This is a genomic window from Agromyces sp. NDB4Y10, from assembly GCF_001620055.1.
GTDB classification, from domain to species: domain Bacteria; phylum Actinomycetota; class Actinomycetes; order Actinomycetales; family Microbacteriaceae; genus Agromyces; species Agromyces indicus.
Map to the genome: position 1 here is coordinate 1 of NZ_LQGY01000017.1, position 42,247 is coordinate 42,247.

Annotated in this window: 43 protein-coding genes; 31 read left to right on the forward strand and 12 right to left on the reverse strand. The window is 72.9% G+C overall.

Annotated features, from left to right (window positions below):
* Positions 1-832, reverse strand: an 832-nt coding sequence (locus AVP42_RS04770) for a bifunctional transcriptional activator/DNA repair enzyme AdaA (protein ID WP_157356731.1), incomplete at its 3' end; no start/stop codon positions are given.
* A 77-nt stretch (positions 833-909) separates the two neighbouring features.
* Between AVP42_RS04770 and AVP42_RS04775 the strand changes: the two genes are divergently transcribed.
* The 10 genes from AVP42_RS04775 to AVP42_RS04820 all read left to right on the forward strand — a co-directional run bounded on the left by AVP42_RS04775 (position 910) and on the right by AVP42_RS04820 (position 10,747).
* Complete coding sequence (locus AVP42_RS04775; RefSeq protein ID WP_067946657.1) at positions 910-2,316, forward strand: FAD-binding oxidoreductase; 1,407 nt, start codon at positions 910-912, stop codon at positions 2,314-2,316.
* Between the two features lie 10 nt (positions 2,317-2,326).
* Positions 2,327-3,478 carry a PrsW family intramembrane metalloprotease gene (locus tag AVP42_RS04780; RefSeq protein WP_231878546.1) on the forward strand — a complete coding sequence of 384 codons (1,152 nt, stop codon included), beginning with the start codon at positions 2,327-2,329 and terminating at the stop codon, positions 3,476-3,478.
* An 82-nt stretch (positions 3,479-3,560) separates the two neighbouring features.
* Positions 3,561-4,856, forward strand: a complete 1,296-nt coding sequence (locus AVP42_RS04785) for a GAF domain-containing protein (protein WP_067946660.1) — start codon at positions 3,561-3,563, stop codon at positions 4,854-4,856.
* 121 nt (positions 4,857-4,977) lie between these two features.
* Positions 4,978-6,501: an aldehyde dehydrogenase family protein gene (locus tag AVP42_RS04790; protein WP_067946662.1), complete on the forward strand. Its 1,524-nt coding sequence runs from the start codon at positions 4,978-4,980 to the stop codon at positions 6,499-6,501.
* A gap of 5 nt (positions 6,502-6,506) precedes the next feature.
* On the forward strand, positions 6,507-6,923 hold the full coding sequence (locus AVP42_RS04795) for a DUF779 domain-containing protein (RefSeq protein ID WP_067946664.1): 417 nt from the start codon (positions 6,507-6,509) through the stop codon (positions 6,921-6,923).
* Between the two features lie 169 nt (positions 6,924-7,092).
* Complete coding sequence (locus AVP42_RS04800) at positions 7,093-7,464, forward strand: FKBP-type peptidyl-prolyl cis-trans isomerase (RefSeq protein ID WP_067946666.1); 372 nt, start codon at positions 7,093-7,095, stop codon at positions 7,462-7,464.
* A gap of 169 nt (positions 7,465-7,633) precedes the next feature.
* Positions 7,634-8,467: a DUF4397 domain-containing protein gene (locus tag AVP42_RS04805; RefSeq protein ID WP_067946667.1), complete on the forward strand. Its 834-nt coding sequence runs from the start codon at positions 7,634-7,636 to the stop codon at positions 8,465-8,467.
* Positions 8,468-8,472: 5 nt separating this feature from the next.
* Positions 8,473-9,162, forward strand: a complete 690-nt coding sequence (locus AVP42_RS04810; RefSeq protein WP_157356733.1) for a class F sortase — start codon at positions 8,473-8,475, stop codon at positions 9,160-9,162.
* A gap of 48 nt (positions 9,163-9,210) precedes the next feature.
* The gene (locus tag AVP42_RS04815; protein WP_082847011.1) at positions 9,211-9,873 is read left to right on the forward strand and encodes an RNA polymerase sigma factor; all 663 of its coding nucleotides are present in this window, start codon (positions 9,211-9,213) and stop codon (positions 9,871-9,873) included.
* Positions 9,854-10,747, forward strand: a complete 894-nt coding sequence (locus AVP42_RS04820; RefSeq protein WP_067946671.1) for an anti-sigma factor — start codon at positions 9,854-9,856, stop codon at positions 10,745-10,747. Before AVP42_RS04815 ends, AVP42_RS04820 begins: the two co-directional genes overlap by 20 nt.
* A gap of 47 nt (positions 10,748-10,794) precedes the next feature.
* Here the strand turns inward: AVP42_RS04820 and AVP42_RS04825 are convergent, their stop codons facing one another.
* Together AVP42_RS04825 and AVP42_RS04830 are read right to left on the reverse strand one after the other, a co-directional pair.
* The gene (locus tag AVP42_RS04825) at positions 10,795-11,091 is read right to left on the reverse strand and encodes a protealysin inhibitor emfourin (protein WP_067946673.1); all 297 of its coding nucleotides are present in this window, start codon (positions 11,089-11,091) and stop codon (positions 10,795-10,797) included.
* A gap of 39 nt (positions 11,092-11,130) precedes the next feature.
* Positions 11,131-12,243, reverse strand: a complete 1,113-nt coding sequence (locus tag AVP42_RS04830) for a M4 family metallopeptidase (protein WP_082847008.1) — start codon at positions 12,241-12,243, stop codon at positions 11,131-11,133.
* 100 nt (positions 12,244-12,343) lie between these two features.
* On the opposite strand from AVP42_RS04830, the gene AVP42_RS04835 reads away from it, so the two are divergent.
* A complete protein-coding gene (locus tag AVP42_RS04835; protein ID WP_067946674.1) occupies positions 12,344-13,189 on the forward strand; it encodes a CPBP family intramembrane glutamic endopeptidase in 846 nt (281 codons plus the stop codon).
* Between the two features lie 13 nt (positions 13,190-13,202).
* On the opposite strand, the gene AVP42_RS04840 is transcribed toward AVP42_RS04835, so the two are convergent.
* A complete protein-coding gene (locus AVP42_RS04840) occupies positions 13,203-13,667 on the reverse strand; it encodes a hypothetical protein (protein ID WP_067946676.1) in 465 nt (154 codons plus the stop codon).
* 212 nt (positions 13,668-13,879) lie between these two features.
* Here AVP42_RS04840 and rpsO point away from each other — a divergent pair, with 212 nt between their 5' ends.
* Together rpsO and AVP42_RS04850 are read left to right on the forward strand one after the other, a co-directional pair.
* Positions 13,880-14,149 (forward strand): 30S ribosomal protein S15, encoded by a 270-nt coding sequence (gene rpsO / locus AVP42_RS04845; protein ID WP_067946678.1) that lies wholly within the window; start codon positions 13,880-13,882, stop codon positions 14,147-14,149.
* Positions 14,150-14,367: 218 nt separating this feature from the next.
* Positions 14,368-14,931 carry a type 1 glutamine amidotransferase domain-containing protein gene (locus AVP42_RS04850; protein ID WP_067946680.1) on the forward strand — a complete coding sequence of 188 codons (564 nt, stop codon included), beginning with the start codon at positions 14,368-14,370 and terminating at the stop codon, positions 14,929-14,931.
* A 55-nt stretch (positions 14,932-14,986) separates the two neighbouring features.
* Here the strand turns inward: AVP42_RS04850 and AVP42_RS04855 are convergent, their stop codons facing one another.
* Positions 14,987-15,529 (reverse strand): CGNR zinc finger domain-containing protein, encoded by a 543-nt coding sequence (locus AVP42_RS04855; RefSeq protein WP_197466958.1) that lies wholly within the window; start codon positions 15,527-15,529, stop codon positions 14,987-14,989.
* 93 nt (positions 15,530-15,622) lie between these two features.
* On the opposite strand from AVP42_RS04855, the gene AVP42_RS04860 reads away from it, so the two are divergent.
* The 8 genes from AVP42_RS04860 to AVP42_RS04895 all read left to right on the forward strand — a co-directional run bounded on the left by AVP42_RS04860 (position 15,623) and on the right by AVP42_RS04895 (position 25,166).
* Complete coding sequence (locus AVP42_RS04860; protein ID WP_231878547.1) at positions 15,623-16,636, forward strand: DMT family transporter; 1,014 nt, start codon at positions 15,623-15,625, stop codon at positions 16,634-16,636.
* A 9-nt stretch (positions 16,637-16,645) separates the two neighbouring features.
* A complete protein-coding gene (locus AVP42_RS04865) occupies positions 16,646-17,533 on the forward strand; it encodes an LLM class flavin-dependent oxidoreductase (RefSeq protein WP_067946682.1) in 888 nt (295 codons plus the stop codon).
* 47 nt (positions 17,534-17,580) lie between these two features.
* Complete coding sequence (locus AVP42_RS04870) at positions 17,581-18,204, forward strand: hypothetical protein (protein ID WP_067946684.1); 624 nt, start codon at positions 17,581-17,583, stop codon at positions 18,202-18,204.
* Positions 18,205-18,336: 132 nt separating this feature from the next.
* Entirely contained in the window at positions 18,337-19,959 is a 1,623-nt protein-coding gene (locus tag AVP42_RS04875; protein WP_067946685.1) for a M28 family peptidase, read from the forward strand.
* Positions 19,960-20,040: 81 nt separating this feature from the next.
* Complete coding sequence (locus AVP42_RS04880; protein WP_067946733.1) at positions 20,041-20,793, forward strand: fructosamine kinase family protein; 753 nt, start codon at positions 20,041-20,043, stop codon at positions 20,791-20,793.
* 111 nt (positions 20,794-20,904) lie between these two features.
* Complete coding sequence (locus AVP42_RS04885; RefSeq protein ID WP_082847010.1) at positions 20,905-22,128, forward strand: LLM class flavin-dependent oxidoreductase; 1,224 nt, start codon at positions 20,905-20,907, stop codon at positions 22,126-22,128.
* Positions 22,125-22,754: an FMN reductase gene (locus tag AVP42_RS04890; RefSeq protein WP_067946689.1), complete on the forward strand. Its 630-nt coding sequence runs from the start codon at positions 22,125-22,127 to the stop codon at positions 22,752-22,754. Before AVP42_RS04885 ends, AVP42_RS04890 begins: the two co-directional genes overlap by 4 nt.
* Positions 22,755-22,865: 111 nt before the next feature.
* Positions 22,866-25,166: a cell wall-binding repeat-containing protein gene (locus AVP42_RS04895; RefSeq protein WP_157356734.1), complete on the forward strand. Its 2,301-nt coding sequence runs from the start codon at positions 22,866-22,868 to the stop codon at positions 25,164-25,166.
* 63 nt (positions 25,167-25,229) lie between these two features.
* Here AVP42_RS04895 and AVP42_RS04900 read toward each other — a convergent pair whose 3' ends face one another.
* Positions 25,230-25,436 carry a dodecin family protein gene (locus AVP42_RS04900; RefSeq protein ID WP_067946693.1) on the reverse strand — a complete coding sequence of 69 codons (207 nt, stop codon included), beginning with the start codon at positions 25,434-25,436 and terminating at the stop codon, positions 25,230-25,232.
* 238 nt (positions 25,437-25,674) lie between these two features.
* On the opposite strand from AVP42_RS04900, the gene AVP42_RS17025 reads away from it, so the two are divergent.
* Both AVP42_RS17025 and AVP42_RS04910 read left to right on the forward strand, forming a co-directional pair.
* The gene (locus AVP42_RS17025) at positions 25,675-27,702 is read left to right on the forward strand and encodes a glycosyltransferase (protein ID WP_067946695.1); all 2,028 of its coding nucleotides are present in this window, start codon (positions 25,675-25,677) and stop codon (positions 27,700-27,702) included.
* A 297-nt stretch (positions 27,703-27,999) separates the two neighbouring features.
* Positions 28,000-30,282, forward strand: a complete 2,283-nt coding sequence (locus AVP42_RS04910) for a polyribonucleotide nucleotidyltransferase (RefSeq protein WP_067946698.1) — start codon at positions 28,000-28,002, stop codon at positions 30,280-30,282.
* A 64-nt stretch (positions 30,283-30,346) separates the two neighbouring features.
* Here the strand turns inward: AVP42_RS04910 and AVP42_RS04915 are convergent, their stop codons facing one another.
* The 3 genes from AVP42_RS04915 to AVP42_RS04925 all read right to left on the reverse strand — a co-directional run bounded on the left by AVP42_RS04915 (position 30,347) and on the right by AVP42_RS04925 (position 31,835).
* Positions 30,347-30,559 carry a hypothetical protein gene (locus AVP42_RS04915; RefSeq protein ID WP_067946700.1) on the reverse strand — a complete coding sequence of 71 codons (213 nt, stop codon included), beginning with the start codon at positions 30,557-30,559 and terminating at the stop codon, positions 30,347-30,349.
* Positions 30,556-31,206, reverse strand: coding sequence for a transcriptional regulator (locus AVP42_RS04920; RefSeq protein WP_067946702.1), 651 nt, complete (start codon positions 31,204-31,206; stop codon positions 30,556-30,558). The genes AVP42_RS04915 and AVP42_RS04920 overlap by 4 nt, the downstream gene beginning before the upstream one ends.
* Positions 31,207-31,376: 170 nt before the next feature.
* Entirely contained in the window at positions 31,377-31,835 is a 459-nt protein-coding gene (locus tag AVP42_RS04925; protein WP_067946704.1) for an Lrp/AsnC family transcriptional regulator, read from the reverse strand.
* A 167-nt stretch (positions 31,836-32,002) separates the two neighbouring features.
* Here AVP42_RS04925 and pdhA point away from each other — a divergent pair, with 167 nt between their 5' ends.
* The 5 genes from pdhA to AVP42_RS04950 all read left to right on the forward strand — a co-directional run bounded on the left by pdhA (position 32,003) and on the right by AVP42_RS04950 (position 36,467).
* The gene (gene pdhA, locus AVP42_RS04930) at positions 32,003-33,124 is read left to right on the forward strand and encodes a pyruvate dehydrogenase (acetyl-transferring) E1 component subunit alpha (protein WP_067946706.1); all 1,122 of its coding nucleotides are present in this window, start codon (positions 32,003-32,005) and stop codon (positions 33,122-33,124) included.
* On the forward strand, positions 33,121-34,140 hold the full coding sequence (locus AVP42_RS04935) for an alpha-ketoacid dehydrogenase subunit beta (protein ID WP_067946708.1): 1,020 nt from the start codon (positions 33,121-33,123) through the stop codon (positions 34,138-34,140). Before pdhA ends, AVP42_RS04935 begins: the two co-directional genes overlap by 4 nt.
* Positions 34,137-35,576: a dihydrolipoamide acetyltransferase family protein gene (locus AVP42_RS04940; RefSeq protein WP_067946710.1), complete on the forward strand. Its 1,440-nt coding sequence runs from the start codon at positions 34,137-34,139 to the stop codon at positions 35,574-35,576. The genes AVP42_RS04935 and AVP42_RS04940 overlap by 4 nt, the downstream gene beginning before the upstream one ends.
* Before the next feature lie 107 nt (positions 35,577-35,683).
* Entirely contained in the window at positions 35,684-35,992 is a 309-nt protein-coding gene (locus AVP42_RS04945) for a 4a-hydroxytetrahydrobiopterin dehydratase (RefSeq protein WP_067946712.1), read from the forward strand.
* A 145-nt stretch (positions 35,993-36,137) separates the two neighbouring features.
* Positions 36,138-36,467 carry an Lsr2 family protein gene (locus AVP42_RS04950; protein ID WP_067946713.1) on the forward strand — a complete coding sequence of 110 codons (330 nt, stop codon included), beginning with the start codon at positions 36,138-36,140 and terminating at the stop codon, positions 36,465-36,467.
* 31 nt (positions 36,468-36,498) lie between these two features.
* Here AVP42_RS04950 and AVP42_RS04955 read toward each other — a convergent pair whose 3' ends face one another.
* The 3 genes from AVP42_RS04955 to AVP42_RS04965 all read right to left on the reverse strand — a co-directional run bounded on the left by AVP42_RS04955 (position 36,499) and on the right by AVP42_RS04965 (position 38,391).
* Entirely contained in the window at positions 36,499-36,966 is a 468-nt protein-coding gene (locus tag AVP42_RS04955; protein ID WP_197466959.1) for a GNAT family N-acetyltransferase, read from the reverse strand.
* Positions 36,963-37,559: a TetR/AcrR family transcriptional regulator gene (locus tag AVP42_RS04960; RefSeq protein ID WP_067946717.1), complete on the reverse strand. Its 597-nt coding sequence runs from the start codon at positions 37,557-37,559 to the stop codon at positions 36,963-36,965. Before AVP42_RS04960 ends, AVP42_RS04955 begins: the two co-directional genes overlap by 4 nt.
* Positions 37,560-37,662: 103 nt before the next feature.
* Positions 37,663-38,391 (reverse strand): MBL fold metallo-hydrolase, encoded by a 729-nt coding sequence (locus AVP42_RS04965; RefSeq protein ID WP_067946719.1) that lies wholly within the window; start codon positions 38,389-38,391, stop codon positions 37,663-37,665.
* A gap of 56 nt (positions 38,392-38,447) precedes the next feature.
* Between AVP42_RS04965 and AVP42_RS04970 the strand changes: the two genes are divergently transcribed.
* The 3 genes from AVP42_RS04970 to AVP42_RS04980 all read left to right on the forward strand — a co-directional run.
* Positions 38,448-39,029 (forward strand): TetR/AcrR family transcriptional regulator, encoded by a 582-nt coding sequence (locus tag AVP42_RS04970; protein WP_067946721.1) that lies wholly within the window; start codon positions 38,448-38,450, stop codon positions 39,027-39,029.
* Positions 39,030-39,137: 108 nt separating this feature from the next.
* Positions 39,138-40,745 carry a carboxyl transferase domain-containing protein gene (locus AVP42_RS04975; RefSeq protein ID WP_067946723.1) on the forward strand — a complete coding sequence of 536 codons (1,608 nt, stop codon included), beginning with the start codon at positions 39,138-39,140 and terminating at the stop codon, positions 40,743-40,745.
* A 4-nt stretch (positions 40,746-40,749) separates the two neighbouring features.
* Positions 40,750-42,247 (forward strand): acetyl/propionyl/methylcrotonyl-CoA carboxylase subunit alpha (locus AVP42_RS04980; protein WP_067946725.1); only part of this gene is annotated, 1,498 nt, incomplete at its 3' end.

Genomic DNA, 42,247 nt, shown 5'->3' on the forward strand with positions numbered 1-42,247 from the left:
CCGCGCCGCGCGCCGCGGCGCGGAGGCGGACGGAGGCGGGACCGGAGGGCAGCGCCAGCGTGCGCTCGAAGCGGTCGGGGCCGGCGACCTCCACGCCGTCGACGGCTCGGGCCGCGAGCCAGGCGAAGACGCCCGCCGCGTCGAACGGCGGACGCGCGGGCAGGTGCAGGCGCACGACGCCGGCGTCGGCCGTGGCGACGGCCGTCGCGATATCCGCTGCCCGCGCACCCGCTGCGCGGAGCTCGAGCGGGCTGCGCTCGTACACCGCGCGGATCGTGTCGTTGAACTGGCGGATGCTGCCGAAGCCCGAGGCGAACGCGACGTCGGCGACGGGCATCGCGGTCGACACGAGCAGGGTGCGCGCCGTCTGCGCGCGGTGGGCGCGGGCGAGCGCGAGCGGCCCGGCTCCGAGTTCGGCGGACAGGACCCGGGTCAGGTGCCGAGGCGTGTACCCGAGCCGGGCGGCGAGGCCCGGGACGCCGTCGCGCTCGACGACGCCGTCGGCGATGAGGCGCATGGCGCGCGCGGCGAGGTCGTCGTCGAGGTCCCACTCGGGCGAGCCCGGCACGGCATCGGGGAGGCAGCGCTTGCACGCGCGGAGGCCCGCCTCGTGGGCGGCGGCCGCCGTGCGGTAGAAGGTCACGTTCGCGGGCTTCGGCGGCACGGCCGGGCAGCTCGGCCGGCAGTAGATGCCCGTGGAGTGGACGCCCGTGATGAACTGCCCGTCGAACCTCGCGTCGCGCGCGAGCATGGCGCGGTAGCGCTGGGCGAACGCCGGGTCGCCGAGCGGGTCGGCGTCGCGGGGCCGAACGGGGGCGGCGGTCGGGGTCATCACCCCTCAAGGCTCGCACGCCCCGCCGTCGCCGGATAGCGGAAATCGGACATGGCTGCGCTGGGTACGCTGACGGCATGTACGACGACGTCCTCACCCGCCTCACCGCCGCGCTCGGCGACGCCGTGGTCACCAGCGGCCCCGCCCTCGACGCCGTCCGGGAGGACCGCTCCGGCTGGGTGAGCGAGCACCCGGCGCTCGCCGTCGTGCACGCGGCAGCCGTCGACGACGTGCAGCAGGTGCTGCGGCTGGCCCACGAGACGCGCACCCCGGTGGTACCGCGCGGGGCGGGCACCGGCCTCGCCGGCGGGGCCCTCGCGAGCCGCGACGCGATCGTCCTCGACCTCACGCGGATGAACCGGATCCTCGAGCTCGACGACGTCGACGAGCTCGCCGTCGTCGAGGCGGGCGTGCTGAACGGCGACCTCGACCGCGCCGCGCGGGAGCGCGGCCTCTGGTACGCGCCCGACCCCGCGAGCCGCGCCATCTCGTCGATCGGCGGCAACATCGCCACGAACGCGGGCGGGCTGCTCTGCGCGAAGTACGGCGTGACGCGCGAGAGCGTGCTGGGCCTCGCGGTGGTCCTCGCGGACGGCACGCTGCTGCGCACGGGCCACCGCACCGTCAAGGGCGTCACGGGCTACGACCTCACCGCCCTGCTCACCGGCTCCGAGGGCACCCTCGGCGTGATCGTCGAGGCCACCGTGCGCCTCCGCCCCGTCGTGGCGGGCGAGACCCACACCGTGGCGGCCGCGTTCCCCGACGTCGAGGCGGCCGGCGTCGCCGCCGCGGGCGTCGCCGCCGCACGGATCCGCCCCGCGCTGCTCGAGCTCGTCGACGCCGTGGGCCTCGGGCGCGTCGCCGAGTTCCTCGGGCCCGACGAGCTCGCGGGCACGCCGATCGCCGACCTCGCACCGGGGGAGACGTTCCTGCTCGCCCAGACGGATGCGGGCGACGCCGCCGCCGAGGCCGACGTGATCGCCCGCGTGTTCGCCGAGGCCGGCGGTCGCGTGACCCGCTCGACGGATGCCGCGACCGGCGAACGGCTCCTCGGCATCCGGCGGGCCATGCACCCGGCGCTCGCCTCGCGCGGCAAGGTGCTCATCGAGGACGTCGCCGTGCCGCGCTCGCGCCTGCCGCAGATGTTCCGCGCGATCGCCGAGATCGGTGAGCGCTACGGCGTCGAGATCCCCACCCTGGCCCACGCGGGCGACGGCAACCTGCACCCGAACTTCGTCTTCGAGGGCGACGCGGTGCCCGAGCACGTTTGGGCCGCGGCCGACGAGATGTTCCGTGCGGCCGTGCGGCTCGGGGGCACCCTCACGGGCGAGCACGGCGTCGGCCTGCTGAAGCGGCGCTGGCTGGCCGAGGAGCTCGGCGACGCGTCGGTCGAGCTCCAGCGCCGGATCAAGCAGGTGTTCGACCCGGCCGGCATCCTGAACCCGGGCGTGATGTTCGAGCCCGCACCGGGCACCGCTCGGTAGGCTGCACCGCGTGAGCTTCACGCCGACGCCAGCGCCCGGACCCCAACCGCACCTGCACGTCTGGCCGGCCGCGGCACAACCCCGGCGGGGCGCGGGCGCCGGCATCGTGGTGCTGAGCGCCGTCGCGGTGCTCGCGGGCCTGCTCGTCTTCGCCTACCTCGCGATCTCGTTCGGCATCTCGGTGCTCGTGGTCGGCACGCTCGTCGCGCTCGTGCCGCTCGCGATCGTGCTCCTCGCGGTCCGGTGGATCGACCGCTGGGAGCCCGAACCGCGGTGGGCATTGTGGTTCGCCTTCCTCTGGGGCGCGGCCGTCTCGGTGGCGATCGCGCTCATCGTCGACCTCGGCGTGCAGCTCTTCGTGGCGGTGACGAGCCCCGCCGGCGCCGGCGCCGATGCGACCATGCAGGCGGTCGTGCAGGCGCCGATCGTCGAGGAACTCGCGAAGGGCGTGGGCGTCCTGCTCATCTACGCGTTCTCGAAGTCGCACTTCGACGGGCCGGTCGACGGCCTGGTCTACGCCGCGACCGTCGCGGCGGGCTTCGCCTTCACCGAGAACATCCTCTACTTCGGCGCGGCGCTCATCGAGGGCGGCGCGGGCGAGCTCGGGGCGACCTTCGTCGTCCGCGGCATCTTCTCACCGTTCGCGCACGTGCTCTTCACGGCCTGCACGGGCATCGCGATCGGCATCGCCGCCCGCCGCGGCGGCGCGGGCGTCATCGGATGGTTCCTGCTCGGCCTGGTCGCCGCGATCCTGCTCCACGCGTTCTGGAACGGCTCGCTCGCGTTCGCCGACGCCCTGGCGCTCTACTTCACCGTGCAGGTCCCGATCTTCATCGGCGCGATCGTCGTGACGATCCTGCTGCGCCGGGAGGAGCAGCGAGTGACCCGGACCCGCCTCGCCGAGTACGCGGCCGCGGGCTGGTTCAGCCCCGACGAGGTCTCCGGCCTCTCGACGCCGTCCGGCCGGCGGGCCGCGCTCGCGTGGGCCCGCGCGCAGCATCCGCCGCGCACCGCGCAGGTGCAGCGGTTCATCGCGGATGCCACGCGGCTGGCGTTCACGCGCCAGGCCCTCGTCACCGGGCGCGGCGACGTGCGCCGGCTCGAGGACGAGCGCGTGCTGCTCGACGCCGTCACCCGCGGACGCGCCGCCATCTCCGCCTGACCGTCCCGTCGGCGACCGGCCGACGCCCGGGCGGGGAGGTCTATGCTGTCCGCATCCGGAATCGACGGCGATCGGAGTCGGCGTGCGCAGTCCAGGCCACGACCCGCGGGAGCGCGACGCGCGCGACCTGCGCGATCGGCTGCTGCGCGCCCAGGAGGACGCCATCGCGACCGGCGTCGTGCCGCTCAGCCTCCGTCCCGTCGTGCGCGACTCGTGGGAGCGCGCCATCCGCGGCGCCATCGACCCCGACCGGGCGCTGCCGACCATCGACCTCGACGACGACGCCTTCCGTGCGTACCGCGCCGGCCACGCCCTCGCGCCGGTCATGCCGGTGATCCGCAGGCTGCTCGTCGAGGGGGCGGATGACGCGGGGCTCGTCGTCGCCGTCGGCGACGCCCAGGGGCGGCTGCTCTGGGTGGAGGGCGACCCGCACCTGCGTCGGCGCGCCGAGGACATGCTGTTCGTCGCCGGCGCGGACTGGTCGGAGTCGAGCGTCGGCACGAGCGCCCCGGGCACCGCCCTGCAGCTGGATCGCCCGGTCCAGATCCGCGGTGCCGAGCACTACAACCGGATCGTGCACCCGTGGAGCTGCACCGCCGCGCCCGTGCACGACCCCGCGACGGGCGCGCTGCTCGGCGTGATCGACATCACGGGCACCGACCTCGCGGTCGCCCCGCACGCGCTCTCGCTCGTCTCGGCGACCGTCGCGGCGGTCGAGGCCGAACTGCGCATCGCGAACCTCGAGACGGCCGTGCACGCCACCATCCGCCGTTCGCGCCTGCGCGCCGTCCCCGCGCCCTCGCGCACCGCGCTCACGGTGCTCGGCGAGCGGCGCCCTCGGCTCGGCGACGTCGAGCTCAGCCCGCGGCACGCGGAGATCCTCACCCTGCTCGCGTGGCATCCGAGGGGGCTCGGCGCCGAGCGGCTCGCCGCGCTCGTGTACGAGGGCGACCCCTCGCCGGTCACGCTGCGCGCCGAGATCGCCCGCCTCCGCCGCGTGCTCGAGGCGGCGGGGGAGCCGCCGCTCGAGTCGCGCCCGTACCGCCTCGGCCGCGAGCTCGACCTCGACGCCGCCCGCGTGGCGAAGCTGGTCGGCCAAGGGGCGCTCCGCAAGGCGCTCGAGCACTACGCCGGTCCGGTGCTTCCCGCATCCGCCGCGCCCGGCATCGTGGAGCTGCGCGACGAGCTCGCGGGCCGCCTCCGCGAGTCGATGCTCGCCGACGCCGCACCCGACCTGCTGCTCGCCTTCGCGGAGCGCGACGAACACCGCTACGACGCCGCGCTCTGGCGCGCGCTGCTCCAGGTGCTGCCGCCGCGCTCCCCGCGTCGCGCGTCGGTGGTCGCCCACCTCGAGCGCATCGAGTCCGCGCTGCGCTGACCGCGCTGCGCGGACTGCAACGGGGTTGCAACCCGAGGGCAACCGGTCCGCAACGCCCGCGCGCCTACCGTGGCGTCCGCCCCACTCCGAGGGCATGACGACGACGTCACGAGGAGACACGATGACCGTGTACGCCGCGCCCGGCACCGCCGGCGCACTGATCGAGTTCAAGCCGCGCTACGAGCACTTCATCGGCGGGGAGTGGGTGAAGCCCGCGGGCGGCGCCTACTTCGAGGACATCTCGCCCGTCAACGGCAAGCCGTTCACCGAGGTCGCCAGGGGCACCGCCGCCGACATCGAGGCCGCGCTCGACGCCGCCCACCGGGCCGCGCCCGCCTGGGGCCGCACGAGCGCCGCGCACCGCGCCGGCATCCTGAACGCCATCGCCGACCGCATCGACGAGCACCGCGAGCTGCTCGCCGTCGCCGAGACCTGGGACAACGGCAAGTCGATCCGCGAGCCGCTGAACGCCGACCTCCCGCTCGCGAGCGACCACTTCCGCTACTTCGCGAGCCTGATCCGCGCGCAGGAGGGCAGCTTCACCCAGCTCGACGAGGACACCGTCGCCTACCACTTCGACGAGCCGCTCGGCGTCGTCGGCCAGATCATCCCGTGGAACTTCCCGCTCCTCATGGCCACGTGGAAGCTCGCGCCGGCGCTCGCCGCGGGCAACGCGGTCGTGCTGAAGCCGGCCGAGCAGACGCCCGTGTCGATCCTCGTGCTCGTCGAGCTCATCGCCGACCTCCTGCCGCCCGGCGTGCTCAACGTCGTCAACGGCTTCGGCGTCGAGGCCGGCAAGCCGCTCGCGTCCTCCAACCGCATCCGGAAGATCGCGTTCACGGGCGAAACGACCACGGGCCGGCTCATCCTGCAGTACGCGTCGAACAACATCATCCCCTCGACCGTCGAACTCGGCGGCAAGAGCCCGAACATCGTGTTCGAGTCCGTCGCCGACCGGCGGGACTCCTTCTACGACAAGGCGCTCGAGGGGTTCAGCCTGTTCGCGTTCAACCAGGGCGAGGTGTGCACCTGCCCGAGCCGCTCGCTCATCCAGAGGTCGATCTACGACACGTTCCTCGACGACGCGATCGAACGCACGAAGCAGGCGCGACAGGGCAACCCGCTCGACACCGAGACGCAGGTCGGCGCGCAGGCCTCGAACGACCAGCTGGAGAAGATCCTCAGCTACATCGACATCGGCAAGAAGGAGGGCGCGAAGCTGCTGCTCGGCGGCGAGCGCGTCGACCTCGGCGGCGACCTCAGCGAGGGGTACTACGTCGCGCCGACGATCTTCGAGGGCGAGAACCGCATGCGGCTCTTCCAGGAGGAGATCTTCGGCCCCGTCGTCGCCGTGACGAGCTTCCGGGACTACGACGACGCGATCCGCATCGCGAACGACACCCTGTACGGGCTCGGCGCCGGCGTGTGGAGCCGCAACGGCAACGAGGCGTACCGGGCGGGGCGCGACATCCAGGCCGGTCGGGTGTGGGTGAACAACTACCACGCCTACCCGGCGGGGGCCGCGTTCGGCGGCTACAAGTCCTCCGGCATCGGCCGCGAGAACAACAAGCAGGCGCTCGCGCACTACCAGCAGACGAAGAACCTGCTCGTCAGCTACAGCGAGAACCCGCTCGGGTTCTTCTGATCCGGATGCCACGAGCCATGTCGATCGACGAACTCGCGGGCCGCGTGGTCGCGTCCGTGACGATCGAGGGCGACGTCTCGCCGCGGGTGGAGCTCACGCCCGCGGCGAGCGTCCTGCTCGCGACGCTCTGGGCCGCGCACGGCCCGCTCATGTTCCACCAGTCCGGCGGATGCTGCGACGGCAGCGCCCCGATGTGCTACCCGGCGGGCGAGTTCGCGACGAGCGCCGCCGACGTGCTGCTCGGGGAACTCGATCTCGGATCCGGCCGGGTCGTGCCGTTCTGGATGTCGGCCGAGCAGTTCACGTACTGGCGGCACACGCACCTGACGGTCGACGTCGTTCCCGGCCGGGGGAGCGGCTTCTCGCTCGAGGCGCCCGAGGGGGTGCGGTTCCTCATCCGCTCGCGCCTCATGGAGGAGTGATCCGTGAACGGAAGAACTCGTCGCCCTGTGGATGTGGCAATGCCGACATCTCGACGGGGCGACGAGTCCTTGAGGGCTTCAGACTGCAAGATGTTCGCCCGTGGCGCAAGACCCCCGCGGACGGGCGTCCCGGATTGCCCCGGCCCGCGGCATCCGTTTTGATGGGGGGATGACTGATACGAACAGCAAGCCCGAGGTCGACGCTCCCCAGGGCCCGGCCCCCGAGGACCTGGTCATCGAGGACATCGTCGTGGGCGACGGCCCCGAGGCGGCGCCCGGCTCGACGGTCGACGTGCACTACCTGGGCGTCGAGTACGACTCGGGCGAGGAGTTCGACTCCTCGTGGAGCCGCGGGCAGTCCATCAACTTCCCCCTCCAGGCGCTCATCGCCGGCTGGCAGGAGGGCATCCCCGGCATGAAGGTCGGCGGACGTCGCCAGCTCATCGTGCCGCCGCAGAAGGCCTACGGTCCCGCCGGCGGTGGGCACCAGCTCTCCGGCAAGACCCTCATCTTCGTGATCGACCTGCTCGGCGTCAGCTGAGCCGACGACCACGGCGTTCACGGCCGGCGGACCCTCGGGTCCGCCGGCCTTCGTCATGTTCGGCGAAGTTTTTCCATTCAGGTGCATCCGATCGGGGGGCGTGGCCGGAAGTAGGTGGTGAAGGCAAGAAACGCCGCTCCGCCCCGCGGGGCTGACCTGAGAGGGAATCATGAAGAAGATCCTCATCGCCGGCATCGGTGCCGGAGCGCTCGTCGCGTTCGGTGCCGTCGCCCCGGCCACCGCATCCGAGCAGAACGCCATGCTCTCCGTGCTGCACGGCATCCCGGACACGCCCGTCGACGTGTACGTCAACGACGAACTCACGCTCGACGACTTCCAGCCGGGTGACCTGGCCGGCCCGCTCGAGCTGCCCGCCGGCACGTACTCCGTGGTGCTCGCCGCCCCGGACTCGACCGACGCGTCCGAGCCGGTCCTGGGGCCGATCGACCTGCCGCTCGAGGCGGGCGGCAACTACACCGCCGTCGCCCACCTCGACGCCGACGGCGCGCCGACCGCGAACCTGTTCACGAACGACGTGTCCGACATCGCCGCGGGCGAGGGTCGCCTCACCGTGCGCCACGTGGCCGCCGCGCCGCCCGTGGACATCCTGGCGGGTGGCGAGGCCGTGATCTCGAACCTGGCGAACCCGGACGAGCAGACGCTGAACCTGCCCGCCGGCACCGTCGAGGCCTCGGTGGCCGCGACCGGCACGACCGACCCGGTCCTCGGCCCGGCACCGGTCGACGTCGCCGAGGGCACGCTGACCATCGTCTACGCCTGGGGCAGCCTCGAGGACGAGAACCTCGATCTCGCCGTCCAGACGATCTCGGGCATGCACTCGAGCCCCGACGGCGTCCCGGCCGGCTCCGCGGGCCTCGTCGCGACGAACGCGCCCGAGCAGCAGTTCGGCATCTGGGCGACTGCCGGCCTGGCGATCCTCGCCGCGATCGCGCTCGCCGCGGCTGCGGCCCGCAAGGCGGTCACCGCGAAGGCGGAGCGCTGATCCGCATGAAGGGCACGGAGGCTGCGGCCAGGGTGATCGGGTCCCTGGTCGCGGTCTCCGCCGCGCTCGGCCTGCTGGCCGGGTGCGTCGCGGCGCCGTCGGGGGGCGGCGCCGCGCCCGTCGCGCCGTCGGCGACCGCGTCGCCCGGGGCGGACCCGGCCTCCCGGCCCGCGGCGGCCGCACCGCCCGCGAGCGTGCCGGAGATCCCGCGCCAGTCCGCCTCGCTCGAGGAACAGCGGCGCGCTCAACCCCCCGCCCCGACCCGCGTCGAGGTGCCGGCCCTCGGCATCGACATGGCCGTCCGGCCAGTCGGGCTCGACGCGCAGGGGAACATGGCCCTGTTCGACGACCCCGCCGTCGCCGCCTGGTACCAGTGGGGCCCGGCGCCGGCGAGCGGCAGCGGCTCCACCGTGATCGCGGCGCACGTCGACTCGCTGGAGTACGCCGTGCTCCCGTTCGCGAAGCTCCGCGACGCGCGACCCGGCACGCTCGTGGTCGTGACGGATGCCGCGGGCACCCGGCACTCGTTCGGCGTCGACTCGCTCGAGGTCATCGAGAAGGGCGTCGTCGACTGGGACGCCGCGTTCGACCGCTCGGGCGCGTCGAGGCTCACGCTGATCACCTGCGGAGGCGAGTTCGACTACGTCAACCGCACGTACCTCAGCAACCTGGTGCTCACCGCCACACCGCGCTGACCCGCGAGGTCGCGTTCCGCCGAAGCGAAAGGGAGGATGGATATGCTGATGCCGACGCCGCACGCGACGATCGCGGCGCCGCCGCGGGTCGCCGCCGACGCGCGGCTCCTCCCGATCCGAAGAAGGGGTGAACGCCGAACCGTGAGCGCGACCGCCTTCGACACGCTGGACGATCGCGCCCTGGCCGACGAGTTCGCCGCCGGGGAGGAGCGCGCCCTGCGCGAGGCGTACGCGCGATGGTCGCCGCTCGTGTTCCGGCTCGCGCTCCGGTCGCTCGGCGACCGGACCGACGCGGAGGACGTCACGCAGCAGGTCTACATCTCCGCGTGGCGGGGCCGGCACACGTTCGACGCGACGCGCTCGAGCCTCAGCGCCTGGCTCGTGGGCATCGCCAAGCACCGCATCGCCGACGCCCACGAGGCCCGTGCCCGGGCCCGCCGCCTCGAGGATTCGCTGGTCGCCGAGGCGTCGACCGCACCGGAGGCGGTCGACGACGACCTCGCGGAGCGCGTCATGGTCGCGGAGGAGCTCGAACGGCTCGAGCCCGTGCCGCGCCGGGTGATGCAGCTCGCGTTCTACGACGAGCTCAGCCACTCGCAGATCGCCGAGACCCTCGGCCTGCCGATCGGAACCGTGAAGAGCCATGTCCGACGCAGCCTCGCCAGGCTGCGCACGCGATGGGAGGTGGATGATGGACCACATCGAGCCTGAAGAGCTCGCCGTGCTCGCCCTCGACGGGCGCGAGCCCGACGCAGCCGTCCGAGCCCACCTCGACGCCTGCCCGGACTGCCTCGCCGAGTACGACACGCTCGTCCGGACCGTCGCGCTGGGGCGCGGCACCCCGGATGACGCGTTCGAAGCGCCGCCGTCCTCCGTGTGGGCGGCGATCCACGCCGAACTCGACCTCGCGCCCGAGCTGGCCGCCGACCCCACTGTCGGTCGCGCGCCGGCCGCGGTGGCGGTGGCTCCGGCACCGGAGGCCGCGCGAGCGGCATCGGTCGATGCCGAGGCCGCACCGGGCCGCGAGCCCGGTCCCGCATCGGGGGAGCGGTCGGGTCACGTCGCGCCTCGGCGCCGGTCGCGTCGCCCGGCGCTCGCGTCCGACGGACCGGACGGCACCCGCCGGCGGAGCGCCTGGCTGCCCATCGCGGTGGTCGCCGCGGCGGGCGGGATCCTGGCCGGCATCGGGCTCGGCTGGCTCCTGGGGGCCAGCGGGTCCGGCGGCGGGACGGCCGGACCCGACCCGGCGGTCGTGCTCGCGAGCGCCGAGCTCGACTCCTTCCCGGGATGGGACGACGCGGTGGGCTCGGCCACGGTCGAGGAACTCGACGGCACCAGGACGGTCGTCGTCGACCTCGACGCGACGGTCCCGGCCGGCGAGGTCCGCGAGGTGTGGCTCATCCGCTCCGACGCCTCCGGGCTGGTGAGCCTGGGCCTGCTCGACGGGTCGAGCGGCCGGTTCGTGGTGCCCGAGGGCATCGACCTCGACGAGTACACGCTCGTCGACGTCTCCGCCGAGCCCTTGGACGGCGACCCGGCCCACTCGGGTGACTCGATCGTGCGCGGGGAACTCCGCAGCACCTGAGATCGGGCGGCCTGCGTTCGGCTCCCGGCCGACCGGCGCCGCCCGGATCAGGCGTCGCGCGCCGGCGGGCGACCCCGCTCGGGCTCGGCGCGCTCGCGCACCCGTTCGACGAGGTCGCGCCACGGACCGGTGACCTGGCGCTCGGCGAGCGTCGCCTCGTGCGGCTCGCACCGGATGCGGTACTGGTACCGATCCGGCTCGGGCGGCGCGGGCGGCGTCTCGCCCCAGGGCAGGCGCTCGATGAGCAGCTCCCACTCCTCGGGGTCGGGCTGGTCCTCGACGTGCACCTTCCACGTCAGGCGGAGCCCGGCGATGCCGCCGCTGCGGATGACCTCGACCTCCATGAGGCCGATGGTACTCCGCGGGTCGGGCCCCGTCGCCGGCTACTCCGGGTCGAGGCCGACCGTGCGCCATCCGCTCGCCACCGCCCGCACCTCGGCCGAGGTCGCGCCGAACCGGGCGCGCGCCGACTCGAGCGTGGCGGCGGCGAACACCGCGAAGCCGTCGTCGGGCCCCAGGGTGCCTGCGGTCAGGGTGTCGTACCAGACCCGGCCGGCGTGCTCCCACGCGAAGCCGCCCAGCTCGACCGCGGCGAGCGCGAACGCCCGGTTGGGGATGCCGGAGTTCAGGTGCACGCCGCCGTTGTCGTCGCTGGTGCGGATGTAATCGCGGAAGTGCGCCGGCTGCGGATCACGGCCGAGCACGTCGTCGTCGTACGCGGTGCCCGGCTCGATCATCGAGCGCAGGGCGCGGCCCTCGACGAGGTCGGTGAAGACCCCCTCGCCGATGAGCCACGTCGCCGCCCCGGCATCCTGCCCCATCGCGTACTGCTCGACGAGTGCGCCGAACACGTCGGAGACGTGCTCGTTGAGCGCCCCCGACTGGTCGCGGTAGCGGAGCCGCGCGGTGGCCTCGGTGACGCCGTGCGCGAGTTCGTGCCCGATCACGCTGAGCGACTGGGTGAACCCGCGGAACACCTCGCCGTCGCCGTCGCCGAACACCATCCGCTCGCCGTCCCAGAAGGCGTTGTCGTAGCGGTCGCCGAAGTGCACCGTCGCCTCGAGGGGCGCGCCGGCGCCGTCGATCGCGTCGCGCCCGAAGACGCGCTGGAAGAGGCGGTAGGTCTCGCCGAGGCCGTCGTAGGCCTGGTCGACGGCCTCGTCGCCCGTGGCGGGCTCGCCCTCGCGGCGCACGAGGCGGCCGGGCAGGGTCTGCGCACCGCCGGCGTCGGAGATGCGACGGTCCGGCTCCGGTTCGGCGCCCGGCCGGAGCGACGGCTGCTCGCGCGGCACTGGCGGAGCCCCGAACGACGGATGCCCGCCCTCGGCGCGGAGCTCGCGCAACGGCACGTCGTGGCGGAGCGAGCGCTGCGCGGCATCCGCCGCCACGTCGAACCGATCGGTCGCCTCGGCGACGCGCAGCAGCAGCCACGGCGGCACGATGCCCGCGCGCGGTCGGGCGTCGCGCGAGCGGGGGGAGGGCGGCATCCGGGTCATGCGACGATGCTCGCACGCGCCGCCGACAGCATCGGTGCTCCGGACCGCGAGTCGCCTGCGAGTCCCGGGCGCGCGGGTCGCGGCATGGCAGGCTGGTCGGGTGACCGCCACCGCTCCCGCCCCGACCGACGTGCGCACGCATCCGATCGGACTGGTGCCGGCCTTCCTCGTGTGCGTGGCCGCGGTGTCGCTCTTCGGCTTCCAGGAGAAGCTGCCCGGCTACGCGCTGCTCGCGGCGGGGCTCGTGATCGCCTGGTTCGTCGACCGGTCGGGCCGCACCGAGCGCCTCGCGCCCGACCTGCTCCTCATCGCGATCGGGCAGGTCATCATCTCCACGATGTCGCTCAAGGCCGAGTTGACGGATGCCGCCATGGTGCGCTTCGCGGTGGTGCTCGGGCTCGCCGTCGTCGTGCCGTACGTGATCTCACGCTTCGTCTACCGCGAGCGCGTCATCCGCTTCCCGTGGCGCACCGGCCGTCGCTGGACGCGCACCCAGTGGCTCTACCTCATCTTCGTCACGCTCGCCGGATGGCTCATCCTGCCGTTCTACTTCATCACCTCCGGCGTCTACACGAACTGGCCGGTCGTCGAGACGCCGAACGAGATCGCGCGCCTGTTCGTCGGCGTGAACGCGGTCGGCACGTGGGACGAGCTGTTCTTCATCTGCACGGTGTTCACCCTGCTGAAGCGGCACTTCCCGGCCTGGCAGGCGAACCTGCTGCAGTCGCTCGTGTTCGTGTCGTTCCTGTGGGAGCTCGGCTACCAGGCCTGGGGTCCGCTGCTCACCATCCCGTTCGCGCTCATCCAGGGCTACACCTTCAAGCTCACCAAGTCGCTCACGTACGTGCTCATCGTGCACCTCATCTTCGATGCGGTCGTGTTCGCCGTGATCGTGTACGCGCACAACGGCTGGCCGGCGATCTTCCCGTTCGTGCCCGGCGGGTAGGGCGCGCGGCGTCCTACGGTCGGCGCGCTCGCACCGCCGCCCGCAGCGACGCGACCGCGAGCAGGACCGACGACGCGGCGAGCGCGGTGCACAGCGACCACTCGAGGAGCCCGGGGGCGGCCGGGGGCCGGGCGAAGACGCGGCCCGCGTCATCCCGGTGCACGGTCACCTCCGCGCCGACCGCGAGGTCCTCGCTCCGCAGGTCGGCGCGCGTGCCGTCGGGCAGCTCGACGACGACGATGCGGAACGGCGCGGGCCGGCTGCCGCGCCGGTCGCCGACCACGCGTTCCTCGACGCGCTCGTCCACGACGACGGCCTGGACCGGGGTGCTCGCCGTGGACACCCGCGCGGCGGTCTCGGCCACCGCCGCGACCGTCCATGCGGCGAGGAGCACGGCGAGGACGGCGAGCACGGCGGCGGTGACCGCGGGGGGCGGGGTGCCGTCCCGTTCGACGTCACGTGCTCGTGCCGCACTCACGCCGGCATCACTCCTCCGGGTCCGCCCCGACGGTCACACGCTTCATCGCGAACCCCATGGGCCCAGTCTGCACCCGGGGACGCCCGCCCACGTCGGGCGGGAGCCATCCGCTCTGCTAGAGTATTGAGGTTGCCGTGAACCGGCCGCGCATGAAGAGAGCCCAGGCACAAGGCCCCGGGCAGCGCGCAACGAGAAGGAAGGGGATCCCATCTATGGCACTGGATGCAGATACCAAGAAGGCGATCATCGAAGAGTACGCGACGCACCCCGGTGACACTGGATCCCCCGAGGTCCAGATCGCGATCCTCACCAAGCGGATCAAGGACCTCACCGAGCACCTCAAGGAGCACAAGCACGACCACCACTCGCGTCGTGGCCTGCTGCTCCTCGTGGGCCAGCGTCGTCGTCTGCTCGGCTACCTCGCCGACGTCGACATCAACCGCTACCGCTCGCTGATCGAGCGTCTCGGGCTGCGCCGCTAAGCGCATTTCCCGCGCGGCTCTCGACGACACCGCGAACTTCTTGCGAAGGTCCCCCGCCGGCTCATCCCGAGCCCGCCGGGGGCCTTCGTCATGTGCGGGGAGGCCCGCGGGGCCGAGGAGCACGAGCGGATGGCGCCGCCTCGGCTGTCAACCCGGTTGAGCGCCGACAGCGCCCCCCGTAGCGTCGGCCGGGTCCGACGACGAAGGGGGAACAGCGCATGGCAGAACGACTCGACGGGAAGAAGGTCGCCTTCCTGGTGACCGACGGGTTCGAGCAGGTCGAGCTGACGGAGCCGTGGAACGCCATCAAGGGCGCCGGCGCCGAGGTCGACCTCGTGTCGCCCACCGAGGGCACGGTGCTCGGCATGAACCACATCGACAAGGGCGACACGTTCGACGTCGACCGCCTCGTGACGGAGGCGTCGGCCGACGGGTACGACGCGCTCGTGCTGCCGGGCGGCGTCGTCAACGCCGACCACCTGCGCATGGACGACGCGTCGGTCGCGTTCGCACGCGCCTTCTTCGAGCAGCACAAGCCCGTCGCGGTCATCTGCCACGGCGCGTGGACGCTCGTCGAGGCCGACGTGGTCCGCGGGCGGACGCTCACGTCCTACCCGTCGCTGCAGACCGACCTGCGCAACGCGGGCGCCGACTGGGTCGACGAGGAGGTCGTCGTCGACCAGGGCCTGGTCTCGAGCCGGAATCCCGACGACCTGCCGGCCTTCATCGACAAGGCGATCGAGGAGATCGCCGAGGGAGAGCACGCCGGGCAGACCGCCTGATCGGTCGGGCCGGTACCGAGCGGATGCCGCGGGCATGGGGTTGCCCGCGGCATCCTCATGTCCGCGCGCGGTGGGCGCGGGCGGCCATCCGGTTGCCGCAGCGGGTGCTGCAGTAGCGCTTGGAGGCGTTCTTCGACAGGTCGACGAACACGCCCGTGCAGTCGTCGGCGTCGCAGCGGGCGAGCCGCCGGGTCTCGTCGGCGCGGATCACGTCGACGAGCGCCATGGCGCCTTCGACGAGCATGCGCTCGGCGAGCGGCGAGTCCTGCGAGACGGCGTGGATGTGCCAGTCGAGGCCGTCGTGCCGCATGAGGCGCGGGGTGGCGTTCGTCTCCTCGAGGATGCCGTTGACGGCATCGACGAGGTCGTCGCGCTCGAGGGTCCAGAGCGCGCGCAGGCGGTCGCGGACGGCGCGCACCTCGTCGAGTTCGCGGCGGTCGCCGTCGCGTCGTCCGGAGAAGCCCCAGTCGTCGAGGAGGGTGCGCAGCTGCGCGGTCGTCGCGAGCTCGTCCTCGCCGGATTCCGACGCGCCGGGCACGGTGTCGGCCACCGCGGCCATGAATCCGAGGGCCGCGGACGTGTCAGCGGTGAAAATCATTTGACTCCTGACATCCGTGCGAGTACCGTCACGAGCATAACGGTGTTCGGTCCTGACATGGCCGGATCCGGCGATCTGTGGAGGAGGGGGCTCGTGCGCGTATCACGGGGCATCGTCGGCATCGCGCTCGGACTCGGCGCGGGCCTCGCGTTCGGGGCCGGCGGCGTCTTCGTGAAGCCGCTCCTCGAGAGCGGCTGGTCGCCCGGCGCGGCGGTCCTCGCCCGCATCTCCATCGCCGCGGCGCTCCTCGCCGTGCCCGCGCTCATCGCCCTGCGCTTCGACCTGCGACCGCTGTGGCGCGCCCGGTGGACGGTGCTGCTCTACGGCCTCGTCGCGGTGGCCGCCGTGCAGGTCGCCTTCTACGCATCGCTCGAGCGCATCCCGGTGTCGATGACGTTGCTCATCGAGTACCTCGCCCCGATCGCCCTGGTGCTCTTCGCCTGGGTGCGCACGCGACGGATGCCGCAGCTCATCGTGCTCGGCGGCTCGGTGCTCGCGATGGCCGGGCTCGTGCTCGTCATCGGCCCGGGCGGCGGCGACCTCGACGTGCTCGGCCTCCTCTTCGCGGGCATCGCGATGGTCGGCGTGTGCGTGTACTACGCCGTGGGCGAGCGCGCGACCGAGCAGCTGCCGCCGGTGGCGCTCCTCGCCGCGGGCTTCGTGGTCGGTGCCGTCGCGCTCGGCCTCTCCGGGCTCGTGGGGATCATGCCGATGGAGGCCGCCTTCACCGACGTGTCCTTCCTCGGCGGCACGGCACCGTGGTGGGTGCCGCTGCTCACGGTCGGCGCGGTCTCGACCGCGTTCGCGTACACGGCGGGCGTGGCCGCCATCCGCCTCCTGGGCTCGCGGCTGTCCTCGTTCCTCGGCCTGTCCGAGGTGATCTTCGCCGCGATCATCGGCTGGGTGCTGCTCGGCGAGTCGCTCGGGCCGCTCCAGGTGCTCGGCGGCGTCCTGATCCTCGGCGGCATCGTGCTGGTGCGCCTCGAGCGCCGCGAGCGGACCGTGGCGACCGTCGCGCTGGACATCGACCTCGTGCCCGTGCCCGACGGCACCCCCGTGGACCCGCCCGCCGGCCCGCGTCCGGCCCGCGTCGGCGAGCCCGCGTAGGCTGCGGCCATGCGCTTCGGACTCGTCATCCTTCCCCAGTACGACTGGCCCGACGCGGCCCGGCTCTGGCGCGACGCCGAGCGGCTCGGCTTCGACCACGCCTGGACCTACGACCACCTGTCGTGGCGCGGGCTCGCGGGGGAGCGGTGGCATGCGACCGTCCCGACCCTGACCGCCGCCGCCATGGTCACCGAGCGCATCCGGCTCGGCACGTTCGTGGCGAGCCCGAACTACCGTCACCCGGTGCCGTTCGCGAAGGACGTCGCGACGCTCGACCAGATCGCGGGCGGGCGCCTCGTGCTCGGGCTGGGTTCGGGCGGCACGGGCTTCGACGCGCGCGTGCTCGGGCAGGGCGAGCTGAGCCCGCGCGAGCGGTACGACCGGTTCCGCGAGTTCACCGAGGCGCTCGACCTGCTGCTCCGGTTCGAGCGGGGATCCGGCGAGGGCATCTCGTACTGGGGCGACCACTTCTCGGCCGACGCGGCGCGCATGGTGGGCGAGCCGGCGCAGTGGCCGCGCATGCCGTTCCTGATGGCGGCGAACGGGCCGCGGTCGATGCGGCTCGCCGCGCGCTTCGGGTCCGGGTGGGTGACGACGGGTCCCCAGGCCGAGACGGATGCCGCGTGGTGGGCCGGCACGGCCGACCTCGCCGCCCGGCTCGACGAGGCGTGCGCCGCCGAGGGACGCGACCCGGCCGACCTCGACCGCGTCCTGTCGCTCGACGACGACCGGCGCTACTCGATGGCGAGCGTCGATGCCTTCGAGGATGCCGTCGGCCGTGCCCGCGAGCTCGGCTTCACCGACGTCGTCTCGCACCGGCCGCGCGAGCACGGGCTCTACGCCGGGAGCGAGGCCGTGCTCGAGGAGATCGGGTCGCGGCTCGACGCACTGCGGTGACGGATGCCGCGGACGCCGGCCCGCACGCGCGCCGGTAGCCTGTCGTGGTGTCCGCCCCCCGATACGTCCACCCCCTCCGCTGGGAGCCGCTGCCCTTCCTCGTCCTCGTCGTGCTGCTCGTGCTCACGGGGGTCGTCCGGCCGGAGTCCGGGCCGGCGTTCGTGGCGCTCCTGGCGGCGATCGTGCTCGCCGGGCTGTGGCTCGCCGCCGTGCTGCTGCGCGAGCGCCGCACGCGCGACCCCGACACCATGGGCGACCTCACGACCCTCGACGGTCTCGACCTCCTCGATGCGCCGTCCGCGCGCGGCGACCTGCGCACGGTCGTGCCCGTGATCGACGTGCAGCGGCACCAGGCCGCGATCGACCTCGCGAGGCTGCACGGCGGCGCCGAGCAGCACGCCGTGCTCGTGCCCCGCGCCCGTCGGTGGCTCTCGCCGCGGTTCCGCATCGGCGTGCAGCTCGTCGGCGACGGCCGGCCGCGCCATGCCGGGTTCGTCGCCGAGTCCGCCGAGGCGACGTGGCGCGACCGGCTCGACGAGTTGGGCGCGGCGCGGCGCTTCGTGCGCGTGCCGGCACGCATCGAGGGCGCGTCGCGGCCCTTCCGCGTCGACCTCGATCTCAGCGGGTTGCCCGCAGCGCTCGGCGAGCACGGCGCCGACGCGCCGGGCTGAATCGCAGCCCCTTCGGGTGTCGCCCATACGGGGTACACCGAGGGAAAGTCAAGTCTGTTTCTTCGGGAGTCGCTCCGCATAGGGTTCCCGCTGGAGGCGTGTCGACGAGGACGCGCCCGAGAAGGAGAGACGATGTATCGATCTGCAAGGCTTTCCCGCCGCGCCGCGGTGCTCGCGACCGCGACATCCGTGGTCGGAGCCCTGGCGCTCGCGCCGGCCGGCGCTGCACTCGCCGCACCCGGCAAGTCGTGCGACGCACGCAACAACAACACCGTCGCCAAGCTGCTGGAGTGCGTGAGCGCCGAAGGCGCGCTCGAGCACCTCGAAGCGTTCCAGGCGATCGCCGACGAGAACGACGACAATCGCGCCGCCGGCACCTCGGGTTACGAGGCGAGCGTCGACTACGTCGTCGACGTGCTCGAGGCCGCCGGCTGGGAGGTGTCGATCGACGAGTTCCCGTACACCTACGTCGGACCGTCCACGTTGACCCAGCTGACGCCCGTGAACGCGGACTACCCGACCGGCCCCTACACCGGCAGCGGCGCGGGCGATGTCACCGCAGCGGTGACCCCCGTCGACCTCCAGCTCGGGGTCGGCAACATGAGCAGCAGCGGCTGCGAGGCGGCCGACTTCGCCGGGTTCACCGCCGGCACGATCGCCCTCATGCAGCGCGGCACCTGCAGCTTCGCCGTCAAGGCGCTGAACGCCGAAGCGGCCGGCGCTTCGGGTGCCATCATCTTCAACCAGGGCGACGCCGACACCGACGCCCGGAAGGGTCTGATCGTCGGCACGCTCGGCGGTTCCGACGTCGTCGACATCCCCGTCGTCGGTGCCAGCTACGATCAGGGCGTCGCGCTGGCGCAGGCCGGCTCGACCGCGAACGTGTTCGTCCCGGCGCCCGAGTCGCGTCCGCAGAAGAACGTCATCGCGGAGAAGAAGGGCGTCAACGACGACAACATCGTCATGGCGGGCGCGCACCTCGACTCGGTCCAGGCCGGCCCCGGCATCAACGACAACGGCAGTGGCTCGGCCGCGCTGCTCGACCTCGCCGAGAAGATCTCGAAGCTCGAGCCGCAGAACACCATCCGTTTGGCGTGGTGGGGTGCAGAGGAGTCCGGCCTCATCGGCTCCGAGGAGTACGTCGCTGAGCTCAGCCAGGAGGAGAAGGACCGCATCGCGCTGTACCTGAACTTCGACATGGTCGCTTCGCCCAACTACATCTTCATGGTGTACGACGGCAACGAGTCGAGCTTCGAGGCACCGGTCGCCGTGCCCGACGGTTCCACCGCGATCGAGGACCTCTTCGAGCGCTACTACACGATGGTCGGCGAGCCGTACGACGACACCGCGTTCAGCGGCCGCAGCGACTACCAGGCGTTCATCGAGAACGACATCCCCGCCGGTGGACTGTTCACGGGCGCCGAAGTCGTCAAGACCGCAGAGCAGCAGTCCATCTGGGGCGGCACGGCCGGAGCCTCGTTCGACCCGTGCTACCACCAGGCCTGCGACACGATCGACAACGTCGACCTGCACGCCATGGGCGTCAATGCCGACGCAGTCGCGCTCGCCGTCCTGGTCTACTCCTACTCGACGGAGTCGGTGAACGGCGTTCCCGGTGTCAAGGTTCCGGGTGGACTCGAACTGCCCGCGCCGGCCGGTCCCCAGGGAACCTTCGTCGGCGAGAACGGCGGCGGACTCGACCCCGACCTGGTCCACGACCACGACCACGACCACGGTCCGACCGAGACGGAGTAGTCCGGACCGATCCAACCTGCGGGGCCCGTCGCGACAGCGGCGGGCCCCGTGCTCGTGGGCGAGACTGGACCGGTGCAGACCATCACCAAGCGGCGCGTCGACGCTCCGGAGCGGTTCTTCGAGGCCGAGGCCGCCGGGCTCGAGTGGCTCGCCGCGGCCGGCGGGGCGCCCACGGCGCGGGTCGCTGGGGTCGGACCGGGCTGGATCGAACTGGAGCGCATCCCCGAGGTCCGGCCGGACCGCGCGTCCGCCCGGGAGTTCGGGACGGCGCTCGCCCGCACCCACGCGGCGGGAGCCTCCGCGTTCGGTGCGCCGCCCGACGGCTGGAGCGGCCCGCTCTTCATCGGCCGCCGGCCCATGGCCGCGGCAGCCGAGACGTCGTGGGGTCGGTTCTACGCGCGGGACCGGGTGCTCGCGTTCCTCCCGATCGCCGAGGGGGCGGGCAACGTGAGCCCGGCCGAGGCCGAGATCGTCCGACGGGCCGCGGCCGTCGTGGCCTCGGGCGCCTTCGACGACGGCGACCCGCCCGCGCGCCTCCACGGCGACCTCTGGAACGGGAACGTGCTGTGGTCGGCCGAAGGCGTCGTGCTCATCGACCCCGCCGCCCACGGCGGCCACCGGGAGACCGACCTGGCGATGCTGCACCTCTTCGGCTGCCCGTTCCTCGCCGAGGTGCTCGACGGATACGAGCGGGAGCTGCCGCTGCGTGCCGGCTGGCGCGACCGCGTGCCGCTCCACCAGCTGCATCCGCTCGCCGTGCACGCCGCGGGGCACGGCCGGTCGTACGGCGTCGCGCTGGCGGATGCCGCGGAGGCGGTGCTCGCCCTCGACTGACGCCCGGCGGACCGGGCGGGGTGGGCCGGGAATAGTGTGGGCGTGGCATCCGTTGGGATCAATTGCATGCGAATGTATGCAAAACCCGATCGGCCCAGGAGGGCGAGAGACATGCAGTTCGGAATCTTCACCGTCAGTGACATCACGGAGGACCCCACCACGGGTCGCACGCCCAGCGAGGCGGAGCGCATCCAGGCGACGCTGACGATCGCCAAGCACGCCGAGGAGGTCGGGCTCGACGTCTTCGCCCTCGGCGAGCACCACAACCCGCCGTTCTGGTCCTCCTCGCCGACCACCACGCTGGCCTACATCGCCGGCCAGACCTCCACGCTGCAGCTGTCGACCGCGACGACGCTGATCACCACCAACGACCCGGTCAAGCTCGCCGAGGACTACGCGATGCTGCAGCACGTGTCGGGCGGTCGCGCCGACCTCATGATCGGCCGCGGCAACACCGGCCCGGTCTACCCGTGGTTCGGCAAGGACATCCGACAGGGCCTGCCGATCGCGATCGAGAGCTACGAACTGCTGCACCGCCTGTGGAGGGAGGACGTCGTCGACTGGTCCGGCAAGTTCCGCACGCCGCTGCAGGGCTTCACGTCGACGCCGCGGCCGCTCGACGGCGTGCCCCCGTTCGTCTGGCACGGCTCCATCCGCACGCCCGAGATCGCCGAGCAGGCGGCCTTCTACGGCGACGGCTTCTTCGCCAACCACATCTTCTGGCCCGCGTCGCACACCCAGCGCATGATCGCGCTGTACCGCCAGCGCTTCGAGCACCACGGCCACGGCACCGCCGCGCAGGCGATCGTCGGCCTCGGCGGCCAGGTGTTCATGCGCAAGAACTCGCAAGACGCCGTGAACGAGTTCCGCCCGTACTTCGACAACGCGCCGGTCTACGGCCACGGCCCGAGCATGGAGGACTTCACGCAGCAGACCCCGCTCACCGTCGGCAGCCCCCAGGAGGTCATCGACAAGACGCTCGGGTTCCGCGACTACGTCGGCGACTACCAGCGCCAGCTCTGGCTCATCGACCACGCCGGCCTGCCGCTGAAGACCGTGCTCGAGCAGCTCGACCTGCTCGGCGAGGAGGTCGTCCCCGTGCTGCGACGCGAGTTCGCGAAGAACCGTCCGGCCGACGTGCCCGACGCGCCCACGCACGCGTCGCTCGTGAAGGCGAAGTACGGCGACGGCGCGCCCCGCCAGGCCACCCCGCGCGCCAACCGCGGCGACAACCTGACGGCCGGATCGCCCTACCAGGACGCCGAGGGCGGGACCGCCCCCGGTCGCGGCGCCGCGTTCGGACTCGCGTCCGCGGGAACGGCGGGTGCCCGATGAGCGCCAAGCGCATCGTCGTCGTCTCCTCGGGGCTCAGCACCCCGAGCTCGACGCGGCAGCTGGCCGACCGGCTCACCTCCGACGCCGTCGACGTCCTCCGCGAACGCGGCGTCGAGGCCGAGGTGCGCACCGTCGAGCTCCGCGACCTCGCGCACGACATCACGAATCACCTGCTCACGGGCTTCGCCCCGCCGAAGCTGCAGGAGGTGCTCGACGAGCTCGCGACGGCCGACGGTCTCATCGCCGTGACGCCGATCTTCTCGACGAGCTACGCGGGCCTGTTCAAGTCGTTCATCGACGTGATCGACCCGCAGTCGCTCACCGACCTGCCCGTGCTCATCGGCGCGACCGGCGGCACGCCGCGGCACTCGCTCGCGATCGACTACGCCATCCGGCCGCTGTTCACCTACCTCCACGCGATCCCCGTCACCACGGGCGTCTTCGCCGCGACCGGCGACTGGGGCGGCGGCGGGGACGGCGTGCGTTCGCTGCCCGAGCGGATCTTCCGCGGCGCTCGGGAGTTCGCCGAGCTCGTCGAGCGCACCGACCGCAGCGAGCGCGTGAACGACCCGTTCTCGCTCGACCGGCCGATGGGCCACCTGCTGGGCGGACTCGCGGGGGAGTAGGCGCAGACGGTGGCGACGGATGCCGCGGCGAACCGGTCGCCGCGGCATCCGTGCACTCGGGGTGGGGTCGATACGCTGCCGGCTGCCGCGGGGAAGTATGCTCTCTCCTGCGTGCCGGGCCCGACCGCGCCGCAGATCGACGGAGACCCGCACGTGCGCCCTCGCCGCCCCCGCTTCCTTGCTGTGCTCGCCGCAGCCATCGCGTTCGTCCTGGCGCCGTCGGCGCTCGCGCCCGCGCATGCCGAGGAACCGACGACCGGCACCATCACCGGCACGGTCACGGGTCCGGACGGCGAGTTGCTCTCCTCGGATGACTGGGCGGGCGTGACGCTCCAGAATGCGTACTCCAGCGTCGCGTGGGTCGACGTCGACCCGGAGACGGGGGCCTACGCGTTCGCGAACGTGAGCCCGGGGTCGTACCGACTGATGTTCCGCTACGTCGGAGACGCCGGCCTCATCGGGGAGTACTGGTCGGACGCGTACTACGAGGCGGACGCTCCGTTCGTCCAGGTGGTCGCCGGCGAGACCTTGACGCTGCACACCAGGCTCGAACGCGGCGCGGTCGTGCGGGGGACCCTCACCGGGAGTACCGCAGACTTCGGCCCCAACAAGTACGGCAAGCCGCGGGCGAGCATCAATGCGCTCCGGACCGGCCAGGTACCGCAGAACCGCATCATCGATCTCGCGGAAGACGGGACCTTCACCAGCAAGCCGCTTCCGCCCGGAGAGTATCGAGCCGGCTTCAGCAACGGCCCGTACTGGACGACCGAAGATCACAACGGCGAACCGTGGGCCTCCGCCACGGGCGCACCGCTGGTGCTGACGCTCGGGGCGGTCATCGACCTGGACATCGTGCTCGACCCGGTCCCGGCGGTGGCCGGCACGGTCACGGTCATCGACTCCGATGGCACCTCCCAGCCCTACAGCGGCGAAGGGCTCCGACTCGTCAGCGAGAACGGCGACACCGACCGGGCCGGGTCCGTCTGGCCCACCGGCACGTTCGAGGTGCACGGGGTGACTCCCGGAAGCTACACGGTTCGCGTGGAGCCGCACCGGTCGACGCTGGCGCTCCCGGGCGAATGGCGAGGTGACGGGATCCGGCCGGGGCTCCTGGACGTGGACGAGGGCGAGTGGGTGTCGGGAATCGACATCGAGCTCCGCCGCGGCGGATCGTTCCGTGCCGACCTCACCTATGCCGGTCAGCCCATCTGGGACGGCGGCATGTTCTCGATCTGGCGATACGACGAGACGGAGGATGCGTACCTGCCCGTGGTTCTGGACCAACCCGCCGGCTGGCGCGGCGCCGTCACGGCGCCGGTGCTCGAACCCGGTCGGTACGCCGTCCACTTCGCGTCGTCACTGGACGAGAGCATCGGTGGAGAGTTCTGGCAGGACGCGAGGTACTTCGCGGCTCGGACCGATGTCGTGGTCGAGGAGGGCATCGACCTGGATCTCGGAGAGGTGGCGCTCGAGCCGCGGTACTTCGACGTGGGGCGTCTGGGCGGCACCGATCGATTCGCCACCGCCGTCGAGATCTCGAAGGCCGCGATCGAGGACGGTCTGCGAGCGCCGGTGGTGTACGTCGCCAACGCGTTCAACTTCCCCGATGCCCTCGCCGCGGGCCCGGCGGCCATGCACGCGGGCGGCGTCGTGCTGACCGTTCCCGCCGACCGGATCCCGCCCGTGGTCGCCGCCGAACTCGCACGCATCCGACCCGAGCGGATCGTCGTCGCAGGCGGGACGGGATCGGTGTCCGCTGCCGTGTTCCGCCAGCTCGCGGCGTACGTCGACGACCCCGCCGACCTCGACCGGCTGGGCGGCGCGACGCGCTACGACACGGCCCGGCTGATCGTCGACGACGCCTTCGGCCAGGACGGTGCGTCCACCGCCTTCGTCGCCACTGCGGCGAACTTCCCCGACGCCCTCGCCGCCGGGCCCGCGGCCGGTGCCCTCCGCGGCCCGGTCATCCTCGTCGACGGCGCGGCGAGGTCGGTCGACGCGGCGACCGCCGCCCTCATCTCCGACCTCGGCGTGACCGCTGTCCTCATCGCGGGGGGCCCGGGTTCCGTCAGCGGCGGCGTCGAGGCATCGCTGGCCTCGCTCGTCGGTGGCTCCGATCACGTCGTGCGACTCGCGGGACCCGACCGCTACGCCACGGCCGCGGCGGTGAACGGCGCCGTGTTCGACGAGACGGAGTACGCCCTGATCGCCTCGGGCACGGGCTTCCCGGACGCGCTCGCCGGCGGACCGCTCGCCGGCATGCTCGGCGCGCCGATCCACCTCTCGCCGGGTTCGTGCATTCCTGCGTCGGCAGCGGCCGGCATCGTCGACAGCGGCGTCCTCGGGGTCCTGCTGCTCGGCGGACCCGGCGCACTCGGTGCATCGGTCGAGTCGCTCACCCTCTGCGGCTGACCAGCTCGCGTCCGCGCCCGACGGTCGGAGAGGCGACGCCTCCCCGCCCCGGCGCGCCGACGCTCAGTCGTCGAGCACGAAGGTGACCTCGAGGGTCACCGACCACTCGACGATGCGTTCGCCCTCGACCTTGACCTTCTGCTCCTTGACCCACGCGCCCTTGACGTTGCGGAGCGTCTGGGCCGAGCGGGCGATGCCGACCGCGACGGCGTCCTCGAAGCTCGTCTCGGAGAAGGCGGTGATGGTGGTGACGCGTGCGACGGATGACATGGCGTTCCTCCTCGAACGTTCCGGGCGCACCGGACGATGCCCCCGTGCCCATCTTGCGCGTCTCGGGCGCCGACCGCGAGGGGGTGCGCGAACGGATGTCGCGACCCGGCTGCCCTCGGCCCGCGGCATGACCCGGGCGCGACCGCCCCGGGAACGGCGTCCGTCGACTCGGTGAACCCTGGTCGACCTCCGGCGTCGCGGCGCGCGGCGAGACGGGACGAGCGGACACGCTGTCACCGTGAGAGTCGCCCTCCTCGCCGAATCGTTCCTCCCGCACATGAACGGGGTCACCCACTCGTTGCTGCAGGTGCTTCGACACCTCGAGCGTCGAGGCCATGAGGCGCTCGTGATCGCCCCGCGCTCCGGACCCGTCGACCACGGGCTGCACGGCGCCCGCGCGGAGTTCCTGCGGTCGGCGCCGCTGCCCGGGTATCCCGAGGTGCGGGTGGCGCTCACCGGGGTGCGCCGGCTGACCGGGGTGCTCGGGGACTTCCGGCCGGACGTGGTGCACCTCGCGTCGCCGTTCGTGCTCGGGTGGCAGGGCGTGCTCGCGGCCGAGCGCCTGGCCGTGCCATCCGTCGCCGTCTACCAGACCGACGTGCCGGCCTACGCGGAGCGGTACGGGATGGCCGGCGCCGAGCCCGTGCTCGCCCGGCACGTCGCCCGGATCCACCGTCGCGCGACCCTGACGCTCGCGCCGTCCTCGGCGGCGGCGACGCGGCTCGAGGGCTACGGCGTCGAGCGGATGCGGCGCTGGGCGCGAGGGGTCGACACCGAGCGGTTCCACCCGGTGCGCCGCGATCCGGCGTGGCGTCGTCGCTTCGCGGCCGACGACGAGGTGCTGGTGGGCTACGTCGGCCGCCTCGCGCCGGAGAAGCAGGTCGAGGACCTGCGGGCGCTCACGGGCATCGAGGGCGTGCGCCTCGTCGTCGTCGGAGACGGGCCGTCGCGTGTGGCGCTGGAAGCCGCGCTGCCCGGCGCCCGCTTCACCGGGTTCCTCGGCGGCGAGCAGCTCGCGACCGCGGTGGCCAGCCTCGACCTGTTCGTGCACCCGGGCGAGAGCGAGACGTTCTGCCAGACCGTCCAGGAGGCGCTGGCCAGCGGCGTCCCGGTGGTCGCCACCGGCCGCGGCGGGCCGCTCGACCTGGTGCACTCGAGCCGGGACGGCTGGCTGTACCGGCCCGGGGACCTGGGCGAGCTCGCTGCCCGCGTGCGCGACCTCGCGGGCGACGACGCGAAGCGGCGCGCGTTCGGCCGCGCGGCGCGCGAGGGGGTCGCGGAGCGCAGTTGGGAGCGACTCGGCGACGAGCTGCTCGCGCACTACGAACTGGCCGCTCGCATCCGTTCGGGCGTTGTCGCGAGCCCCGCCGTCACCGGCCACGCCATCACGGCGCGGCGGGACGCCGAGCCGGCACCCGCGGCGACGGTGCGGCCGACGCCGCCCGCACCGGCCGCCGCGCGACGCTGGGAGCGGTTCGTCGCCGTCGGCGACTCGGTCACCGAGGGGCTGTGCGACTCGTCCCGCATGGCCGCAGGGGAGTACCGCGGCTGGGCCGACCGGTTGGCGATGCTGCTCGCGGCGACCGGCGGCGGGGTGGGCTACGCCAACCTCGCCGTCCGCAGCCGCCGCGTGCGCGACGTCGTCGACGTGCAACTCCCGCACGCCATGCGCCTGCGCGCCGACCTCGTGACGGTCCTCGCGGGCGGCAACGACCTCGTCCGAATCGACGCCCGGCCGGAGGCGCTCGCCGATCGCCTCGCCGACGCCGTGCTCGCCGTGCGCGCCGCCGGGTGCGACGTGCTCGTCGTCACGCCCTTCGTCCCGGCGCACGAGCGCCTGGGTCCCGTCCGAGCCCGATTCGCGCGGTTCGGCGAGCGGATGCGGCACCGGCTCGAGGGCACGGACGTGCTCGTGCTCGACGCGGCCGCGCACGACGGGCTGACCGCCCGCGGGGTCTGGGCCGAGGACCGCGTCCACCTCAACTCCTCCGGCCACCGGGCGCTGGCCTACGCCGCCGCATCGGTGCTCGGGGTGCCGGATGCCGCCGCGCTCGCCGCACTCGACGCGGCGCTGCACGGCGACGCCGATGAGCCCGACGCCCCGCCGCTGCCCACGGGCGAGTGGCTGCGCCGCCATGCCGTGCCGTGGGCCGGCCGTCGCCTGCTCGGCCGGACCGCGGGGGACGGGCGCTCCCCGAAGCACGCGGACCTGGTGCACATCCCGCCGCCCGACCGTGCCGCGCGGCGCGCCCGGACCACCGCGTGAGCCGCCGCCGCGGCGCCCGCTAGGCCACGACACGCCGGGCTGGTAGGCTCGCCGAGGGTGCCCGTTCGGCACCCGCTCAACTCAACATGAGCTCGCGCCCATCCACGGGCGCGCAACGGAGCAGGCCGGCAGGAAGCTGGTCCCCTGTGGTGGCTTACCAAGCACGAGCTTGGTGGACTTCTACTGGTGGCCAGCGCTGGCGGGTCGGATGACCCGCTGAGATCTGCCTGTTCCCTGCTCCTTGTCCACCTCGCGCGCCACACGGGCGTGCGAGTCGAAACAAAGGAGAGAGACCTCTTGGAAGGTCCTGAAATCACGTTCGCCGAGACCGTCATCGACAACGGTCGCTTCGGCACCCGTACCATCCGCTTCGAGACCGGCCGACTCGCGCAGCAGGCGCAGGGTTCGGCGGTCGCCTACCTCGACGACGAGACCATGCTGCTCTCGGCCACGTCGGTGTCGAAGCAGCCGAAGGAGCACTTCGACTTCTTCCCGCTCACGATCGACGTCGAGGAGCGCATGTACGCCGCGGGCCGCATCCCCGGCTCGTTCTTCCGCCGCGAGGGCCGCCCCTCGACGGAGGCGATCCTCACCTGCCGCCTCATCGACCGGCCGCTGCGTCCCTCGTTCGTCGATGGCCTCCGCAACGAGGTCCAGGTCGTCGTGACCGTGCTCGCGATCGAGCCCGACGAGCTCTACGACGTGCTCGCCATCAACAGCGCGTCGCTCTCGACGCAGCTGTCGGGCCTGCCGTTCTCCGGCCCGATCGGCGGCGTGCGCGTCGCCCTCATCGACGGCCAGTGGGTCGGCTTCCCGAAGCACTCGCAGCTCGAGGACGCCGTGTTCAGCATGGTCGTCGCGGGTCGCGTCGTGACCGAGGCCGACGGCTCGCAGGATGTCGCGATCATGATGATCGAGGCCGAGGCCACCGACAACGCCTTCAACCTGATCCAGGCCGGCGCCGTCAAGCCCGACGAGACTGTCATCGCGCAGGGCATCGAGGCGTCGAAGCCGTTCATCAAGCAGCTCGTCGAGGCGCAGCAGGAGGTGGCGAAGACCGCCGCCAAGCCGACCGCCGACTACCCGACCTTCCCGCCCTACCAGGACGCGACGAAGGCCGCCGTCGAGGAGCTCGCGCTCGAGGAGCTCAAGGGCATCTACCAGATCGCCGGCAAGGTCGAGCGGCAGGACGCCGACGACGCGCTCAAGGCGCGCGTCAAGGAGGCCATCGCCGCCAAGGTCGAGGCCGGGGAGCTCCCCGAGTCGGCCAACGGCGAGGTGTCGGCCGCGTACAAGTCGGTCACCAAGCACGTCGTGCGCTCGCGCGTCCTCTCCGAGGGCGTCCGCATCGACGGCCGAGGCCTGGCCGACATCCGTCCGCTCGACGCCGAGGTGCAGGTCATCCCGCGCGTGCACGGCTCCGCCATCTTCCAGCGCGGCGAGACCCAGATCCTGGGCGTCACCACGCTGAACATGCTCAAGATGGAGCAGCAGATCGACTCGCTGAGCCCGGTCACCAAGAAGCGCTACATGCACAACTACAACTTCCCGCCCTACTCGACGGGTGAGACGGGGCGCGTCGGTTCGCCGAAGCGCCGCGAGATCGGCCACGGCGCGCTCGCCGAGCGTGCGCTCGTGCCGGTGCTGCCGTCGCGCGAGGAGTTCCCGTACGCCATCCGCCAGGTCTCCGAGGCGCTCGGCTCGAACGGCTCGACCTCGATGGGCTCGGTCTGCGCGTCCACGCTGTCGCTGCTGAACGCGGGCGTGCCGCTGAAGGCGCCGGTCGCGGGCATCGCGATGGGCCTCATCTCCGACACGGTCGACGGTGAGACCCGCTACGCGGCGCTGACCGACATCCTGGGCGCGGAGGACGCGCTCGGCGACATGGACTTCAAGGTCGCCGGCACGTCCGAGTTCGTCACGGCGATCCAGCTCGACACCAAGCTCGACGGCATCCCCGCCTCGGTGCTCGCCGGCGCGCTCACCCAGGCCAAGGAGGCGCGCACCACGATCCTGCAGGTGCTGAACGCCGCCATCGACGGCCCCGACGAGATGGCCCCGACGGCGCCGCGCGTCATCAGCGTGCAGATCCCGGTCGACAAGATCGGCGAGCTCATCGGCCCGAAGGGCAAGACGATCAACGGCATCCAGGACGACACCGGTGCCGAGATCTCCATCGAGGACGACGGCACCGTCTACATCGGCGCGACCGACGGCCCGACGGCCGAGGCGGCGCGGGCCGCGGTCAACGCGATCGCGAACCCGACCAACCCCGAGGTCGGCGAGCAGTTCCTCGGCACGGTGGTGAAGATCGCCGCGTTCGGTGCGTTCATCTCGCTGCTGCCCGGCAAGGACGGCCTGCTGCACATCTCCGAGGTGCGCAAGCTCGCCGGCGGCAAGCGCGTCGAGAGCGTCGAGGACGTCCTCGGCGTCGGCCAGAAGATCCTCGTCGAGATCACGAAGATCGACGACCGCGGCAAGCTCTCGCTCGCGCCCGTCATCGCGGAGGAGGCCGACTCGGCCCCCGCCGAGACCGAGCGCGTGCACCCCGTGGAGCCCGCCGAGGGTGCCGACGTCTAGTCGTCGCCCCGTCGCACCGATGCCCCGCCCGATCCGTTCGGGCGGGGCATCGTCGTCTCGTCGCCTACAGCGGCAGGAACGTCGCCGAGCGGATGGCGCGGTCGCGCTCGGCGACGGCGGCCTCGGCCGCCTCGCGGGCGGCCATCCGGGCGAGCAGGCGGTCGCGGTCGGTGCGCCGCGCCGAGCGGCGCCGGCCCCAGCGGGCCAGGGCGAGCCCGGCGCGGACGGCCCAGTCGCCGAGCCGGCCGGAGCCGGGGGAGAGGGTGAGGGAGCTCATCGGTCCTCCTTCGCGGGGTCGGCGGTCGGTTCGCCGCGCACGAGCGGGAATGCGTTGACGTGGATCTGGACGGGACGTGAGCCGGGCGACGGCGTGCGCTTGTAGGCGCTGATGTAGCGCTGCAGGACGGCGTCGATGTCGGTCACCAGGCCGTGGAGCTGTTCGGGCGTGAGGCGGAGGTTGATCGTGTCCGAGGTGGCGATGTCGAGCCAGTCGGAGTCGAACACCAGCTCGCCCTCGGCGAGGAACTCGTGGAAGTTCTGCTCGCGGGCGCGGAACCACTCGTCCTCCACGAGCTTCACCGCGAGGCGTTCCGCGCTGCCGGGCGGCAGCTTGCGGGCATCGGGGATCGCGATGGATCCGGGGCTTCGTTCCCACCAGCGCTCGCGGCCCTTGCCGCGCGAGGGGTCCTCGCGCACCAGGCCGGCGCGAGCGAGCTGGCGCAGGTGATAGCTGGTGGCCCCGCTGGATTCGCCGAGGCGCTCGGCGAGCATGCTGGCCGTGAACGGGCCGTAGGACGAGAGCTCGTCGTAGATGCGCACCCGGAGGGGGTGCGCGAGGCTCTTCAGGCTCTCCGAGGGCAGGACGTGGTCGATCCCGGGGTGCCGGGAGCTGCTGGGCCAGGCGTTCAGGTCGGTGTCGTCCATGGTGCAAAGATAGCGTTGCAAAGAATTCTTTGCAAGAGGTTCTTTGCAACTCTCGCAGAGCTCGCGAGGATGACCGCAGCGGCGGTGCCCGGGCGGGCCGCGCGGCTCGGTGAGCGCGGCGGGTGAGCGCGGGCGCAGCGGGTGAGCGCGGCGCAGCGGGTGGGCGCGGCTCAGCGGGCGAGCAGCGGCGACAGGCGGTAGGGGATGAGCTCGCCCATCGCGAGGGAGGTCTCCGTGCGTTCGACGCCCTCGATCGCGAGGATCTCCTCGTCGATGCGGAACAGGTCGTGCGCGTCACGGCAGACCACCCGGACGAGCAGGTCCACCTGGCCCGACAGCCCGTGGGCCTGGATCACCTCGGGGATCCGCGAGAGTTCCCGCACGACGTCGGACAGCAGCTTCTGGCGTGCGTGGACCGACACGAACGCCTCGAGCGGATAGCCGAGCGGCGCCGGGTCGATGCTGCGCTCGAACGAGAGGAAGGCTCCGGATGCCTCGAGCCGCGCCATCCGCGCCTGGACGGTGTTGCGGCTCAGCTTGAGCCGGTCGGCGAGCGCGACGGCCGTGGCTCGCGGGTCGTCGGCCAATGCCCGGAGCAGGGCTCGGTCGACCGCGTCGTAGCCGTTCATAGCGCCACACGTTAGCACCGTGAAGTCCGTCACCACCATGCAATCTGCGCAACTCGTCCGGGGTTGCTTGAGCCGATTGCCAGATCGTCGTACGCTGCCGATATCCGGCATCGGCGCCGGGCGCGACGCTGCCCACAAGGCGGCGGAGCCGACACGGAGGTTCGACGATGACCCCTTCCGACCGAGAGGCGACCGGGCTGCTGACCCGTCCCGGCGACCTCGTCCAGCTCCTCGACCAGGCGGGCACGCGACACGCGAACCCCGACTTCGACCCGTGGGTCGCCGACGTCGACACCGACGCGCTGGCCGCCCTCCACCGCGACATGGTCGTCGTGCGCCGCCTCGACGCCGAGGCCACCGCGCTCCAGCGCCAGGGCGAGCTCGGCCTGTGGCCGCCGCTCGCGGGCCAGGAGGCCGCGCAGATCGGCTCCGCCCGGGCCCTCGACGACGAGGACTTCGTCTTCTCCAGCTACCGCGAGCACGCCGTGGCGTGGCTCCGCGGCGTGCAGCCGGTCGAGCTCCTGAGCGTCTGGCGCGGCACCGCGGCATCCGGCTGGAACCCCTATGAGAAGCGCATGGCCGTGCCGCAGATCATCATCGGCGCGCAGTCGCTGCACGCCGTCGGCTGGGCCATGGGCGCCAAGGTGCAGGGCGACGAGCACGTCGCCATCAGCTACTTCGGCGACGGCGCCACGAGCGAGGGCGACGTCAACGAGGCGTTCGTCTTCGCCGCGAGCTTCGACGCGCCCGTCGTGTTCTTCTGCCAGAACAACGGCTGGGCCATCTCCGAGCCGGTCGGCCTCCAGTCCAAGCAGCCGCTCGCGCGTCGCGCCGACGGCTTCGGCATGCCCGGCATCCGCGTCGACGGCAACGACGTGCTCGCCGTGCTCGCCGTGACGCGCTGGGCGCTCGACCGCGCCCGCCGCGGCGAGGGGCCCGCGTTCATCGAAGCCGTCACCTACCGCATGGGACCGCACACCACCGCCGACGACCCCAAGCGGTACCGCACCGACGACGACCTCGCCGCCTGGCGCGAGCGCGACCCGATCTCCCGCCTGCACGCGCTGCTCGCGGCATCCGGCGCCGACATGGCGGCCGTCGACGCCGACGCGAAGGCCGCCGCCGACCGCGCCGCCGCCGACCTGCGCGCGGCCATCACGAACATCCCCGACCCGGAGCCCATGAGCGTGTTCGACCACGTGTACGCCGAGCCCAACAGCCACCTCGAGCGGCAGAAGTCGCGCTACGCCCGCTACCTCGCGATGTTCGACGAGGAGGACGACCGATGACCACGCTGACCCTCGGCAAGGCCCTCAACGAGGGGCTCCGCCGCGCGCTCGCCGACGACGACACCGTCGTGCTCATGGGCGAGGACATCGGCACGCTCGGCGGCGTCTTCCGCATCACCGACGGCCTCAAGGCGGAGTTCGGCGGCGATCGCGTCGTCGACACGCCACTGTCGGAGGCCGGCATCCTGGGCACGGCCGTCGGCCTCGCGTACCGCGGCTTCCGCCCGGTGGTCGAGATCCAGTTCGACGGGTTCGTCTACCCGGGCTTCGACCAGATCGTCGCCCAGGTCGCGAAGCTGCACTACCGCTCGCGCGGCACGGTGAAGATGCCCATGGTCATCCGGATCCCGTTCGGCGGCGGCATCGGCGCGGCCGAGCACCACTCCGAGTCGCCCGAGGCGTACTTCACCCACACCGCCGGGCTGCGCGTCATCGCGTGCTCGAACCCCGCCGACGCGTACGTCATGATCCGCCAGGCCATCGCGAGCGACGACCCGGTGGTCTTCCTCGAGCCCAAGCGCCGCTACCACGTGAAGGGCGAGGTCGACCTCGACGCGAACCTCGCCGACGCCCGGCCCATGGGCGTGGCCACGGTCGTGGCATCCGGTCGCGACGTCACGCTCGTGACCTACGGCGCGCTCGTGCAGACCGCGAAGGATGCCGCGACCGCCGCCGCCGAGGAGGGCGTCTCCGTCGAGGTCATCGACCTGCGCTCGCTCGCGCCCGTCGACTACTCGACCATTGAGGCCTCCGTCCGCCGGACCGGACGTCTCGTCGTGGCGCACGAGGCGGGCGAGCAGGGCGGCGTCGGCGCCGAGATCGCCGCGTCGATCACCGAGCGCTGCTTCGAGTTCCTGGAGGCGGCGCCCGTGCGGGTCACGGGCCACGACATCCCGTATCCGCCGGCCAAGCTCGAGCAGCACCACCTGCCCGACCTCGACCGCATCCTCGACGGCGTCGACCGCGCGATGGGCCGGCCGAACTCGCTGTCCGACGTCTCGGAGGTGGACGCGTGAGCACGATCCGCGACTTCGCGCTGCCCGACCTCGGCGAGGGACTCACGGAATCCGAGATCGTCGCCTGGCGCGTCAAGGTCGGCGACCACGTCGAGCTGAACCAGATCATCGCCGACGTCGAGACCGCCAAGGCCGTCGTCGAGCTGCCCTCGCCGTTCGAGGGCACCGTGACCGCGCTGCACGCCGCCGAGGGCGAGACCGTCAACGTGGGCGAGAAGCTGTTCTCGTGCGACACGAGCGGTGCCGCGGTGACGGATGCCGCGGCGCCGGCCCCTGCCGCCGCGCAGGCCGCTGCGCAGGCCGCTCCCGCCGAGACCGCCCCGGAGGCTCCGGCCGAGCCCGTCGAGGTGCGCGAGCCGACCCTCGTCGGCTACGGCGCCGGCGCCGAGCGCGGACCCAAGCGACGGGCCCGCCGACTCGGCGCGCCCGCGGCGCTCCGCGAGGACCTCGTGCCCGCACCGCCCGAGCACGACCGCATCGAGCCCGACACGGTCACCCACGGCGGCGCGAACGGGCTGCACGACGCCGACGAGCGCCCCGAGCGTCCGCGGTCGACCCCGCCGGTCCGCAAGCTCGCGCGCGACCTCGGCGTCGACCTCGAGCAGGTCGTCGGCACGGGGGAGCGCGGCCTGATCACGCGCGCCGACGTCGAGGCCGCGGCATCCGGGACCCGCGCCCCGGAGGCGCCGGCGACGCCGGCGACGGTCACCGAGACGGCGCCCGCACCGGCGGCACCGGCGGAGACCCGCATCCCCATCAAGGGCGTGCGCAAGCACACCGCCGCCGCCATGGTGCGCAGCGCCTTCACGGCGCCGCACGTGACGGAGTTCCTCACGGTCGACGTGACCGCGACGATGGAGCTCCTCGCCGCCATCCGCTCGGATCGCGCCTACGCCGGACACAAGGTGACGCCGCTCACCGTGGTGGCGAAGGCGCTCTGCATCGCCGCGGTCCGCACGCCCGAGGTCAACTCGCGCTGGGACGAGGAGGCGCAGGAGATCGTGCGCTTCGGCGGGGTGAACCTCGGCATCGCCGCGGCCACCGAGCGCGGCCTCGTCGTGCCGAACGTCAAGGGCGCCGAGCGGATGACGCTCATCGAGCTCGCCGACGCGATCGCGGCCCTCGCCGGGACCGCGCGCGCGGGGAGGACGGCGCCGGCCGACCTCGCCGGGGGCACGATCTCGATCACGAACATCGGGGTCTTCGGGATCGATGCGGGAACGCCGATCCTGAACCCGGGGGAGGCGGCGATCCTCGCGATGGGCGCCGTGCGGCGCCAGCCGTGGGAGCACCGCGGCGAGATCGCGCTGCGCGAGGTCATGACGCTCTCGCTCTCGTTCGACCACCGACTGGTGGACGGCGAACAGGGCTCGCGCTTCCTCGCCGACATCGGGCGGATCCTCCGGGAACCGGGCCTCGCGCTCACCATGTCCTGACCCGTCGCCGCCTGGCACGGACGCGAATCGCCGGAACTCGACACGAGTTCCGGCGATTCGCGTCCGAGGAGGGTGCGGGCGCAGCGTGGCGGGTGCAGGATGAGCCCATGGACGAGCGCACGCCCCGCTCGCGCGAGGACGTCGCGGCGGAGATCTCCGGAACCGGATTCCGCCACGACGGCGAACGGCTGACCGCGGAATTCCGGACGGCGGATTTCGCAAGCGCCGTTCGCCTGCTCGATGCGGTGGCCATTGAAGCGGATGCCGCGAACCACCATCCCGACGTGCGCCTCGGATGGGGCCGCATCGAATTCGATCTCGTGTCGCACGACGTCGAGAGCGTGACGAACCGCGATGTGGAATTGGCGAAGCGGATCGCCGTGATCGCGCACGAGCACGGCGCGACGACCGCCTGAATTCCGCGATCGCGTCGACTGGGAATTCTCCACAACCATCGAACAATTCACGTGCCCGAATTCACAGCGGGAATATGCTCGTCTGCAGACACGCGTTCCCGCTGTCGTATTCGACTGCGATTCCCCGCAGAAAGGGCGTGCACACATGGCGAAGCGAATTGTCGAGACCCTGGTCGACGATCTCGACGGATCCGAGGCCGATCGGACCATTGCATTCAGCATCAACGGCGACGGCTACGCGATCGACCTGTCGTCGGCGAACGCCGAGAAGTTCGAGGCGGCGCTCGCGCCGTTCGTCGACGCCGCGCGCCGCACGTCGTCGGGTCGCGGCGGTGGCAGCGCGCGCCGGCGGTCGGGTGGCGGGGCCGCCGGCGACACGAAGGACGCGCGCGAGTGGCTCCGTGCGAACGGCCACCAGGTGTCCGACCGCGGCCGCATCCCCGCGCCGCTGCTCGAGCTCTACCGCAACCGCTGACGCGGGGCGACGCCGCGCCCGTGGCATCCGTTCACCGGAGGACGAACTCGATCTCCTCGATCTCCTCGCCGCGGGCGTTGGCGTAGTCGCGATCGCGCCCGACCTCGACGAAGCCGAGCTTGCGCAGCACGGCGACGGAGGCCGCGTTGTCGGCGGCCGCCCGCGCCCGGATCGGGCGCGGCTGCGTGTCGAGGAAGAGGCGCAGGGCACGCGTCGCGATGCCGCGGCCCCAGTGCTCGCGGTCGATCCAGTAGGTGATCTCGGCCATTCCCGAGTCGGCGTCGATCCAGCGCGCGACGCTGCCCACGATGCGGCCGTCGCAGCGGATGGTGCGCGCGTCGTAGTCGTCGCGCGCCGAGAACCGGGCGACGTGCGCGTCGTAGGCCGCACGGTCGGCCGGATCGGTCGCCGTGAAGGCGGCCATGCGGTTCGCCTCGGGATCGAGTTGGATGCGGAACAGCTCGTCGCGGTCGCCGGCGCGGGTCGCGCGCAGGGTCACGACGTGAGGCTCGACCATGCCATGTCCTCCAGGATGCCGCGGACCACCCTGTCCGCGGGTCGGCGCCCATGGATGCGGGCGCTGTGCGGGGTGGAGTTGATGAGCCCGAAGGCCGCGTGAGCCCGGATCCGCAACTCCGATTCGGCCCGGTCGGGCCTCAGGCGGGCGAGCACGCCCACCCACAGTTCGACGTACTCGCGCTGGAGGCGCCGGACCTCGTGGGCGTCGGCCTCGTCGAGGCTGCCGAGGTCGCGGTCCTGCACGCGGATCACGTCGGCGTTCGCGAGCGCGAAGTCGACGTGGAAGCGGATGAGGTCGCGCAGGGCGCCGGCCGGTTCACCGGCGGCCGCGATGGTGCGCCGACCGCCGTCGAGGAGGCCGCGGCTCGCGTCGGCGAGGATCGCGGCGAGCACGGCGGCCTTGCCCGGGAAGTGGCGGTAGACGGCCGGTCCCGAGACGCCGGCGGCCTGGCCGAGCTCTTCGAGCGTGACGCCCGCGTAGCCGCGGTCGGCGAACAGGCGCGCGGCGGCCGAGAGGAGGGCCGCGCGACGGTCCGCCTTGGCGCGGCCGCGGTCGGTGAGCGTGTCGCTCAGGGTGCACCTCCGGGGGAATTCGGTGAATGCACACTAACCGACCGGCGGTCTCGCGGCAACCGTGCCACCCCGCCGACCTGCGGTGCCCCGGGCGTGCGGCCGATCAGCGAGCGGATGCCGCGGCGGCCTCGCGGACCAGACGGACCGCCTCGGCCGCCCCGCCGTTCCACGGCGTGCCGTGGCCGGGGAGCACCCACGTGGCATCCGTCGCCGCGAGCGCGTCGAGGGAGTCGAGTGCCGCCTCGGGCTCGTCGGTGAACGGCGCCGGCTGCGGTCCGCGCCGGCCGGTGAGCACGTGCCGCGTCGTCAGGGCGTCGCCCACGAACACGGCGTCGAGGTCGGGGGAGTGCACGGCGATGCTCCCCGGCGAGTGGCCGGGCATGCCGATGATGACGGGCGAGCCCGGGAGGTCGAGCCGGTCGCCGTCGCGCACGGTGCGGACCTCCGCGAGGTACTCGGTCCTCGCGCCGCCCTTGACGAGCGCGTACGCGAAGAAGCGCACGATCGGCCAGGGGCGGATGCCGCGCCCCAAGCTCGTCGCCGGCTTGTCGCCGCCGCGGGCGCGCGCGGCGTCGGCTTCGTGGACATACGCCGGCACCCCGTGCTCGCGGCGCAGGCGCTCGGCGAAGCCGAGGTGGTCGGAGTCGCCGTGGGTGAGGATCACGGCGCGGATGTCGTCGACCGACCGCCCGGCGGCCTCGAGCTCGCAGAGGAGGTCGGCGTAGTGGCCGGGGAGACCGGCGTCGACGACCGTGATGCCGCGGTCGTCGAGGAGGAGGTAGGCGGCGACGATCTCGTTTCCGATGCGTCGCAGTCCGGTGCGGAGTTCCATGTCGGCTATGATACGTAGCTATGATGGCTAATGTCAATAGCCAGAGGGAGGACGCCATGCCCACGCCGACGCGCATCACGACGGAATCGCTCCACGCGGCAGCTGCGGAGATCCTCGAACGCGACGGCCGGGACGGGCTCACCATGCAGGCCGTCGCGACCGCGCTCGGGGTCCGCGCGCCGTCCCTGTACAAGCACGTCCGCGATCGCGAGCACCTCATGCGGACCGTCGCCGACGGCGTAGCGCGGGAGCTGGGCGACCGGGTCGATGCGGCGGTGGCGGCGACCACCGACGCGCCGTCGGCGGCGCGGGCGATCGCCGCTGCCGCCCGCCGATTCGCGCACGAGCGGCCGAACGGCTACGCGCTCGTGTTCGGGCCGCTCCCGGAGTCCGAGCGCGCGGATCGCGCCGCCCTCGACCGCGCGAGCGCAGCCGTCCTGGAGGTCGCCCGCCGCCTCGCGGGGGAGGAGCACGCGCTCGATGCCGCGCGCACCCTGACGGCGTGGATGCACGGATTCACCGCGATGGAGCTCGCGGGCGCGTTCCGGCTCGGCGGCGACCTCGATCGCGCGTGGGAGTTCGGGCTGGAGCACCTCCTGGCCGGACTCTCCGGCAGCGCCGCCGCCCCTCGACGCTGAGCCGTGTTGCGGATTTCGGTGAATGGTCGCTAACATGAATCCCGGTTAGCGAGCGTTCACCGAAGGCGCTCGGGTCCACGCCACGACGGAGAGGCGGAGCGGAAGCGGATGCACACCCTCACGAGCGCGATCGACGCGGCCTCCGACGCCGCCCGCGCCAACGCCGACGCGCACGCGGTGCTCGTCGACGAACTGCGGGCGAAGCTCGCCCGGGCCGCCCTGGGCGGGCCCGAGGCCTCGCGCGACCGACACGTCGCGCGCGGCAAGCTGCTGCCTCGCGACCGCGTCGAACGACTGCTCGACGAGGGCAGCGCGTTCCTCGAGCTCGCGCCGCTCGCGGCCGACGACCTCTACGACGACGACACGCCCGCCGCGGGCGTCATCGCCGGCGTGGGGCTCGTGCACGGCCGGCCCGTGATGGTCGTGTGCAACGACGCCACGGTCAAGGGCGGCACGTACTACCCGATGACCGTGAAGAAGCACCTGCGGGCGCAGGAGGTCGCGCTCGAGAACGCGCTCCCGTGCATCTACCTCGTCGACTCCGGCGGCGCCTTCCTCCCGAAGCAGGACGAGGTCTTCCCCGACCGCGACCACTTCGGCCGCATCTTCTACAACCAGGCGAACCTCTCCGCGCGGCGCATCCCGCAGATCGCGGCCGTCATGGGGTCGTGCACCGCGGGCGGCGCCTACGTTCCCGCGATGAGCGACGAGACGGTCATCGTCCGCAACCAGGGCACGATCTTCCTCGGCGGCCCGCCGCTCGTGAAGGCCGCCATCGGCGAGGTCGTCACGCCCGAGGAGCTCGGCGGCGGCGACCTGCACTCGCGCCACTCCGGCGTCACCGACCACCTCGCCGAGGACGACGAGCACGCGCTCGAGCTCGTGCGCGACATCGTCGGCACGCTCCCGGCACCGGCCGACCGCGCCTGGGCGGTCCGCGAGCCTCGCGACCCCGCCGTCGACCCGGCGACGCTCACCTCGGTCGTGCCGGTCGACGTGCAGCAGCCCTACGACGTGCGCGAGGTGATCGCGCGCCTCGTCGACGGCAGCGAGTTCCACGAGTTCAAGCGCGAGTACGGCGACACGCTCGTGACCGGCTTCGCCTGGATCGACGGGCATCCCGTCGGCATCGTCGCGAACAACGGCGTGCTCTTCTCCGAGTCGGCCATGAAGGGCGCGCACTTCATCGAGCTCTGCGACCAGCGCGGCATCCCCCTCGTGTTCCTGCAGAACATCTCGGGGTTCATGGTGGGCCGCGACGCCGAGGCCGGCGGCATCGCCAAGCACGGCGCGAAGATGGTCACCGCCGTCGCGACCACCCGCGTGCCGAAGTTCACCGTCGTGATCGGCGGCTCGTTCGGCGCCGGCAACTACTCGATGTGCGGCCGCGCCTACTCGCCGCGGTTCCTCTGGATGTGGCCGAACGCCCGCATCTCCGTGATGGGCGGCGAGCAGGCGGCATCCGTGCTCTCGACGGTCAAGCGCGACCAGATGGTGGTGCGCGGCCAGGAGTGGTCGGCCGAGGCCGAGGCCGCGTTCAAGGCGCCCGTGCGCGAGCAGTACGAGGCGCAGGGCAGCCCCTACCACTCGACGTCGCGCCTCTGGGACGACGGCGTCATCGCCCCCGGCGACACCCGCACGGTGCTCGCCCTCGCCCTCGAGCTCGCCAGCCGCACGCCGCTGCCCGAGCCCCGCTTCGGCCTGTTCAGGATGTGACCGGATGACGCAGCCGTCCCCCTCCACCGCCCGACCCTTCGACCGGGTGCTCGTCGCCAACCGCGGCGAGATCGCCGTGCGCGTCATCCGCACGCTGAAGCGCCTCGGCATCCACGCCATCGCCGTCCACTCCGACGCCGACGCGGGCGCCCCGCACGTCGCGCTCGCCGACGAGGCCGTGCGCATCGGCCCGGCTGCGGCATCCGAGAGCTACCTCGACCCGGCGCGCATCGTTCGCGCGGCCCTCGACACCGGCGCGCAGGCGATCCACCCCGGCTACGGCTTCCTCTCCGAGAACGCCGCCTTCGGGCGCGCGTGCGCCGAGGCCGGCATCGTGTTCGTCGGTCCCGGCGCGCTCGCGCTCGAGGTCATGGGCGACAAGATCCGGGCCAAGCGCCACGTCGCCGAGTCCGGCGTGCCCGTGGTGCCGGGCGTCAGCGAGCCGGACGCGACCGACGACGAGCTCCTCGACGCCGCGCCGCTCATCGGGTTCCCACTGCTCGTCAAGCCGTCCGCGGGCGGCGGCGGCAAGGGCATGCAGGTCGCCCGCGACCAGTCCGAGCTCGAGCACGCCCTGCCCGCGGCCCGCCGCGTCGCGCGCGCCGCGTTCGGCGACGACACCCTGCTGCTCGAGCGCTTCATCGACACCCCGCGCCACATCGAGGTGCAGGTCCTCGCCGACGCGCACGGCAACGTCATCCACCTCGGCGAGCGCGAGTGCTCGCTCCAGCGCCGACACCAGAAGGTGGTGGAGGAGGCGCCGTCGCCCCTGCTCGACGGCGCGACGCGCGAGCGCATCGGGCAGGCGGCATGCGACGCCGCCCGCAGCGTCGAGTACCTCGGCGCCGGCACCGTCGAGTTCCTGGTGTCGGATGCCGCGCCCGACGAGTTCTTCTTCATCGAGATGAACACGCGCCTGCAGGTCGAGCACCCCGTGACCGAGCTCGTCACGAGCGTCGACCTCGTGGAGCAGCAGCTGCGCATCGCGGCGGGGGAGCCGCTCGCGATCGCGCAGTCCGACGTGCGCCTGACCGGCCACGCGGTCGAGGCGCGCGTGTATGCGGAGAGCCCCGAGCGCGGCTTCCTGCCGTCGACGGGCGAGGTGCTCGCTTGGCGACCGCCCGCCGGCGAGGGCGTCCGCGTCGACGCGGGCATCCGCGAAGGGCAGCGGGTCACGGCCGACTACGACCCGATGATCGCGAAGGTGATCGCGTACGGCGCCGACCGCGACGAGGCGCTCGACCGGCTCGACGCCGCGCTGGCCGGCACCGTGCTGCTCGGCGTCGAGTCGAACATCGCCTTCCTCCGCCGCCTGCTCGCCCACCCCGACGTGCGCGCCGGACACCTCGACACGAACCTCATCGATCGACTGCCCGACCCCGAGCCGACGGATGCCGCGGCCGATCCGCTCGCCGCGGTCGCCCGCGCCGCGCGCGAGCGCGACGCGCGCCGCAGCGCGGCGACCGGGCACGCCTGGCAGCGTGAACGCGGCTGGCGCGTCG

Coding starts and splice junctions, on each gene's coding strand:
- AVP42_RS04775 (WP_067946657.1), top strand. CDS start 910: ATGTACGACGACGTCCTCACCCGCCTCACCGCCGCGCTCGGCGACGCC.
- AVP42_RS04790 (WP_067946662.1), top strand. CDS start 4,978: ATGACCGTGTACGCCGCGCCCGGCACCGCCGGCGCACTGATCGAGTTC.
- AVP42_RS04795 (WP_067946664.1), top strand. CDS start 6,507: ATGCCACGAGCCATGTCGATCGACGAACTCGCGGGCCGCGTGGTCGCG.
- AVP42_RS04800 (WP_067946666.1), top strand. CDS start 7,093: ATGACTGATACGAACAGCAAGCCCGAGGTCGACGCTCCCCAGGGCCCG.
- AVP42_RS04805 (WP_067946667.1), top strand. CDS start 7,634: ATGAAGAAGATCCTCATCGCCGGCATCGGTGCCGGAGCGCTCGTCGCG.
- AVP42_RS04810 (WP_157356733.1), top strand. CDS start 8,473: ATGAAGGGCACGGAGGCTGCGGCCAGGGTGATCGGGTCCCTGGTCGCG.
- AVP42_RS04815 (WP_082847011.1), top strand. CDS start 9,211: ATGCCGACGCCGCACGCGACGATCGCGGCGCCGCCGCGGGTCGCCGCC.
- AVP42_RS04820 (WP_067946671.1), top strand. CDS start 9,854: ATGGACCACATCGAGCCTGAAGAGCTCGCCGTGCTCGCCCTCGACGGG.
- AVP42_RS04825 (WP_067946673.1), bottom strand. CDS start 11,091: ATGGAGGTCGAGGTCATCCGCAGCGGCGGCATCGCCGGGCTCCGCCTG.
- AVP42_RS04830 (WP_082847008.1), bottom strand. CDS start 12,243: ATGACCCGGATGCCGCCCTCCCCCCGCTCGCGCGACGCCCGACCGCGC.
- rpsO (WP_067946678.1), top strand. CDS start 13,880: ATGGCACTGGATGCAGATACCAAGAAGGCGATCATCGAAGAGTACGCG.
- AVP42_RS04850 (WP_067946680.1), top strand. CDS start 14,368: ATGGCAGAACGACTCGACGGGAAGAAGGTCGCCTTCCTGGTGACCGAC.
- AVP42_RS04855 (WP_197466958.1), bottom strand. CDS start 15,529: ATGATTTTCACCGCTGACACGTCCGCGGCCCTCGGATTCATGGCCGCG.
- AVP42_RS04865 (WP_067946682.1), top strand. CDS start 16,646: ATGCGCTTCGGACTCGTCATCCTTCCCCAGTACGACTGGCCCGACGCG.
- AVP42_RS04875 (WP_067946685.1), top strand. CDS start 18,337: ATGTATCGATCTGCAAGGCTTTCCCGCCGCGCCGCGGTGCTCGCGACC.
- AVP42_RS04885 (WP_082847010.1), top strand. CDS start 20,905: ATGCAGTTCGGAATCTTCACCGTCAGTGACATCACGGAGGACCCCACC.
- AVP42_RS04890 (WP_067946689.1), top strand. CDS start 22,125: ATGAGCGCCAAGCGCATCGTCGTCGTCTCCTCGGGGCTCAGCACCCCG.
- AVP42_RS04900 (WP_067946693.1), bottom strand. CDS start 25,436: ATGTCATCCGTCGCACGCGTCACCACCATCACCGCCTTCTCCGAGACG.
- AVP42_RS04915 (WP_067946700.1), bottom strand. CDS start 30,559: ATGAGCTCCCTCACCCTCTCCCCCGGCTCCGGCCGGCTCGGCGACTGG.
- AVP42_RS04920 (WP_067946702.1), bottom strand. CDS start 31,206: ATGGACGACACCGACCTGAACGCCTGGCCCAGCAGCTCCCGGCACCCC.
- AVP42_RS04925 (WP_067946704.1), bottom strand. CDS start 31,835: ATGAACGGCTACGACGCGGTCGACCGAGCCCTGCTCCGGGCATTGGCC.
- pdhA (WP_067946706.1), top strand. CDS start 32,003: ATGACCCCTTCCGACCGAGAGGCGACCGGGCTGCTGACCCGTCCCGGC.
- AVP42_RS04935 (WP_067946708.1), top strand. CDS start 33,121: ATGACCACGCTGACCCTCGGCAAGGCCCTCAACGAGGGGCTCCGCCGC.
- AVP42_RS04945 (WP_067946712.1), top strand. CDS start 35,684: ATGGACGAGCGCACGCCCCGCTCGCGCGAGGACGTCGCGGCGGAGATC.
- AVP42_RS04950 (WP_067946713.1), top strand. CDS start 36,138: ATGGCGAAGCGAATTGTCGAGACCCTGGTCGACGATCTCGACGGATCC.
- AVP42_RS04965 (WP_067946719.1), bottom strand. CDS start 38,391: ATGGAACTCCGCACCGGACTGCGACGCATCGGAAACGAGATCGTCGCC.
- AVP42_RS04970 (WP_067946721.1), top strand. CDS start 38,448: ATGCCCACGCCGACGCGCATCACGACGGAATCGCTCCACGCGGCAGCT.
- AVP42_RS04975 (WP_067946723.1), top strand. CDS start 39,138: ATGCACACCCTCACGAGCGCGATCGACGCGGCCTCCGACGCCGCCCGC.